This window comes from Streptomyces flaveus (assembly GCF_014647675.1).
GTDB lineage: Bacteria > Actinomycetota > Actinomycetes > Streptomycetales > Streptomycetaceae > Streptomyces > Streptomyces flaveus.
The window spans coordinates 1-43,034 of the sequence record NZ_BMPQ01000006.1 but is presented as its reverse complement, the minus strand read 5'-3'; the positions used below and the strand labels follow the sequence as shown (position 1 = coordinate 43,034).

General features: G+C 69.5%; 39 protein-coding genes. 16 read left to right on the top strand and 23 right to left on the bottom strand.

What is annotated here, in order from left to right; translation table 11 throughout:
* The first annotated feature begins 25 nt into the window (after nucleotides 1-25).
* Nucleotides 26-796, top strand: a complete 771-nt coding sequence (locus tag IEZ21_RS14560) for a group II truncated hemoglobin (protein WP_033323716.1) — start codon at nucleotides 26-28, stop codon at nucleotides 794-796.
* Between the two features lie 36 nt (nucleotides 797-832).
* Here IEZ21_RS14560 and IEZ21_RS14555 read toward each other — a convergent pair whose 3' ends face one another.
* Nucleotides 833-1,744, bottom strand: coding sequence for a helix-turn-helix transcriptional regulator (locus tag IEZ21_RS14555; protein ID WP_189322325.1), 912 nt, complete (start codon nucleotides 1,742-1,744; stop codon nucleotides 833-835).
* Between the two features lie 186 nt (nucleotides 1,745-1,930).
* Between IEZ21_RS14555 and IEZ21_RS14550 the strand changes: the two genes are divergently transcribed.
* Together IEZ21_RS14550 and IEZ21_RS14545 are read left to right on the top strand one after the other, a co-directional pair.
* Nucleotides 1,931-2,971, top strand: a complete 1,041-nt coding sequence (locus IEZ21_RS14550; RefSeq protein ID WP_189322324.1) for an NAD(P)-dependent alcohol dehydrogenase — start codon at nucleotides 1,931-1,933, stop codon at nucleotides 2,969-2,971.
* Nucleotides 2,972-3,168: 197 nt separating this feature from the next.
* Nucleotides 3,169-5,181 (top strand): serine/threonine-protein kinase, encoded by a 2,013-nt coding sequence (locus IEZ21_RS14545; RefSeq protein WP_189322323.1) that lies wholly within the window; start codon nucleotides 3,169-3,171, stop codon nucleotides 5,179-5,181.
* 118 nt (nucleotides 5,182-5,299) lie between these two features.
* On the opposite strand, the gene IEZ21_RS14540 is transcribed toward IEZ21_RS14545, so the two are convergent.
* Both IEZ21_RS14540 and IEZ21_RS14535 read right to left on the bottom strand, forming a co-directional pair.
* The gene (locus tag IEZ21_RS14540) at nucleotides 5,300-6,058 is read right to left on the bottom strand and encodes a DUF899 family protein (protein ID WP_189322322.1); all 759 of its coding nucleotides are present in this window, start codon (nucleotides 6,056-6,058) and stop codon (nucleotides 5,300-5,302) included.
* A gap of 207 nt (nucleotides 6,059-6,265) precedes the next feature.
* Nucleotides 6,266-6,931, bottom strand: coding sequence for a DUF4389 domain-containing protein (locus IEZ21_RS14535; RefSeq protein WP_189322321.1), 666 nt, complete (start codon nucleotides 6,929-6,931; stop codon nucleotides 6,266-6,268).
* A gap of 252 nt (nucleotides 6,932-7,183) precedes the next feature.
* On the opposite strand from IEZ21_RS14535, the gene msrA reads away from it, so the two are divergent.
* Nucleotides 7,184-7,696 carry a peptide-methionine (S)-S-oxide reductase MsrA gene (gene msrA, locus IEZ21_RS14530; protein ID WP_189322320.1) on the top strand — a complete coding sequence of 171 codons (513 nt, stop codon included), beginning with the start codon at nucleotides 7,184-7,186 and terminating at the stop codon, nucleotides 7,694-7,696.
* 315 nt (nucleotides 7,697-8,011) lie between these two features.
* Here the strand turns inward: msrA and IEZ21_RS14525 are convergent, their stop codons facing one another.
* The 4 genes from IEZ21_RS14525 to IEZ21_RS14510 all read right to left on the bottom strand — a co-directional run bounded on the left by IEZ21_RS14525 (nucleotide 8,012) and on the right by IEZ21_RS14510 (nucleotide 12,326).
* Nucleotides 8,012-9,016 (bottom strand): MerR family transcriptional regulator, encoded by a 1,005-nt coding sequence (locus IEZ21_RS14525; RefSeq protein ID WP_189322319.1) that lies wholly within the window; start codon nucleotides 9,014-9,016, stop codon nucleotides 8,012-8,014.
* A 4-nt stretch (nucleotides 9,017-9,020) separates the two neighbouring features.
* Entirely contained in the window at nucleotides 9,021-9,692 is a 672-nt protein-coding gene (locus IEZ21_RS14520; protein WP_189322318.1) for a HEAT repeat domain-containing protein, read from the bottom strand.
* Nucleotides 9,693-9,955: 263 nt separating this feature from the next.
* A complete protein-coding gene (locus IEZ21_RS14515; RefSeq protein ID WP_189322317.1) occupies nucleotides 9,956-11,071 on the bottom strand; it encodes an AI-2E family transporter in 1,116 nt (371 codons plus the stop codon).
* Between the two features lie 133 nt (nucleotides 11,072-11,204).
* Nucleotides 11,205-12,326, bottom strand: a complete 1,122-nt coding sequence (locus tag IEZ21_RS14510) for a hypothetical protein (protein WP_189322316.1) — start codon at nucleotides 12,324-12,326, stop codon at nucleotides 11,205-11,207.
* Nucleotides 12,327-12,468: 142 nt separating this feature from the next.
* Between IEZ21_RS14510 and IEZ21_RS14505 the strand changes: the two genes are divergently transcribed.
* On the top strand, nucleotides 12,469-13,623 hold the full coding sequence (locus IEZ21_RS14505) for a cystathionine gamma-synthase (protein WP_189322315.1): 1,155 nt from the start codon (nucleotides 12,469-12,471) through the stop codon (nucleotides 13,621-13,623).
* Between the two features lie 21 nt (nucleotides 13,624-13,644).
* Here IEZ21_RS14505 and IEZ21_RS14500 read toward each other — a convergent pair whose 3' ends face one another.
* The 3 genes from IEZ21_RS14500 to IEZ21_RS14490 form a co-directional block, all read right to left on the bottom strand.
* A complete protein-coding gene (locus tag IEZ21_RS14500; RefSeq protein WP_189322314.1) occupies nucleotides 13,645-13,896 on the bottom strand; it encodes a hypothetical protein in 252 nt (83 codons plus the stop codon).
* Entirely contained in the window at nucleotides 13,893-14,402 is a 510-nt protein-coding gene (locus IEZ21_RS14495; RefSeq protein ID WP_189322313.1) for a sigma factor-like helix-turn-helix DNA-binding protein, read from the bottom strand. Before IEZ21_RS14495 ends, IEZ21_RS14500 begins: the two co-directional genes overlap by 4 nt.
* 131 nt (nucleotides 14,403-14,533) lie before the next feature.
* On the bottom strand, nucleotides 14,534-15,046 hold the full coding sequence (locus IEZ21_RS14490; protein WP_189322565.1) for a MarR family winged helix-turn-helix transcriptional regulator: 513 nt from the start codon (nucleotides 15,044-15,046) through the stop codon (nucleotides 14,534-14,536).
* A gap of 163 nt (nucleotides 15,047-15,209) precedes the next feature.
* Here IEZ21_RS14490 and ilvA point away from each other — a divergent pair, with 163 nt between their 5' ends.
* The 3 genes from ilvA to IEZ21_RS14475 all read left to right on the top strand — a co-directional run bounded on the left by ilvA (nucleotide 15,210) and on the right by IEZ21_RS14475 (nucleotide 18,519).
* Nucleotides 15,210-16,439, top strand: coding sequence for a threonine ammonia-lyase (gene ilvA, locus IEZ21_RS14485; RefSeq protein WP_189322312.1), 1,230 nt, complete (start codon nucleotides 15,210-15,212; stop codon nucleotides 16,437-16,439).
* A gap of 176 nt (nucleotides 16,440-16,615) precedes the next feature.
* Complete coding sequence (locus tag IEZ21_RS14480; RefSeq protein ID WP_189322311.1) at nucleotides 16,616-17,677, top strand: ATP-binding cassette domain-containing protein; 1,062 nt, start codon at nucleotides 16,616-16,618, stop codon at nucleotides 17,675-17,677.
* Entirely contained in the window at nucleotides 17,674-18,519 is an 846-nt protein-coding gene (locus IEZ21_RS14475; RefSeq protein WP_189322310.1) for an ABC transporter permease, read from the top strand. Before IEZ21_RS14480 ends, IEZ21_RS14475 begins: the two co-directional genes overlap by 4 nt.
* Before the next feature lie 80 nt (nucleotides 18,520-18,599).
* Here the strand turns inward: IEZ21_RS14475 and greA are convergent, their stop codons facing one another.
* Together greA and IEZ21_RS14465 are read right to left on the bottom strand one after the other, a co-directional pair.
* Nucleotides 18,600-19,097, bottom strand: coding sequence for a transcription elongation factor GreA (gene greA / locus IEZ21_RS14470; RefSeq protein WP_189322309.1), 498 nt, complete (start codon nucleotides 19,095-19,097; stop codon nucleotides 18,600-18,602).
* 214 nt (nucleotides 19,098-19,311) lie between these two features.
* Nucleotides 19,312-19,710, bottom strand: a complete 399-nt coding sequence (locus IEZ21_RS14465) for a DUF4307 domain-containing protein (RefSeq protein WP_189322308.1) — start codon at nucleotides 19,708-19,710, stop codon at nucleotides 19,312-19,314.
* A gap of 122 nt (nucleotides 19,711-19,832) precedes the next feature.
* On the opposite strand from IEZ21_RS14465, the gene mca reads away from it, so the two are divergent.
* Both mca and IEZ21_RS14455 read left to right on the top strand, forming a co-directional pair.
* Nucleotides 19,833-20,711: a mycothiol conjugate amidase Mca gene (gene mca / locus IEZ21_RS14460; RefSeq protein ID WP_189322307.1), complete on the top strand. Its 879-nt coding sequence runs from the start codon at nucleotides 19,833-19,835 to the stop codon at nucleotides 20,709-20,711.
* 6 nt (nucleotides 20,712-20,717) lie between these two features.
* Nucleotides 20,718-20,978 carry a hypothetical protein gene (locus IEZ21_RS14455; RefSeq protein ID WP_189322306.1) on the top strand — a complete coding sequence of 87 codons (261 nt, stop codon included), beginning with the start codon at nucleotides 20,718-20,720 and terminating at the stop codon, nucleotides 20,976-20,978.
* 156 nt (nucleotides 20,979-21,134) lie between these two features.
* Here IEZ21_RS14455 and IEZ21_RS14450 read toward each other — a convergent pair whose 3' ends face one another.
* The gene (locus IEZ21_RS14450) at nucleotides 21,135-24,338 is read right to left on the bottom strand and encodes a tetratricopeptide repeat protein (RefSeq protein WP_189322305.1); all 3,204 of its coding nucleotides are present in this window, start codon (nucleotides 24,336-24,338) and stop codon (nucleotides 21,135-21,137) included.
* 368 nt (nucleotides 24,339-24,706) lie between these two features.
* Here IEZ21_RS14450 and IEZ21_RS14445 point away from each other — a divergent pair, with 368 nt between their 5' ends.
* Entirely contained in the window at nucleotides 24,707-26,734 is a 2,028-nt protein-coding gene (locus tag IEZ21_RS14445; protein ID WP_189322304.1) for a thioredoxin domain-containing protein, read from the top strand.
* Here IEZ21_RS14445 and IEZ21_RS48420 read toward each other — a convergent pair.
* Nucleotides 26,731-26,856, bottom strand: a complete 126-nt coding sequence (locus tag IEZ21_RS48420; RefSeq protein WP_281399436.1) for a hypothetical protein — start codon at nucleotides 26,854-26,856, stop codon at nucleotides 26,731-26,733. The genes IEZ21_RS14445 and IEZ21_RS48420 overlap by 4 nt on opposite strands.
* 27 nt (nucleotides 26,857-26,883) lie before the next feature.
* Here IEZ21_RS48420 and IEZ21_RS14435 point away from each other — a divergent pair, with 27 nt between their 5' ends.
* Both IEZ21_RS14435 and IEZ21_RS14430 read left to right on the top strand, forming a co-directional pair.
* Complete coding sequence (locus IEZ21_RS14435) at nucleotides 26,884-27,738, top strand: alpha/beta fold hydrolase (RefSeq protein ID WP_189322303.1); 855 nt, start codon at nucleotides 26,884-26,886, stop codon at nucleotides 27,736-27,738.
* Between the two features lie 117 nt (nucleotides 27,739-27,855).
* Nucleotides 27,856-28,626 (top strand): class I SAM-dependent methyltransferase, encoded by a 771-nt coding sequence (locus tag IEZ21_RS14430; RefSeq protein WP_189322302.1) that lies wholly within the window; start codon nucleotides 27,856-27,858, stop codon nucleotides 28,624-28,626.
* A 16-nt stretch (nucleotides 28,627-28,642) separates the two neighbouring features.
* Here IEZ21_RS14430 and IEZ21_RS14425 read toward each other — a convergent pair whose 3' ends face one another.
* From IEZ21_RS14425 to trhA, 4 genes are all read right to left on the bottom strand, one after another.
* Nucleotides 28,643-29,368: a Mut7-C RNAse domain-containing protein gene (locus tag IEZ21_RS14425; RefSeq protein ID WP_189322301.1), complete on the bottom strand. Its 726-nt coding sequence runs from the start codon at nucleotides 29,366-29,368 to the stop codon at nucleotides 28,643-28,645.
* Nucleotides 29,369-29,446: 78 nt separating this feature from the next.
* Entirely contained in the window at nucleotides 29,447-30,079 is a 633-nt protein-coding gene (locus IEZ21_RS14420; protein ID WP_189322300.1) for a TetR/AcrR family transcriptional regulator, read from the bottom strand.
* A 5-nt stretch (nucleotides 30,080-30,084) separates the two neighbouring features.
* Complete coding sequence (locus IEZ21_RS14415) at nucleotides 30,085-31,659, bottom strand: MFS transporter (protein ID WP_189322299.1); 1,575 nt, start codon at nucleotides 31,657-31,659, stop codon at nucleotides 30,085-30,087.
* A gap of 103 nt (nucleotides 31,660-31,762) precedes the next feature.
* On the bottom strand, nucleotides 31,763-32,479 hold the full coding sequence (trhA, locus tag IEZ21_RS14410) for a PAQR family membrane homeostasis protein TrhA (protein ID WP_189322298.1): 717 nt from the start codon (nucleotides 32,477-32,479) through the stop codon (nucleotides 31,763-31,765).
* A 341-nt stretch (nucleotides 32,480-32,820) separates the two neighbouring features.
* Here trhA and IEZ21_RS14405 point away from each other — a divergent pair, with 341 nt between their 5' ends.
* The 3 genes from IEZ21_RS14405 (at nucleotide 32,821) to IEZ21_RS14395 (ending at nucleotide 37,369) form a co-directional block, all read left to right on the top strand.
* Nucleotides 32,821-34,665: a phosphoenolpyruvate carboxykinase (GTP) gene (locus tag IEZ21_RS14405; protein ID WP_189322297.1), complete on the top strand. Its 1,845-nt coding sequence runs from the start codon at nucleotides 32,821-32,823 to the stop codon at nucleotides 34,663-34,665.
* Between the two features lie 245 nt (nucleotides 34,666-34,910).
* A complete protein-coding gene (locus tag IEZ21_RS14400) occupies nucleotides 34,911-35,636 on the top strand; it encodes an HNH endonuclease family protein (RefSeq protein ID WP_213089296.1) in 726 nt (241 codons plus the stop codon).
* Between the two features lie 329 nt (nucleotides 35,637-35,965).
* On the top strand, nucleotides 35,966-37,369 hold the full coding sequence (locus tag IEZ21_RS14395; RefSeq protein ID WP_189322296.1) for a cation:proton antiporter: 1,404 nt from the start codon (nucleotides 35,966-35,968) through the stop codon (nucleotides 37,367-37,369).
* A gap of 215 nt (nucleotides 37,370-37,584) precedes the next feature.
* Here the strand turns inward: IEZ21_RS14395 and IEZ21_RS14390 are convergent, their stop codons facing one another.
* The 5 genes from IEZ21_RS14390 to IEZ21_RS14370 form a co-directional block, all read right to left on the bottom strand.
* Nucleotides 37,585-37,932: a DUF190 domain-containing protein gene (locus tag IEZ21_RS14390; RefSeq protein WP_189322563.1), complete on the bottom strand. Its 348-nt coding sequence runs from the start codon at nucleotides 37,930-37,932 to the stop codon at nucleotides 37,585-37,587.
* Between the two features lie 228 nt (nucleotides 37,933-38,160).
* Nucleotides 38,161-38,745 (bottom strand): hypothetical protein, encoded by a 585-nt coding sequence (locus IEZ21_RS14385; RefSeq protein WP_189322562.1) that lies wholly within the window; start codon nucleotides 38,743-38,745, stop codon nucleotides 38,161-38,163.
* A gap of 4 nt (nucleotides 38,746-38,749) precedes the next feature.
* A complete protein-coding gene (locus tag IEZ21_RS14380; RefSeq protein WP_246567726.1) occupies nucleotides 38,750-40,306 on the bottom strand; it encodes a substrate-binding and vWA domain-containing protein in 1,557 nt (518 codons plus the stop codon).
* A complete protein-coding gene (locus IEZ21_RS14375) occupies nucleotides 40,303-41,478 on the bottom strand; it encodes a toxic anion resistance protein (protein WP_189322295.1) in 1,176 nt (391 codons plus the stop codon). Before IEZ21_RS14375 ends, IEZ21_RS14380 begins: the two co-directional genes overlap by 4 nt.
* A 13-nt stretch (nucleotides 41,479-41,491) precedes the next feature.
* Nucleotides 41,492-42,565 carry a substrate-binding domain-containing protein gene (locus IEZ21_RS14370; protein ID WP_189322294.1) on the bottom strand — a complete coding sequence of 358 codons (1,074 nt, stop codon included), beginning with the start codon at nucleotides 42,563-42,565 and terminating at the stop codon, nucleotides 41,492-41,494.
* Nucleotides 42,566-43,034 lie beyond the last annotated feature (469 nt).

Here is a 43,034-nt window from a genome sequence, read left to right as displayed (position 1 = left end):
GGCCGTTCGTGTTTGTGTGGGGGGTATGACTGTTCAGACTGTCGAGTACATCAGGTACCGGATTCCCGAGCAGCAGTCGGCGCAGTTCCTGGCCGCCTACACCCGTGCCGCCGTCCACCTCGCCGCGGCCCCGCAGTGCGTCGACTACGAACTGGCGCGCTGCGAGGAGGACTTCGAGCACTTCATCCTGCGGATCACCTGGACCTCGAGCGAGGACCACATCGAGGGCTTCCGCAAGTCGGAGCTGTTCTCCGACTTCCTCGCCGAGATCCGGCCGTACGTGGGCTGCATCGAGGAGATGCGCCACTATAAGCCGACGACCGTACGCGGCACGGGCGCGTCCGTGCCGACGCTGTACGCCTGGGCGGGCGGCGACGAGGCCTTCACCCGGCTCACCGAGGCCTTCTACGACAAGGTCGTCAAGGACGACGTCCTCGCCCCCGTCTTCGCCGGTCTCGCCCCCGAACACGCCTCGCACGTCGCGCTCTGGCTCGGCGAGGTCTTCGGCGGCCCGCCGGCCTACTCCGAGACGCAGGGCGGCCACGGTCACATGGTCGCCAAACACCTCGGCAAGGGCATCACCGAGGCGCAGCGCCGCCGCTGGGTCAACCTCCTCCAGGACGCGGCGGACGAGGCGGGCCTGCCGACCGACGCCGAGTTCCGCTCGGCCTTCGTCGCGTACGCGGAGTGGGGGACCCGGCTCGCGGTGTACTTCTCCGGTCCGGACGCCGTGCCTCCGGCTGAGCAGCCGGTGCCGAAGTGGAACTGGGGGGCGGCTCCGCCGTACCGGCCATAGGACTTCTGCGGCTTCAGCGGCTTTCGCGGCGGGGTGCTACGCCCGGGGAGCGGACCTGCCGGCGTGGGTGGCATCCGTGCCCCAACTGGCCAGCAGACGCAGGGCCTCGGCCGACGGGGAGCCTGGTTCGGCGTGGTAGGTGACCAGCGACTGCTCGGCGTCGTCGACCATGCTGAACGTCTCGAAGGACAATGTCAGCTCGCCGACCAGCGGATGCCTCAGGCGCTTGACGCCGTGGCTCTTCTCCTTGACGTCGTGTGTGGCCCACAGCCGCCGGAACTCCTTGCTCTTGACGGAGAGTTCACCGACCAGGGCGGACAGCCGCGGGTCCTCCGGATGACAACCGGCGTCCATGCGCAGATAGCTGACCATGTCGGACTGCTTCTGGTCCCACTCCACGAACAGCTCGCGGTACGCGGGGTTCAGGAACACCAGCCGCGCCCAGTTCCGCTCCTGCGGCGGCAGCTCCGCCCAGTCACCGAAGACCGCCGCGGCCATCCGGTTCCAGGCCAGGATGTCCGAGCGGCGCCCCACGATGTACGCCGGGACACCGTCGATCGAGTCCAGCAGCTGCCGCAGCGCGACCCGCACCTGCTGGGCCCGCGCGGTCGGCTTCTTCTTGTGCTGCTTCGGCTTCGCCAGGTGCATGAGGTGCGCGTGCTCGGCACCGGTCAGGCGCAGGGCGCGCGCGATGGAGTCCAGCACCTCCGCCGAGACGTTCTGCCCGTTGCCCTGCTCCAGGCGCGTGTAGTACGCCACGGACACCCCGGCGAGCTGCGCCAGCTCCTCGCGGCGCAGTCCCGGCACCCGGCGGTGCCGCCCGAAGTCGGGCAGCCCCACGTCCTCCGGCTTCAGCCGGGCACGCCGGGTGCGCAGGAACTCGCTGAGCTCGGCGCGGCGGTCCAGGCCCGTGCCGGGCTCGTGTGCGGGGTCGGGCTGTTCGTCCATGCAATCCAGTATTCACCGCCGATTCCCGGTCGTACGCACAGGAGCCTGACCCCGCCAGTGGTACGCACGGCGTGCGTACGCAGAACTGTGGTCTGGGTGAATGTTGAAAGGTCCGGCAGGCTGGACGCCGTGCCCGGACGGAAAGAAGGCAGCCGGGCACGAACCCTCGCTAGGAGAACCCCCGGCATGACCACTGTTGCCGCATACGCCGCACCCGCCGCCAAGGCTCCGCTGGAGCGCACCACCATCGAGCGTCGGCCGGTCGGCGAGTTCGATGTCCTGATCGACATCAAGTTCGCCGGCATCTGTCACTCCGACATCCACCAGGCCCAGGAGGGCTGGGGCGAGGCGATCTTCCCGATGGTCCCGGGCCACGAGATCGCGGGCATCGTCTCCGAGGTCGGCCCCGGCGTGACCAAGTACAAGGTCGGCGACCGTGTGGGCGTCGGCTGCTTCGTCGACTCCTGCCGCGAGTGCGGCAACTGCAAGGCCGGTCAGGAGCAGTACTGCGTCACCGGCGGCGTCCCCACGTACAACGGCATCGGCAAGGACGGCGAGCCCACCTACGGCGGCTACTCGCAGAACATCGTCGTCGACGAGAACTACGTCCTCCGCATCCCCGACGGCCTCTCCCTCGACGTCGCCGCGCCCCTGCTCTGTGCCGGCATCACCCTCTACTCCCCGCTGAAGCGCTGGAACGCCGGCCCCGGCAAGAAGGTCGCGATCCTCGGCATGGGCGGCCTCGGCCACATGGGCGTGAAGATCGCGCACGCACTGGGCGCCGAGGTGACGGTGCTGTCGCAGTCCCTGCGCAAGCAGGAGGACGGCCTGAAGCTGGGCGCCGACCACTACTACGCCACCAGCGACCCGAAGACCTTCCAGGAACTGCAGGGCACCTTCGACCTGATCGTCTCGACGGTCTCGGCCCCGCTGGACTTCAACGCCTACCTGACGCTGCTGAAGACACAGGGTGCGCTGGTGAACGTGGGCGCCCCCGAGGAGCCGATCTCCCTCAACCTCTTCTCGGTGATCGGCGGTGGCAAGACTCTCGCCGGTTCCATGATCGGCAGCATCGCGGAGACCCAGGAGATGCTGGACTTCTGCGCCGCGCACGGCATCGGTTCCGAGATCGAGCTGATCGAGGCGTCCGAGGTCAACACCGCGTACGAGCGGGTGCAGAGCAGCGATGTGCGGTACCGGTTCGTGATCGACACCGCGACGATCTGAGTCGTCGTACGGCTGGAGGCGGCCGACCAGGGTTCATCCGCGTCGGCCGCCTCCAGCCAACCCATGCAGTAACCCGCGATCAGCAACCCGAAGCCAGGTAGCGTCTGTTCTCGTCAAACGGAAGCTCATAGGCAGCCGACTCGTGACCTTCGTGGCGCAGAGTGGGGTGGAGCGCCGACCGAGGGGAGAACAGCCAGATGACGAAGCCGGCGACGGGCGACTTCGGTGCCGGCCCCGTTGGGGTCGGCGACAGAGTCGGGCCGTACCGGCTGCTCAGAAACCTCGGCGCCGGTGGCATGGGCCGGGTCTGTCTGGCGCGCTCGGAGGGCGGGCGTACGGTCGCGGTCAAGCTCATCAAACCGGAGCTGGCCGCCGAACCACAGTTCCGCGAGCGCTTCCGGCTGGAAGTGGCGGCGGCGCGCAGGGTGAGCGACCGCTGGACCGCGCCGGTCCTCGACGCGGACACCGAGGCCGAAACGCCGTGGGTGGCCACCGGCTACATAGCGGGGCCCTCGCTCGAACACATCGTCTCGCCCCGCGGGCACGGCCCGCTGCCCGCCCTGTCCGTACGCACCCTCGCCTACGGACTCGCCTCCGCCCTGCTGGACATTCACGGGGCCGGACTGGTCCACCGCGACCTCAAGCCCTCCAACATCCTGATCACCATCGACGGCCCCCGGGTCATCGACTTCGGCATCGCGCGGGCGGTGGACGCGGTGCCCGGCTCGACCCTGACCAGCTCGGGCATGCTGGTCGGCTCGCCCAGCTTCATGTCGCCCGAGCAGATCAGGGACGAGCCGGTGGGCCCGGCCGCCGACGTCTTCTGCATGGCCGCGGTGCTGGCGTACGCGGCGACCGGGCAGACCCCGTTCGGCGGTGGCGGCTCCGGCGGCGTACACGCCGTGATGTTCCGTATCGCGCAGGAGGAGCCGGACCTGACGGGGATCGAGGAGCCGCTGCGGGGACTGATCGCGGACTGCCTCGCCAAGGAGCCGACGGCCAGGCCGACTCCCCAGGAGGTGGCCGCACGGGTGCAGCCGGCTGCGACCGGCAGCTCGTCACCGCCGTGGCTGCCCGCCCAGATCATCGCCGAACTGGGGCGCAGTGCCGTGCAGTTGCTCGATACGGATACACCGGCGCGGGCCGGCACGCCGACAACGTCGGCAGGATCGGCACCGGGCGTCTCCACGCCGTCGTCCGCACCGGCCGCCTCCGCACAGTCGCCCGCCGCTTTCCCCGTGACCTGGGAGGAACCTCCCGCGCCGGACCAGCCGGGGCAGCCGGAACGGTCGGAGTGGGGGACGCAGGTCCTGCCGAAGCCGAACCTCGGGCCTGGTCACGCGGAGCCGACTCCGTCGCCGCGCCCTCGTCGCGCGGGCGTGGGCTGGGGCCGGCGGGCCGCGATCGCGCTGGGGGCCGTCGCCGTAGTGGCAGGAGCCGCGTTCGCCGCCTCGGCCGCCGGTCTGCCGCTGCCCTACGGGGGCTCGGACTCGGACTCCGGCTCCGGTGACACGGGCGGCCCGGCATCCGATGTGCCCAAGGAGTTCGTGGGCATCTGGGCGGGCGAGGTCGAGCGGGACGGGAAGCCCACCGGTCAGTACCGCCGGTTCGCCGTCTCGCCGGGGCAGTTGGGCGAGATCGTCGCCACCAGCATCAGCCTCGGCAAGGACTACGAGTGCAAGAGCGACGGCAAACTCACCGCCAAGCCGTCCGGTGGCAGTGCCGGCAGCGGTACGTCACTGCGGCTGGACACCAAGGTCGTCAGCAGCGTCCCCGCGGGCACCTGCTCGGCCCTCGGCGAGCATGTCCTCTCCCGGACCGGTGACTCGCTCCGCTGGGAAGCGGCGGGGCGTACCGCCGAACTGCACCGGATCGAGGGACCGGAGAAGCTCCCCGCAGGGCTGCTCGGCACCTGGCAGCGGACCCTGGACGGCGGTGGCACGCAGCGGATGACCATCGAACAGAAGCCGGTGGGCAGCCCGGCCGCCGCGCTGGTCTCGGACGGCGCCGGCAACCACTGCGAGGCCGACATGAACCTGGTCGCCACAGGGGAGGCGGACAGTCCGATACGGTTCGCCCCGCCCGAGGCCGACCGGGCGGACTCCTCCGGCACCTGTCGCTTCGGCGGTTCCTCCACAGTGCGCCGCGAGGGCGACACACTCGTACGCGTGCTGTCCGATGGCGAGCGGCTCACTTATACGCGGGGGTGAGTCCCGGTCGGGCAGGGACCCCTCCGGTCCTCCCGCTCTCCAGGAGCGCGGTGGGCACACGTGCTGTGCCCACCGCGGTCTTCGGACGGTGGTTCCGCCGTGGCTGCCGGGCCCGGGCTCAGCCGCAGCAGCCCGAGCTGCCTGTGCCGGATTGTCCGCCGTGCAGGTCGTCGTCGTACCCGGCGGCGATCCGAGACCATTGCGCGGTCGGCCGTCCGTCCTTGCGGAACTGCTGGCCGCGGGTCTCGTATGGCTGCGGCCAGCCCGGAGGGGAGTCCTCCCAGGTCTCCTGCCGTCCGTGGACGGTCATGTCGAGGATGCCGTAGGAGGGCGCCATGGGCTCGACGCCGCGGCTGGTGGTCCAGTACGTCTCGTAGACGTGGTCCCCGTCGCGGAGGTAGCACGCCTTCATGCCGAAGTGGCGGCCGGCGACGAGCCGTTCGTGGGACTCGGCGGGTACGGAGTACCAGGGCATCTCCCAGCCCATGAAGCGGCGGTAGCGGTCCGACTCCTCGTAGGGGCCCTGGCAGAAGGCGGCGAAGGTGACGTCACGCTGGTGCAGATAGGACAGTTCACGGACCTGGCCGGTGAAGAAGGTGCAGCCCACGCACTGGTCGGCGGCGGGGCGGCCGTCGTGCCACATGTGATACGACGCGAACAGTTGCGTACGGCCCTCGAAGACGTCGATCAGGGGAACTTTTCCGTTGCCTCCGACGAGCGGAGTCGACGGGTCGACCTCGGTCATGGGCAGGCGTCGCCGTGCGGCGGCGATCGCATCGCCCTCCCGGGTGTGCGCCTTCTCCCGGGCACGCAGGGTCTCGTTTGCGGCCAGCCACTCCGAGCGGGAGACGACCGGCGGCTTGCTCATAGCAGTCATGCCCATACTGACCCGGCAGCCGACAGAAACTCATCGGCGGAGACCCAAGGCGGGCCCAGCGTCCACAGCCAGTCCATGACCCGCCCAGAAGCGCGCCGACCGGCACCGCGGCGAAAACGTCCGGCGGAACCACTAGAGTCACCGACCCGCCGCCCGGAGCGGAACTCGTGCACCCGCCGCCGCACGATCAGCATGGGGATCGCCTGGTCAGTCAGGCTGCGTCGTCGCCGGTACCGCCTCCCGCCCTCCCATGTCGAGCCGGAACGGCGGGTACCGGTCGGTCATCAATGCGGCATAGACGGTGACCCGGGCGACCCAGCGGGCCAGACCGAGCAGGAAGTCGAAGAGATGCCCCGGATAACGGGCCCTGACCGCCAGAATGATCACGGCGACCAGCGACAGAAAGGGAATCAGGCCGCTGTAACGCCAACCGTCGTCACTGCCCCAGCCGCCGACGAAAATCCCGACAACGATGTACTGCGGAATCGCCAGCAGCCACCACTTCACCAGGACGAGACCGCGGGAGAGGCGCTCGGGATAGACGACGTCGAAGTGCGCCGGATAATCCGTGACGTCGGCGAGGGTGAACGGCGGGTACCGGTCGGTGCCGAGCACCGTATGGGCGTAGTAACTGACACGCCAGTTCCAGCGCATTACGCCGACATTGAAGTCGAAGAGGGCTCGCGGATACCGGCCGGTGATGAGGATGGCGAAGAACGCGACGATGGTCACCAGCGCGAAGGCGATCCACAGGAAGAACAGCACGATGTAGTGCGGAATGGCGAGAAGCCATTTCACCAGCCACATCCATCGGGACAGTCGAGGATCGAGAGACGCCTCGATACGCACGGCTGAAGCGGTGGCGGGAATCATGGGGGCACAGCTCCTTTCGAGCGTCCTGTTCGGCAGGAGCCCCGGCCGAGGTGATCGCCGATCATCAACTCAGGCTCGCATGTGGGGAAGAAGGTCGCGACTTGTCGCCATTTTTCGCGTGGGACAAGTCTGTTCGGACGGGCACGGAATCACCTGGAACCCTCGCGCGTTGAGGAGGGTGGGCATGGGATGCCGGTGGTGTGCGAGCCGAGTAGCCCGAGTGACCGAACTGGCAGATATGGGAGGGTCGCAATGGCTGCGCAGACGCAGAGGGCCGTGCTGGCGGGCGGATGCTTCTGGGGGATGGAGGAGCTGATCCGCCGACTTCCGGGGGTGACGGCGACCCGAGTGGGATACACCGGGGGTGACGTGCCGAACGCGACGTACCGTAACCACGGCACGCACGCGGAGGCCATTGAGATCCTTTTCGACCCCGCGAAGACCGACTTCCGCGCGATCCTGGAGTTCTTCTTCCAGATCCACGACCCGAGCACAAAGAACCGCCAGGGCAACGACATCGGCCTCAGCTACCGCTCGGCGATCTACTACGTGGATGACGAGCAGAAGCGGATCGCCGAGGACACGATCGCGGATGTGGACGCCTCTGGGTTGTGGCCGGGCAAGGTCGTCACTGAGGTGGAGCCGGTGGGTCCCTTCTGGGAGGCCGAGCCCGAGCATCAGGATTACCTGCAGCGTTACCCGGACGGCTACACCTGCCACTTCCCGCGCCCGGGGTGGCGGCTGCCCGCCCACGCTGAGGGCTGACCGCGAGGTGGTCCGGCGGACGGCGGAGGCTGACTGGCGGGGGCTCCGCAAGCCGGGCCACGCTTGCCTCTGCGGGGCCGGGTGCCCCGCTGTGGGCGAAGGGACGGGCGGCGGTACACAGTCGGGGCAGGTCACCCAGTTCGGCGCCCGCCCCGCCGGGCCTGTGATGCCGTGTGACCCGTTCCGCCGGGCAGCGACGCCACGAAGCTGTGGCTGAGTGGCGCAGTGGGCATTTTGGCGCCCGGATCGGCTCGGCTGAGCGTCCGGTCGGCGCGCCGGACGGGGTGGGCGCTGCGGCACCCCAGGAGAGATCCGTCACCGTGCGTCGCGTAGCTGAAGAAGGTACGCCGCGGTCAGCGCAACGGCACGGTTCCCGTCATGCGACAGCTCCACGAGGGCACATGAAGCCGTGCTCCCCGGGATGTCCGCCAGCGCCTGGGTCAGCCGTACGCGTGCAGGTGCTTCAGTGGTGTCGTGGGCGAGGCGGTCGACGAGCCTGGTGGCGATCTGATCCGCCGTCGTGGCGTCGCTCGCCAGCATGCTCAGTGCATCGGCTGCATCGGTGTCGTTCCTGCCCGCCACGATCATGTCGATGAGTGTTGGGACCGCATCGGCGATTCCACGCGTCCCGAGCGTCACAGCCGCATGGCCGCGGACCACGACATCGGGGTTCGCGAGGGCGTCCCGCAGCCGGGCGGTGGCCTCGTCACCGGGCATCTCGGCGAGGGACTGAACGGCACGTTCCCGCACCGCGGCCACCGGTGAGCCGAGGCCCTCCGCCAGCAGCGCCGTGCCGCCGTCGCCCGATCGCGCCAGCGCCCATCGAAGGGCTCCGGCGACGTTCGGCTCCGTCTCCCGAAGTACCGCCTCGACCAGGGCCTCCACCGGCACCGGAACCTCGTCGACCGAGGAAAGGGCCGCGCGCTGGCGGGTGGCGGCGCTCTGCGACCCCAGCGCCTGGAGGAATGCGACGGCCTGGAGGACGTCCTCCCAGCCGGCGGGGTCCGCGGCGTCGATCCGGCGGAGCCGCGTGAGCAGCTCGGTCTCGGCCGCGATGCGGTCGCGTGTCTGACGGATGAGGTCGTCGACGAGCGCCGAGGGCGTGAAGCCGGGATCGTCGAGCGCGCGTCCGATCTCACGCAGCGACAGACCCAGCGACCGCAGGCTCTCGATGTGGAAGATCCGCCGGATGTCCTCGCCGGAGTACTCCCGATAGCCGGAGCCCGTACGACCCGAAGGCCGCATGAGGCCGAGCGACTCGTAATGCCTGAGCATGCGGGCACTGACCCCGGACCGTCGCGCCACCTCACCGATCAGCACGGTTCTATGGTCCGTCCTGAGGGGCCCCGGTGAGGGCCACCACGCGCTTGGCCTCCTCGATCGCCAGCTCGAATCCGGCGTCCGGGTCGCGCAGCAGCCGTTGTGTGGCGAGCGCGTGCGCACGCACGCGCGGGTCATCAGCCGTCGTCGCGGCATGCAGAACCGGCACGATCACTTCACCCAGCGCGACCAGCGCCTGGCTGAGACTCAGCTGCGTCTCCTGCTCACCGCGCCCGAGCTGCGTCGCCAGGACCGCGGCCAGGGCGGACTCCTCGCCTTCCGGCACGAGTACGACCGCGGCCCGCCAGGCGCTCCGCGCCACCTCGTCGTCGGCGTCGGACAACAGCGCCCGTGTGATCGCCGGCCACGCCTGCCGGTCCCCGATCTTGGACAGCGTGTGCAGCGCCTGGCTGCGTGCCTGCGCACGCTCCGAGCGGACTTCGCGGAGCAGCTCGGGGAGCGTCAGGGACACCGGGTGGCGGGTGAGCGCCCAGGTCAGCATGTCGCGGACGAAGAACTCGGGCTCGATCGCGCATCGCTCGATGAGCTTGTCGACGAAGCACGGGTCAGGCGCCGTACCGACCGCCAGAGCCGCCCGCAGCCGCACGTGCGAGCGGCTGTCCTCCAGGCCCTGGAGCGCTCGTATCGCATCCGTGTCCCCTCTCGTCATGGTCATCGGGACCACCTCCTTGGGAAGCAGTGAAGGCTTTGTCACCGTGTCAAGGTCAAAGGTTCACCGGGCGACTTCGCACCTTCGCCGGTCTTGAGGGCTCATCCGTGGGAGCCGCAGCGATGCCCGTCGGACAGGAAGCTCCCCAGTTCGTCTCGAACGGGTCGCCTGGCTTGACGCTCGTTCCGCCGTGTCTGTGCTGTCAGGTGACCCGCCCTTGGGGCAACGGTTCGTCAGGCGTCGGGTCGGGGGCCAAACCTGGGCACCTGCTATGACGGGACGGCGGCGCCGGTGTCCGACTCCCCGGTCCCCGGTTCCCGTGACGGGGCGCTGAGCTGCTCGCGCACGTAGTTCCAGACCACCGCGATCAGCGCGGCGATCGGTACGGCGAGCAGACTGCCCACGATGCCGGCCAGACTGCCGCCCAACGTCACCGCCAGCAGGATCACGGCCGCATGGAGGCCGAGCCCCCGACTCTGGATCATGGGCTGGAACACGTTGCCCTCCAGCTGCTGCACCACGACGATGATGGCCAGCACGATCAGAGCGTCCGTCAGGCCGTTGGAGACCAGTGCGATAAGCACCGCGACGAAACCGGCGAACAGGGCGCCGATGATCGGCACGAACGCGGAGACGAAGGTCAGCACCGCCAGCGGGAGCACCAGCGGTACCCCCAGAATCCACAGACCCAGGCCGATCAGGACGGCGTCGAGCAGGCCGACGGCCGCCTGCGAGCGTACGAACGAGCTCAGGGTGTCCCAGCCGCGCGCGGCCACGGTCGGGACGTCGCTGGCGAGCCGACCGGGCAGCTGACGGGAGAGCCACGGCAGGAATCGCGGGCCGTCCTTGAGGAAGAAGAACATCAGGAAGAGTGCCAGGACGGCGGTGACCACGCCGTTGACCACGGTGCTCACTCCCGTGACGACCGTGCTGACCATGCTGCCGAGGGCGTCCTGGGCACGGGCGACCGCGGTGTCGGTGGCCTTGGTGATCTGGGCGTCCTCGATGTTCAACGGTGGCCCGGCGGCCCACTCGCGCAGTTCCTGGATGCCTTCGATCACGCCGTCGGTCAGCTCGCCGGACTGGGACGCCACCGGTACTGCGATCAACGCCACGACGCCCGCCGCGACCAGGAGGAACAGCACGGTCACAACTGACGCGGCGAGGGCGGGTTTCCACCCGTGGCGACGGAGGAAACGAGCCAGAGGCCAAGTCAGTGTGGTCAGAAGCAGGCCGACTACGAGCGGCCACACGACCGACCACATCCGGCCCCAAAGCCACAAAGTCACCGCCAGCATCACAAATATCAGCAGCAACTCTCCGGAGACACGCGCCGATGTGCGGAGCGCGGCGCGGGTCTTCGTGGAACTCAAAGTGGCAGTCACGTGGGCACCCTATTGCTTACTCAAGTCACACTGGTATCGCTGTTCGCGCTACTGTGCGGCAACTTGAGAGCACGGGTGCTACTTGTCGCGTGGCAGAACGTACGGGCCCCGTCCGGAACTCCAACCGGGTCGTTCAGTGCGGCAGCGTCGCCGGGCTCCCTCCGTTCGCCTCGTATCCCGCGACCGCCAGCGCCCGGTACACCGCGTAGTCCGCCGCCGGGTCCGGCGTCAGCGTCCATGGCAGCGCCCCTACGTGGCCGTCGACGTGCACGAGCTGGCTCATCGCCTCGGCCCAGCGCTCGCCGCGTACCAGGAAGAACACCAGGAGATGGCGTACGTGGGCGAGCATCGGGTCGTCCGGGCGGGCCGCGTGCACCGCGAAGAGCGCTCCGTGGACCGCCTTCGTCACGACCTCGCTCTGGTAGAAGCCCTGGACGAGGTTGACCTCCGGCAGGTGCTCGAAGACCGCGAAGAGGGGCATCGCCGCGAGCAGCGACCCCTGCGGGGCGCGCGCCGCAGCGGCTTCCGCGAAGGTGTACGCCACCTCGCGCGAGCCGTGCCACTTCTCGCACCAGTAGTGCAGCGCCGCCAGATGCGCTCCCATGTGCGCGGGGGCGCGGTCGAGTATCTTCAGCCAGAGCTTCTCGAACTCCGCCTGTGGATACGCCAGTCCGCGTGCCACGGAGAGCTCGATGATGTACGGGATCGGGTCACCCGGGGAGAGCAGCGCCGCCTCTTCGCAGGCCGACTTCGCCTCCTCCATGATGATCCGGAACTCGTCCGTGCCCGGTGTCGACGTACGCCACGCCTGCTGCACCAGGAACTCCGCATGCACGGCCGCGCCGCCCGCGTCCTTGGGCTTCTCGGTCCGCCAGACCCGCAGCCACTGCCCGCCGGGGCTCTCGCTGACCCCGCCGGGGCGCTGGTGCAGCTCCAGCGACGCGGCGCCCGCGAAGGCCTGCACGCGCTGCCAGCGCAGCTCGCCGTCTGTCTCCGTGCCGGCGAGGAGCTGCGACGCTCCCCGGTAGTCCTGGCTGCGCTGCACCAGGTCCAGGACCTCCAGCAGGTCCGGGTCGGGGCCGGGCATGCGGATGTCCAGCTCCTCCTGGCGCAGGAAGCCGTAGTTCGCCGGATCGGCCGCGTCCGGGTCGCCGGGAGCGACCTGCTGGATACCACCGGCACGTCTGCGCATCAAGATCGGCCCGAGGACGAAGCCCATCATGACCAGCGCCATCAGGACCCAGAGAATCTCCATGTCTCAAGCGAACCAGACGGGTCCGACAATTGGCCAACCTGGTCGGCAGTTCCTGTGGAAAACCGTCGGTCGCACCGCCGTCCCGGCCCCGCCACAGCTTCCCGCCGTCACCATCCGCGCGGGCGCACTACCCTCGGTGCCCATGAGCGACAGGCACATCAGCCAGCACTTCGAAACCGTGGCGATCCACGCGGGCAACACCGCCGATCCCCTCACCGGCGCGGTCGTCCCGCCGATCTACCAGGTCTCGACCTACAAGCAGGACGGCGTCGGCGGACTGCGCGGCGGCTACGAGTACAGCCGCAGCGCCAATCCGACCAGGACGGCCCTGGAGGAGAACCTCGCCGCCCTGGAGGGCGGTCGCCGCGGCCTCGCGTTCGCGTCCGGACTGGCGGCCGAGGACTGCCTGTTGCGTACGCTGCTCAGCCCCGGCGACCACGTGGTCATCCCCAACGACGCGTACGGCGGTACGTTCCGCCTCTTCGCGAAGGTCGTCTCCCGGTGGGGGGTGGAATGGTCGGTCGCCGACACCAGTGATCCCGCCGCCGTACGAGCCGCCGTCACCCCCAAGACCAAGATCGTCTGGGTGGAGACGCCGTCCAATCCGCTCCTCGGCATCACCGACATCGCCGCGGTCGCCCAGATCGCGCGCGAGGCGGGCGCCAGGCTGGTCGTCGACAACACCTTCGCCAGCCCTTACCTCCAGCAGCCGCTCGCGCTCGGCGCGGACCTCGTGGTGCACTCGCTGACCAAGTACATGGGCGGCCACTCGGACGTCGTGGGCGGCGCGCTCGTCGTGAACGACGAGGGGCTGGGCGAGGAACTGGCGTACCACCAGAACGCGATGGGCGCGGTCGCGGGCCCCTTCGACTCCTGGCTGGTGCTGCGTGGCATCAAGACCCTCGCCGTACGGATGGACCGGCACAGCGAGAACGCCGCCAAGGTCGCCGAGATGCTCGGCAGGCACGCGCGCGTGACGCGTGTTCTGTACCCGGGCCTTGCGGAGCACCCCGGTCACGAGGTCGCCGCCAAGCAGATGAAGGCGTTCGGCGGCATGGTGTCCTTCCAGGTCGCGGGCGGTGAGGAGGCGGCCGTGGAGGTCTGCAACCGCGCCAAGGTGTTCACCCTGGGCGAGTCCCTGGGCGGCGTCGAGTCCCTGATCGAGCATCCGGGGCGCATGACCCACGCGTCCGTGGTCGGCTCGGCACTCGAGGTGCCCGCCGATCTCGTACGCCTCTCCGTAGGCATCGAAAACGTCGACGACCTCCTCCAGGACCTCACCCAGGCCCTCGGCTGATCGTCTGCCGACCGGTGAGGCCTACCAGCCGGTGAGCGGTGGAGTCGTCTCCGACGGCGGCTCCACCCACGGCTGGGCCACCGACGCCCACACCACGAAGGCCACGGCGGCCGCGAACAGCAGCAGCCACATCAGCCGCCGGGCCGCCCTCTGGCGGTGCAGCATGCGGCTGCCGCGCCGCACGGCGTCCGCGTGCAGGTTGGGTGGCACGGGGGGCGGCGTACCCTCCAGGATGCGGCGGACGGCATCCTCCCTGCGGTCCGTCGAACTCATGACGGCACCACCTTCGCCACCGCCGGAGGCGCCTCACGCGGCGGATGCAGCAGGTTCGCCATCGCGCGGGCACAGATCGCCCGTACGCGCTCCAGGGGCAGCCCCAGCAGCGCCGCCGTCTGCTCCTCGGCCACGCCCTCGAAAAGGCGCAGGACCAGGATCAGCCGCTCCTGGGGAGTGAGACGGTGCAGTACGCCGCCGGTGTTCGGGCGGCCACGAGGGTGCGCCCAGCTCAGGGCGCCGTACTGATGCCAGGCCCCGCGCGCGAAGCGCACCGCCAGCTGCTGCCGGGTGCGGTCGTACGGGTCCTCGCCGCGCAGCCGGTCCCAGGAGGCGTACGTATGGGCCAGGGACGCCGTGAGCAGGCGCCGCGCGCGCGGGTTGTCGTCCGGCGACTCCGCCGTGAGGAGTGTGGCCGCATGCAGCAGCCGCCCTGCCGCGCCCGCGACGAACGCCTCGAACTCCCGGGCCCGGCGGGCGTCTTGGGACGCCTGCCGTTCTCGCACCGCGCCTCCCGACTCTGGGAAACCGGGCCCCTGGGGCGTACCACGAGGAAAATCGAGTACTACAGGGACCCGATCTCATCTGAGGCCAGGCACAGCCCCCTGGTCAAGAGGCCGACACGATGCGGGGGCGGTCAGGACGGCGAGGACGCCTCTACGGAGGACCCTTCCACCGACGCCGCAGCCATCCGCGTGGACAGCGCGCCGTTGAAACGCGTGAGGAGCGTGCAGAACGCCTCCCGCTCCTCCGGAGTCCAATCCTCGGTGAGTTCGGCCATCAACTGCCGCCGGGAGGAGCGGACTTCCTCCAGACGGGAGAGCCCGCGCGGCGACAACTGGAGCACCACGGCGCGCCCGTCCTCCGGGTGCGAGGTGCGCTTGACGAGCCCGGTGTCCACGAGCGGCGCGACCTGACGGGTGACCGTCGACGAGTCGATGCCCATACTCGCGGCGAGCGCCTTGACGCCCATCGGACCCTCCTTGTCGAGGCGGTTGAGCAGCAGATACGCGGCGCGGTCCATGGAGTTGCGGACCTGCCCGACCCCGCCGAGCCGGGTCTGTTCTGCACGGCGGGCGAACACCGCCACCTCGTGCTGGAGCGATTCGAGAAGACCGGTGTCACCGACGGTCGTCATGTCCATCGACATTTCTGGTGTTGTGGGCATGGCCGGGGGCTCTATTCATGCGTGGGGCTGGGTTGGGGGACAGAGTACGCGGACGGCGGCCGGGCCGTACCGGCGCTGCGTAAACCTGTACGGGACCTTGATTCACCGCCCGTGGGGCGCAGCGTGAGCTGCGAGACTGGTGGTCATGAGCTACAGCACGGCTGACTCCTTTCCGACGGTGACCCTCGACGATGTGCGCGGCGCCCAGAAGATGCTCGCGGGCGTGGCGCGGGTGACCGCCATGGAGGGCAGCAGGCATCTGTCCGGACTGGTGGGCGCGCCCGTGCACTTCAAGTGCGAGAACCTCCAGCGGACGGGTTCGTTCAAGCTGCGCGGCGCGTACGTGCGGATCGCCGGGCTGCTTCCCGAGGAGCGCGCCGCGGGTGTCGTCGCGGCGAGCGCCGGCAACCACGCCCAGGGCGTCGCCCTGGCCTCTTCCCTGCTCGGAGTGCGCTCCACGGTGTTCATGCCGACCGGCGCCCCGCTGCCGAAGATCGCCGCGACGCGCCACTACGGCGCCGAGGTGCGACTGCACGGCACGGTGGTGGACGAGACGCTGGCCGCCGCCCAGGAGCACGCGGCCGAAACGGGCGCCGTGTTCATCCACCCCTTCGACCACCCCGACATCATCGCGGGCCAGGGCACGGTCGGCCTGGAGATCCTGGAGCAGTGCCCCGAGGTGCGCACGATCGTCGTCGGGATCGGCGGCGGCGGTCTCGCCGCGGGCATCGCGATCGCCGTGAAGTCGCTGCGGCCCGACGTACGGATCGTGGGGGTGCAGGCGGCGGGCGCGGCGGCGTACCCGCCCTCGCTGGCGGCGGGGCGCCCGGTGTCCATCGAGAACCCGGCGACGATGGCCGACGGCATCAAGGTGGGGCGTCCCGGCGACGTGCCGTTCCGGATCGTCGGCGACCTGGTGGACGAGGTCCGTACGGTCTCCGAGGACGCCCTGTCCAGCGCGCTGCTGCTGTGTCTGGAGCGGGCCAAGCTGGTCGTCGAGCCGGCCGGCGCGAGCCCCGTCGCGGCGCTGCTGAGCACGCCCGAGGAGTTCGAAGGGCCGGTCGTGGCGGTGCTTTCCGGCGGAAACGTGGACCCGCTGCTGATGCAGCGCATCCTGCGGCACGGCATGGCCGCGGGCGGCCGCTACCTCCAGGTACGGCTGCGGCTGACGGACCGCCCCGGCGCCCTGGCCACGCTCCTCGGGGTGTTGTCAGTGGTGGACGCTAACGTCCTCGATGTGAGCCACGTACGGACTGATCCGCGGCTCGGGCTCACAGAGGCGGAGGTGGAGCTGCACCTGGAGACGAAGGGCCCGGAGCACTGCGCCGAGGTGCGGCAGGCGCTGCGCGAGGCCGGTTACACGGTCATCGACTGACGCCTGGCAGTCCGTCAGGCCGGCGGCCGAGGTCAGGGACCGGTTGTCCACAACCTGGAAAAATCTGTTGAGAGACGCGATACATCGCGTTATGGTGTGTCTCTCGCCACTCATGGCGGGACCAAGCACGCAAACCCAGTATTTCCGAAGAAACCCCAACGACGTGGAGAACTCACATGCCAGGCGCCATCTACGCCGAAGGCCTCGTGAAGACCTTCGGTGACGTAAGGGCTCTGGACGGCGTCGATTTCGATGTCCCGGAGGGCACCGTGCTGGGCCTGCTCGGGCCGAACGGCGCGGGCAAGACCACCGCGGTCCGCTGCCTGACCACACTGCTGCGCCCCGACCGGGGCAAGGCGATCGTCGCAGGCATCGACGTGCTCAAGAACCCCAACGAAGTGCGGCGCTCGATCGGCCTGTCCGGCCAGTTCGCCGCGGTCGACGAGTATCTGACCGGCCGCGAGAACCTCCAGATGGTCGGCCGGCTCTACCAGATGAAGGCGAAGGACGCGAAGGTGCGGGCGGGCGAGCTGCTCGAGCAGTTCAACCTCGCCGACGCCGCCGACCGCCCCGCCAAGACGTACTCCGGCGGCATGCGCCGCCGGCTCGACCTCGCGGCGGCGCTCGTCGTCTCGCCGCCGGTCATGTTCATGGACGAGCCGACGACCGGCCTCGACCCGCGCAACCGCCAGCAGCTGTGGGAGGTCATCAAGCGACTGGTCTCCGGCGGTACGACCCTGCTGCTGACCACGCAGTACCTCGAAGAGGCCGACCACCTCGCCCACGACATCTGCGTCGTCGACCACGGCCGCGTCATCGCCCGCGGCACCTCCGACCAGCTCAAGGCCCGGACCGGCGGCGAGCGCGTAGAGGTCGTCGTCCACGAGCGCGAGCACATAGCCACCGCGTCCGAGGTGCTACGGGGCTTCGGCAAGGGTGAGACGACCGTCGAGGAGCACACGCGCAAGCTGACCATGCCCGTCACCGGCGGCGCGAAGCTCCTCGCGGAGGTCATCCGCGAGCTGGACACCCGCGGTATCGAGATCGACGACATCGGTCTGCGCCGCCCCACCCTCGACGACGTCTTCATCTCCCTGACGGGACACCTCGCCGAGACCGAGGCCGAGGAGAACGGCGGGGTGCAGGACGCGAAGGGCCGCAAGACCAAAGCGAAGCAGGAGCCGGTGCAGGACAAGGACAAGGACAAGGACAAGGCCAAGAAGGAGGCCGCCTCATGAGCGTCGTCAGCGACACCGTGCGCGTCGCGCAGCCGGGGAGCGCCATCGGCCAGTCCGTGCGGGACTCCCTGGTCGTCGCCCAGCGCAACCTCATTCGCATGAGCCGCATCCCCGAGATGGTGATCTTCGGGCTCATCCAGCCCATCATGTTCGTGGTGCTGTTCAGTTACGTGTTCGGCGGTTCCATGACCATCGCGGGATCCAACAACCCGGACAGGTACCGCGAGTTCCTGATGGCCGGCATCTTCGCGCAGACCGTCACCTTCGCCACCGCAGGCGCCGGAGCGGGCATCGCCGACGACATGCACAAGGGGCTCATAGACCGCTTCCGCTCCCTGCCCATGGCGCGCGGAGCCGTCTTGACCGGCCGCACGCTCGCCGACCTGGTACAGACGGCGCTCACGCTCCTCGTGCTGGCCGTCGTCGCCCTGTTGGTCGGTTGGCGCACCCACACCAGCGTCGGCGAGGTGCTCGGAGCCTTCGGGCTGCTGCTCCTGGCCGGGTACGCGTTCACCTGGATCGGCGCGCTGATAGGCCTCTCCGTGCGGACGCCGGAGGCGGCCACCTCCGGCGGGCTGATCTGGCTCTTCCCGGTCACGTTCGTCTCGAACGCGTTCGTGGACACCGGCCAGATGACGCCCTGGCTGCGTCATGTCGCCGACTGGAACCCGTTCAGCGCCACGGTGCAGGCCTGCCGCGAGCTGTTCGGCAACCCAGGAGTCTCGCAGTCGGACGCCTGGCCCATGCAGCACCCGGTCTGGGCCTCGCTGATCTACTCGATCGCGATCATCGTCATATTCCGGACGCTGGCGGTGCGCAAGTACCGCTCGGCGACGGCGTGACGCACGAGGAAGCCCCCGGCCATGAGGAGACCCCCGGCGCGAGGGAAGCCTCGGCCGGGGGCGCGCTCGGACTCAGGGACTCAGGCTGTGTACGGCTTGGCCTTGAGGATCTTCACCGAGGCGAGCTTGCCGTTCGGCAGTTCGTACTGGGCGTCCTCGCCGACCTTCTTGCCGTTCACGCCGGAGCCCAGCGGGGACTGCGGCGAGTACGTCTCGATGTCCGAGCTCGCGTACTCGCGCGAGGCGAGCAGGAATGTCACCGTGTCGTCCTCGTCACCGTCGAAGGCAATGGTGACGACCATGCCGGGCGCGACCGCACCATCGGCCGCCGGCGCCTCGCCGACCTTCGCGTTCTCAAGGAGCTGGGTCAGCTGGCGCACCCGGAGCTCCTGCTTGCCCTGCTCCTCCTTGGCCGCGTGGTACCCGCCGTTCTCGCGCAGGTCGCCCTCCTCGCGCGCGGCCGCGATCTTGGCGGCGATCTCCGTGCGCGCAGGACCAGACAGGTACTCCAGCTCGGCCTTCAGCTGGTTGTACGCCTCCTGGGTCAGCCAGGTGACGTTCTCGCTGGTCTGGGTCACAGGTGCTCCTCGTCGGTACTGGGAATACAAAGCATCGCCCTACCCAGAAGAATGTTCCTCCAGGGGAGGGCGAAACCACGAGCCTAACAATTCAGCGGGCGAAGGGGGAGGACATAAGCCATCAGAATCACATCAACGCAGGTCAGCGCCTACGTATTGCAGTCGGCGCGTACGGACTGGGGCCCGGCGCCACCGTCATGCGCCGAGCCCGGCGTCAGTCGGCGTGGCAGCCGAGCAGTTCCGCCGTGGTGCCCCGGGCCGTCACACGCAGCGTGACGACCTTGTCGATACGCGTGGCGTTCTGGTCGAAGCGGAAGTCCTTGCGGCCCACCTCAGCGCCGTCCTCGGCCTGCGAGCGGATGGTGCAGTAGCCGTCGGCGTCCACGTCCTTGCGCACCTCCAGGTGCACCTTGACCGAGTCGGCGGAGGTGTCGAAGCTGATCACTTCGGCGCTGATCTTGTTGCCGCCCACGTAGTAGTAGGCGAACCAGCCGATGAGGACGAGGAGAGCGACGCCCAGAACACTGCCGATGATCTTGAGCTTGCGGTCGGCGCGCTCGTCCGCGGAGCGGCCGTAGCGGCCCTCGGGCAGCTGCGTACTGGCCGTACTCATGATCGTCCTCTCTGCGGGGCGGACAGGGCCGGGCCCCGGAATTTTTCGCCCCCGATTTCGGTCACTATAGAAGCCGCCGATCGCGCCGATACAACGGGGCGCCGACTGACGAGGATTGAGTCTTGACTGACCAGCTACGACTGATGGCCGTACACGCCCACCCCGACGACGAGTCGTCGAAGGGCGCGGCCACCATGGCGAAGTACGTGTCCGAGGGGGTGGACGTGCTGGTCGTGACCTGCACGGGCGGGGAGCGCGGCTCCATCCTCAATCCGAAGCTTCAGGGTGACAAGTACGTCGAGGAGCACATCCACGAGGTACGCAAGAAGGAGATGGACGAGGCCCGCGAGATCCTCGGCGTCAAGCAGGAGTGGCTCGGCTTCGTCGACTCGGGACTGCCCGAGGGCGACCCGCTGCCGCCGCTGCCCGAGGGCTGTTTCGCGCTGGAGGACATCGAGAAGGCGGCGGGCGAACTGGTCCGCAAGATCCGCTCCTTCCGCCCGCAGGTGATCACCACCTACGACGAGAACGGCGGTTATCCGCACCCCGACCACATCATGACCCACAAGATCTCGATGGTGGCGTTCGAAGGGGCGGCGGACGCCGAGACGTACCCGGAGTCGGAGTTCGGCCCGGCCTACCAGCCGCAGAAGCTCTACTACAACCAGGGCTTCAACCGCCCCCGCACCGAGGCGCTGCACAACGCGCTGCTGGAGCGCGGCATGGAGTCCCCCTACGGGGACTGGCTGAAGCGCTGGGACGAGTTCCAGCGCGACGAGCGGACCCTGACCACGCACGTTCCGTGCGCCGACTTCTACGAGATCCGCGACAAGGCCCTGATCGCGCACGCCACGCAGATCGACCCCGACGGGGGCTGGTTCCGCGTCCCGATGGAGATCCAGAAGGAGGTCTGGCCGACGGAGGAGTACGAGCTCGCGAAGTCCCTCGTCGCTACGTCCCTCCCCGAGGACGACCTCTTCGCGGGCATCCGGCAGTCCTGAGGGACAATGCCTGACATGAGCGCAAGCGCAAGCCTGGCAATGACGCACCTCGTCCCCCTCGCGGCGGAGGTCGACGAGGACAAGGTGACCCCTGGCGTCCTCGGCTTCATCGTGTTCGCGGTGATGGCCGTGGCGGTGTGGGGGCTTATGAAGTCGATGAACCGGCACATGGGGAAGGTCGACTTCGAGGAGGACACGGACCCGAAGGGGGACGCCTCCGACAAGAAGGCCGGTTCCGGGGGGAAGGCCTCGCCTGCGAAGGGCTGAGAGCTCAGCGGCTTGAACTGCTGAGGCAGGGTGTCTGAATGAGACCCACTGGGTCTCATTCAGACACCCTGCCTCATACGCCCGCTCCGACGGCTCAGGATCGACGAGTCCGCTGGCCATTGCGCCTCGGCGGCCTCTACGAGGACTGAACCGCCTCTACGAGGACTGAGCTGCCACCGCCACCCCCATGACCTCCCGGGCATGCCGGCTCGGCACCATCCCCAAGCGCCAGGCCTGCCAGCCCGCGTCCAGGTCGACGCCCCGTTCCAGCAGCAGCTGATACGCCTCGATGTAGTCGTCGAGCTTTCCGTCGCGGGACGGGTGGTTGGTGCGGGAGAGCTGGGTCAGCTCCTCCTGGGCCACGGCGGTGCCGATCTCGGTGCCGCCGGGGGAGGCGTACGGGAGCAGGGTGCAGCGCAGGAAACGGGCCCAGTCCTCGCCCCGCCGGTCGCCGTACGACGCGAAGAGTGTCGCCGCCTCGTCGCACAGCGAAAGGGCGGACTGCGTACGGGCGTTGCCCGCGTCCACCACCGCCAGTTCCAGGCACGTCCACGCCTCGCCATGCGCCACGCCGATGCGCTGGAAGTCCGCTCGGGCGTCCACGAGCAGTTGGCGGGCGAAGCCCGAGTTGCGCAACGAACCCGTCTGGACCGCCCGTTGGTCGCGCGTGGCCCGGGCCGAGTGGTGGCGGGCGCACGCCAGGCCGTACACGTCCCGGATACGGGAGAACATCGTCCGCGAACGCTCCAGTTCCCGCACCGCCTGGTCCAGACTGCCCGACTCCTCCAGCGCCTGGCCCAGGTAGTACACCGTCCACGCCTCGCCCCGCGCGTCCTCGTTGTCACGGTGGCGGGAGATCGCCTGGCGGAGGCCGTCCACGGCGGAGGACGGGTCGCCGTCGACCAGGCGGGCGCGAGCCAGCTGGGTCAGGGCCCAGGCCTCACCGCGAGGGTCACGGGTACGGCCGTACAGATCGAGGGCCTCGCGGAGTTCCGCCTCCGCACGCGGTACGTCGCCCATGCGCAGGCCGAGCTGGCCGAGCTGGAAGTGCGCCCAGGCCTCGCCGTGCACGGACTCGCCCTGGCGGTGCAGGACCAGCGCCTGGGTGAGGAGATCCAGGGCCGTGGCGAGGCGGGCCCGGTCCCGCTCCACCGCCGCCAGCGCGTGCATCGTCCAGGCGCGGTCCGCCGCGAGGTCGGGAGAGGCCTGGAGGTCCATCGCCTCCTGGAGCTTCGCCGCCGCCTCCGTGAGATTGCCCTGGTGGTGCAGCGTGATGCCGAGCGAGCACAACGCCCTTGCCGCGCCCGCGTCGTGGTGCGCCTCGAAGTAGAGGTCCACCACCGAAGCGAGCTGCGTACGCGCCTTGTCGAGCTCGCCGAGCTGACGGGCCGCGATACCCGTACGCCACTGGACCGAGCGCACCAGCAGCCCCTGGTCCACCGCCTGCGTCAACTCGCTGATCTCGCCCAGCCGGTAGAGGTCACCGCGCAGCAGGCAGTAGTCGCACAGGGCGCCGAGCAGATTCAGTACGGCCGCCTGGTTCACACCCTCCGCGTGCCGCAGCGCCGCCGTGATGAAGCTCGACTCGTCGTCCAGCCAGCGCAGCGCCGCGTCCAGCGAGGTGAAGCCGTGCGGGCCGACCGTGTCGGCGCGCGTGGACGTCTTGCCGTCGACGAGACGGATCACCGAGTCCGCCAACTCGCCGTAGTTCACGATGAGTCGTTCCTGCGCGGCCGTACGCTCGGCAGGATCCTCCTCGTCCAGCAGGCGGGCCTGAGCGAAGGCGCGCACGAGATCGTGCAGGCGGTAACGGCTGCCCCGTACATGATCGATGAGGCCGGCCCGCGACAGCGCCTCCAGATGCCGGGTCGCCTCCGCCTCGTCCGTCGCCAGCAGGGCGGCCGCCGCCGCGGCGCCCAAGGAAGCGCGGCCCGCCAGCGCCAGGCGACGCAGCAGCCGCCGGGCCGTGTCCGACTGGTCGCTGTAGCGCAGCCACAGCACGCGTTCGGCCGGCTCGACCGGACCGTACGCCTCGAGATCCGTGGCCAGCCGGCGATGCGTACGCGGGCCGAGTGAGGAGCCCGCGATCCGCAGCGCCAGGGGCAGGCCGCCGCACAACTCCCGCACCCGGTCGCAGGATTCGGCGTCGTACGGACCCGAGGCGTCCTGCGCCGCCGCCTTCAGCAGCTCCTCGGCGCCCGACGCGTCCAGCGCCTCCACAGGGAGCTGGTGCACCCAGGCGGGGAGGTCGGCGGGCAGATCGAGCGGTTTGCGTGCGGTGACCAGGACGAGGCTGTCGGAACGCTCGGGCACCAGGGTCCGTACCTGCTCCGCGTCGCTCGCGTCGTCCAGCACGATCGTCACCGGCAGGCCGGTCAGATGCTGGTGGTAGAGCTCGCTCAACCGCCGCACCTGCTGCTCCGGCGAGGAACGTTCCCGGAACAGCAACTGCTCGCGGGACGCACCGAGCCGGTTGAGCAGGTGCAGCAGCGCGTCACGGGTGGACAGCGGCGGCTCCTCCGGGCTGTCGCCGCGCAGGTCCACCACGCACGCGCCCCGGAACTGATCCCTCAGCGCATGCGCCGAACGGATCGCGAGCGTGCTGCGGCCCGAGCCCGGCGCGCCGTGCAGCACGACCACCGTCGGCTTGGTCTCCGTACTCGCACGGGCCGCGTGCACCCACTGCGCCACCCGCCCCAGCTCCTGCCTGCGACCCGCGAACGGGCCGTCCGGCTCCGGGAGTTGATCGAAGGACCGCTCCAGGACACTGCGGCTGCGCGCCGCCGCGCTCTTGTCCGTACGCCGCAGCTGCGGCGCCTTCCGCTTCGGACCGGTCGACGCGCTGAGCACCCGCTGCTGGTCCAGGAACGGGCGGATACCACGCACCTCCAGCGCCGTCAGCCACTGAAGCCGCAACTGCTCAGGACCGCCCGGCTGGCCCAGCGCTCCGGCCCGACGACTCGCGGCAGGCAGATGCGAAGCGGTCACCTTCGCCACCGTCGCCGCGGCGCCCGCCACACCGACCACGGCTCCGGCACCGAGCGCCGTCCCCGCGCTCGTACCGAGTGCCAGGTCCGCCACACAGGCCGCGGCGGCGGCAACGACCGCGACCAGCAGGGGAGTTCCGGCGCCCTCACGCGCATACCGCTGCCCGAACGTCAGCCGCCCGGCCTCCGCCTCGTCCAGCGCCCTCGTGTACGCCTCGTACTCCTCCGTGGCCGTCCCCGCGATGGCGTCCAGCGCCCCACGCGCCCGCGACAGCAGCACACTCCCGTCGGTCCGCCCGCCCGACCGCCGAACCTCCTCCTCCACGGCCCGGGCCAACAGCCGCTCGGCATCAGCCCGATGGCTGTCCCGCATGTCAGGTCCCCCTCCGCCAGCAACGAATTTCCCGGTCAAGTGTCCTGCGGACGGAGCGGGAAGGCGAGAGAGCGATTGGCATGTTCACGCTCCCAGAACCCCGACCGCACCGACCCGCACGGATCCGTGATCCGCACCCGTACGGACTTGATCCGCACCTGCCCGAACCCATCACCTACCCCCGGTGCGGGCCCGTGATCCGCGTCGCGCCCCCTTGATCCGCACCGCGTTCCGCGTGCTGCGGCAGGATTGCCCCTCGATGACGGGGGACGTCTGCATCAGGCCATCTACTTCGACGACGGGGACATCGCGGCCATCGCCTGAGGCGAGTACGTGGCGGAACCAGGATCGCGTGGGAGGGTGGGGGCATGAACCGCCTGGCCCATGAGACGTCCCCGTACCTCCTCCAGCACGCCGACAACCCCGTCGACTGGTGGCCCTGGAGTGAAGAGGCTTTCGAGGAGGCGCGCAAACGCGGCGTTCCCGTGCTGCTGAGCGTCGGCTATTCAAGTTGCCACTGGTGTCACGTCATGGCTCACGAGTCGTTCGAGGACCAGGGGACCGCCGACTACCTCAACGCGCACTTCGTCAGCATCAAGGTCGACCGCGAGGAACGCCCCGACGTAGACGCCGTCTACATGGAGGCCGTGCAGGCCGCGACCGGGCAGGGTGGCTGGCCCATGACCGTCTTCCTCACCCCGGACGCCGAGCCGTTCTACTTCGGGACCTACTTCCCGCCCGCGCCGCGGCAGGGCATGCCCTCCTTCCGGCAGGTTCTGGAAGGTGTGCACAGCGCCTGGAGCGACCGGCGTGAGGAGGTCGCAGACGTCGCCGGGAAGATCGCGCGGGATCTCGCCGGGCGGGAGATCTCGTACGGGGACACGACTGTGCCCGGTGAGGAGGAGCTGGCGCAGGCGTTGCTCGCGCTCACGCGGGACTACGACGCCCAGCGCGGCGGGTTCGGCGGAGCGCCGAAGTTCCCGCCGTCCATGGTCGTCGAGTTCCTGCTGCGGCATCACGCTCGGACCGGCTCCGAGGGTGCGTTGCAGATGGCCGCCGACACGTGTGAGCGGATGGCGCGCGGCGGGATCTATGACCAGCTCGGGGGCGGATTCGCGCGGTACTCCGTGGACCGTGAGTGGGTGGTGCCGCACTTCGAGAAGATGCTCTATGACAATGCACTGCTGTGCCGCGTCTACGCCCACCTGTGGCGAGCCACCGGCTCCGACCTCGCCCGGCGCGTCGCCCTCGAAACCGCCGACTTCATGGTCCGCGAACTCCGTACGAACGAGGGCGGGTTCGCCTCCGCGCTGGACGCCGACAGCGATGACGGAACAGGGAAGCATGTCGAGGGCGCGTACTACGTGTGGACGCCTCGGCAGCTCGCCGACGTCCTCGGCGACGAGGATGCCGAGCTCGCTGCCTCCTACTTCGGCGTGACGGACGAGGGCACGTTCGAGGAGGGGGCCTCCGTTCTTCAACTCCCGCAGCAGGAGGGCGTGTTCGACGCCGAGCGGATCGAGTCCATCAAGGAGCGGCTCAGCGAGGCCCGCGCCGAGCAGCCCGCTCCTGGCCGTGACGACAAGGTGGTCGCCGCCTGGAACGGGCTCGCGATCGCAGCCCTCGCGGAGACCGGTGCGTACTTCGACCGCCCCGACCTCGTCGAGGCCGCGCTCGGTGCCGCCGATCTCCTCGTACGTCTGCATCTGGACGAGCGGGCCCGGCTCGCCCGTACGTCGAAGGACGGCCAAGTCGGTGCGAATGCGGGCGTGTTGGAGGACTACGGGGATGTTGCCGAGGGGTTCCTGGCGCTCGCCTCGGTGACCGGTGAGGGGGTCTGGCTGGAGTTCGCCGGGTTCCTGCTCGACCATGTGCTGGTGCGGTTCGTCGACGAGGAATCCGGCGCCTTGTACGACACGGCCGCCGACGCCGAGAAGCTGATCCGCCGCCCGCAGGACCCGACCGACAGCGCCACGCCCTCCGGGTGGAGCGCGGCGGCCGGTGCCCTGCTGAGCTACGCGGCGCAGACCGGTGCCGAGCCCCATCGCACCGCCGCGGAACGGGCGTTGGGCGTCGTGAAGGCGCTCGGCCCGCGGGCGCCGCGTTTCATCGGCTGGGGGCTCGCGACCGCGGAGGCCCTCCTCGACGGGCCGCGTGAGGTGGCCGTGGTCGGACCGGCGGATGCCCCGGCGACGCGGGAACTGCACCGCACCGCCCTCCTCACCACCGCCCCGGGAGCGGTCGTCGCGGTGGGCACCCCCGGCAGCGACGAACTCCCGCTCCTCGCCGATCGCCCGCTGGTGGAGGGTGAACCGGCGGCTTACGTCTGCCGCCACTTCACTTGCGACGCCCCGGTGACGGACGCGGTGGGCCTCCGGCAGAAGCTGGTCTCCTAGAGCCGGTCTGCCGGCGGCGCCGCGAGATCGGCCGCGACCTCGCCGGCGATCTCGATGGCCCGGCCGGCAAGTGGTGAGTGGGTGCGTCCGGCCCGCCGGTGCAGGTAGATCTCCCGCGACATGAAGTCGCGGGCTCTAGCGTGCCAGACATGACCTCACATCAATCTCACGGCGAGCGACTGCTCGGGATCAACGGCGTCGAGCTGTGTGCCGAGACCTTCGGAGACCCTGCGGGCCCCGCGATCGTGCTGGTCGCCGGTTCGGCCGCCTCGATGCTGTGGTGGGACGCCGACCTGTGCGAACAGCTCGCCACCCGTGGCCGGTTCGTGGTCCGGTACGACCATCGGGACACCGGCCGGTCGACCTGCTACCCGCCGGGACAGCCGGCGTACTCGTTCACGGACCTGACCCTCGACGTACTCGGCATCCAGGACGCCTTGGGCATCGAGCGCGCCCATGTGGTCTGTCAGTCGATGTTCGGCGGTATCGGACTCATCCTCGGTGTGGACCATCCCGACCGGGTCGCGTCGCTGACGTTCGTCTCGAGCTCGACCGGTGCCGACGACCTGCCGTCACCGTCGAGCGACCTGGCCATGCCGGCCGAGCCGGACCTCTCCGACGCGGCCGCGGTCGTCGAGTACGTGGTCGTCGGCGCGAGGGCGTACGCCGGTGGCTCGCCGTACTTCGACGAGGCCGCGATCCGGGCGTTGGCCGAACGTGACGTGGCGCGCGCCAGGAGCTACGCGTCGACTCTGGTCAACCACTACGCCATCGAGTTCGACGGGCCGGCGCGAGGCGGCTTCGGCGACATCGCGGCGCCGACGCTCGTGGTCCACGGCGACCACGACCCACTGCTGCCGCTGCCGCACGGCGAGGCGCTGCGCGACACGATCCCCGGCGCGGAGCTGCTGGTCCTCAAGGGGGCCGGACACGACCTGCCGAGGGCGGTGTGGGACGACTTCGTGTCGGCCCTGGTGCGGCACACCGAAGGAGGCCGCCCATGAACCGGCTGCGGTCGGCACTCCGGCTGCCGCTCTTCCCAGAGGTGGATCCGGGTGTACGACTCGACACCGTGCGGGGCGTACTCCGCGACGGCCCCGCGGCATGAGGAGGAGATCGCATTGTTCGACTACGACTCGGAGCTCGCCCGCTATCACGAGCGGCTGCGGAACGCCCTCGACATCCGACCCGGTGACCATGTCCTCGACATCGGCTGCGGCACCGGCCAGACCACCCGGGACGCGGCTCGAGCCGCGTCGCCGGGTACCGCGCTCGGCGTCGACGTCTCGGATCCGATGCTGGCGCGGGCCCGCCGACAGGCCGAGACGGAAGGGCTCCGCAATGTCGGTTTCGTGCAGGCCGACGCCCAGGCCCATGCTTTCCCGCCGGAACATTTCAGTCTGGGCGTCAGCCGGTTCGGCACGATGTTCTTCTCCGACCCCATCGCCGCGTTCGCCAACATCGGGCGAGCCCTGCGTCCGGGTGGGCGCTTCGTGCAGCTGGTCTGGCAGGCCGCCGACCGTCAGGAGTGGCATACCGCGATCCGGGCGGCGCTCTCTGGCGGGCATGCGTCATCGACGTCGGCCCCAGCGGCCGTCGATCCCTTCACGCTGGCCGATCCGGACGTCGTGGCCGGCCACCTGACCGCGGCCGGCTTCACCGCGGTGGACGTCGTCGACGTACGCGAGCCCGTCTACTACGGCCCGGACGCCGCCCGCGCGCGTGCTGCCGTGCTCCAGCTGTGGATGGCGAAGGAGTTGGTCACCGATCTGGATGTCGCGTCCGCCGAGCGTGCGCTGGATCGGCTTGGCGCGACTCTCGAGGCGCACGACACCGGCGACGGCGTGTGGTTCGACTCCCGCGCCTGGCTGGTCACCGCGCGCCGGCTTTGACCAAGGGCAGTAGGGCTCAGGAGCCGAACTCCGAAACGGCGCGCGTCACGATCGCCTCCAGGCGGTCATGGTGCGCGCCCCGCCAGTACACGCGCCCACACTCCTCGCACTGCGCGAACACGTCGTACGACCGCTGCGTCCCGCCTTCGAGCCGGTCCGCGACGTCTTCCTTGACGGCCTCCTTGAGCAGGCCGTTGCAGGCCGTGCAGCGAGTCCACGGCTTCAGCTCCGGCTCGAACCGGCCCAGTACGTCCCGGAGTTGGTCCTCGGTCCGCGTGCTGTAGACGAACGCGCCGGCCCACAGCTCGCGTCGGCGCAGCAGACCGCGGTCGCGGCTGAGCATCACGCGCCGCTCGGCAGCCGAGCGCGTGGCCAGGGCCGGGTCGCCGATGTCGGTGGACTCGTACGCGGCGTCCACGCCCAGCAGCCGCAGCCGCCGGGCGAGCGTCCCGAGATGCACGTCGAGCAGGAAACGCAGCGGCGCCCCTGGCACCCGCTGCGGGCGTGCGACGGCCTGCACCTCGACGGACTCGCCCGCCTTTGGCACGTACGACACGGCCACCGCACGCCCGTCCACGACGAGCCCGCCGACCTCCGTCAGCGGCACACCGAGCGACTCCACGACATGCCCGAGCGTGGAGACTCCGTCGGTGACGACCTCGGTGGCCCCCGCCCGCCGCGCCTGCGGGACGAACATGCCCAGCTCGGGGGCGAACTCGACGTGGATCTCCGGTCCGTTCACGGAGTCAGGATGCCACGACCGCCGTACGGTGGCCGGGTCCTTTTCCGGCGCCCTGAGGTCATCGCAGGGTCATCCGGGTCATCGCTTGGGGAGGTCCTTGAAGGTGGCGAGGGCGCGGTCGAGCAGGTCCAGCAGATCGCCCTGGTAGTCGTGTTCGGTCCAGTAGATGGCCGCTTCGAGGAGCGCGCCCATCAGCCCCATCGTGTAGACCCGCACCTCCAGGTCGTTCTCGTGCCGCCCGGTGCGCTCCGCGATCGCCCGGCACATCAGGCGGCTCGTGACGGACATGCTCTCCATGACCCGGGAGCGCACGGCCGGGATCTCCGTCATCAGCCGGAGGCGCAGCTTCATCTCGCGCTCCGCGAAGGTCGGGGCGTCGGCGATCGCCATGCTCATCGACTGCCGGATGATGAACCGCATCGAGTCCAGCAGACTCTCGTCCTCCGGACGCGCCCGCAGCAGCTCCTCCGCCAGGGGGTCGTACTCGTCCGTCAGGACGATGTCCTCCTTGGTCGGGAAGTACCGGAAGACAGTGCTCGGCGAGACCTCCGCGCGATCGGCGATCTGCTCCACGGTCGTGGCGTCGTACCCCTGCTCCTCGATCAGCTCGTAGGTGGCGTTCCTGATCGCGATACGCGTCTTGAGCTTCTTCCGCTCCCGCAGGCTCAGGTGCCTGGCGGCTTCGGGGAGGGAGGTGCGTGCCGTGGTCATGCCTGTCATTGTCCGCCATCGGACTCGGTACGAGCCATGATCGGAGCCTCGCCCTCCGCGGCCCTCTCGGCCTTGGCGGGCCGTACGTTCGGCAGCAGCGCCGCCGTCAGCAGGGCGGTCACGAGTGCCGCGATGCCGCACACCACCAGGACCGCGCCCATGCCGTCCACGTACGCGGCGTCGGCGGAGCGGGCGAGGCCGGGCAGGCCGAGCCGCTCGGCGACGGCGTGCGCGCCGGTCAGCGACTCGCGCGCCGCGTCCGCGGCCTCGGCAGGGAGGCGCGAGGTGTCGATCCGGTCGGCGTAGGCACTGGCGACCAGGCTGCCGAGCAGCGCGATGCCGATCGCGCCGCCCACCTGGCGCAGCGTCATCAGCAGCCCCGAGCCGCTGCCCGCTTCGTCGTGGGGGATCCCGCCGAGCGCCGCGTCCATCGCGGGCACCATCGCGAGTCCGAAGCCCAGTCCCGCGATGGTCAGCCAGAGCGCGGTGAACCCGTAGCCGCTGTCCGCCTCGGTGCGTGAGCCGAGCAGCGCGGCGAAGCACAGCACCGCCAGACCCGCGGTGACCACCGGGCGGGGCCCCACGCGCTGCACCAGGGGGGTGCTCGCCCGCGCGGCGACCATCAGGCCGCCCATCATCGGCAGCAGCCGCAGCCCGGTGCCGAACGCGTCGCTGCCGCCGACCTCCTGGAGGTACGTCGGCAGCATGAACAGCAGACCGGAGAAGACGAAGGTGCCGAGCGTCGCGGCCAGACTGTTGAACAGGAAACCGCGGTGCCCGAGCAGTTTCAGGTCGAGCATGGGCCGCACCGCCCGGCGCTCCCGTACGACGAGGGCGGCGAGCATAGCCGCGGACAGCGCGAACGAGCCGACGACCAGCGGGCTGCCCCAGCCGTGCTCGGGCGCCTCGATGATGCCGAAGACCAGCGCACCGAGACCGATCGCGCTGTACGCGGTGGACAGCACATCGACGCGTGGTGATGCCGGGTCGCGGGACTCCGGCAGCAGGAACAGACAGGCGGCGACGCCGATCGCGACCATCGGGATGTTGATCAGGAAGATCGAGCCCCACCAGTAGTGGTCGAGCAGCAGCCCGCCGACGAGCGGCCCGAGCGGCATGCCTGCGGCCATCGAGGCGGTGACGGCGGCGACTGCCTTACTGCGCTCCTCGGGCCCGAACATCGACGGCAGCACGGACAGCCCGAGCGGGATCACCAGCGCGGCGCCCACGCCCATGACCGTACGGGCGGCGATGACCAGCTCGGGCGTGGAGACGAGGGTGCCGAACAGGGCGCCGGTGAGGAACACCAGGAGCCCCGCGATCAGCATCCTGCGCCGTCCGAAGCGGTCACCGAGCAGTCCGGCGGGCAGCATCAGCGCCGCGAACACGACGACGTACGAGTCCACGATCCACTGGAGTTCACCCGTGCTCGCCTCCAGCTGCTCGGCCATCGTCGGCAGCGCGACGTTGAGGATCGTCAGGTCGAAGCCGAGGACGAGCATGCTCGCGACGAGAGCGCCGAGGGCCCACCAGCGGCGGGGGTCGGGCTGGGTCTCGGCGTGTGGAGTGACAGTAGCCATGAAATGAGAGTAACTCTCAAAAGATGCTGTCCGTCAATGAGTGGGCACGCAAAAGTGGCCGCGGCTCGAAAGCCGCGGCCACTCAAAAGTGAGATCGGAGGAGCTACCCGTGCTGGTAGGCCACGATCGAGATCCCGACGTAGTGTGCGACGAACGCCGCGAGCGTGAAGGAGTGGAAGACCTCGTGGAAGCCGAACCAGCGCGGTGACGGGTTGGGGCGCTTGAGGCCGTAGATCACGCCGCCCGCGCTGTAGAGCAGGCCGCCGACGATCACCAGGACGAGGACGGCGATGCCGCCGGCGCGCATGAAGTCGGGGAGGAAGAAGACGGCCGCCCAGCCCATCGCGATGTAGCAGGGGGTGTAGAGCCAGCGCGGGGCGCCGACCCAGAACACCCGGAAGAGGATGCCCGCCGCCGCCGCGCCCCAGATGCTCCAGAGCAGCCACCGCCCCGTGGTGTCCGGCAGGAGCAGCATCGTCAGCGGTGTGTACGTCCCCGCGATGATCAGGAAGATGTTCGCGTGGTCGAGTCGGCGCAGTACGCCGTCGGCCCGCGGGCTCCAGTCCCCCCGGTGGTAGAGCGCGCTCACGCCGAACAGCAGGCAGGCGGTCAGGACGTAGATCCCGCAGGCGATGCGGGCGCGCGTCGATTCCGTGAGGGCGGTCAGGGTCAGGCCGGAGACGACCACGGCCGGGAACATCCCGGCGTGCAGCCAGCCCCGGAGCTTGGGCTTGTCCGGGTGCGGCAGGTGGGACAGCGCTGCGGAGACGCGGTCGGCGACCGGCGAGTCCGAGGGCGCGTCGGGGACGGACGCAGTCATAGGGCGAATCGTACCTACGGAACCGTAAGTACTGAATCAGTTCGGTCAGGTGGGAAGCCTCAAGTGGCCATCGTCTCACCGAGGTTTGAGGGTCAGGTGAAGCAGCCCGCTGTGACGATTTAGGGGCGAAGCGGACAATAAACGGTGAACCCCGAGGGGAATCGCGTGGTGATGGTCACGCTTGCTCAGGTGTGAGGCGCTCTGGACATATGCGCGAACCCGTCGGATGATCAAATGAGTGCGGTCGGCACCGGATGAGCGCCAATGATCCAGACGTGAAGCATCCGGGCCGCGGCCCCCAAGGGGCATTCAACAACAAAACCCCTCATCTAGGAGCAATCGTGGCGCGCGACATCGCGGCTCCCCCTGCCGTTCCCACCAATCACCAGGAACTGATCTCGTGGGTCAACGAGATCGCAGAACTGACGCAGCCGGACAACGTGGTCTGGTGTGACGGCTCAGAGGCGGAATACGAGCGACTGAGCGAGGAGCTCGTCCGTAAGGGCACCTTCAAGAAACTCGACCCGATCAAGCGCCCCAACTCCTACTACGCGGCCTCCGACCCGACCGATGTCGCCCGGGTCGAGGACCGCACCTTCATCTGCTCCGAGAAGGAGGAGGACGCGGGCCCGACGAACCACTGGAAGGACCCCGCCGAGATGCGGGCCATCTTTACCGGAGAAGGAAACAGCTTCGCCGGTGAACAGGGTGTGTTCCGCGGCTCGATGAAGGGCCGGACGATGTACGTCGTCCCGTTCTGCATGGGCCCGCTCGGCTCGGATCTCTCCGCGATAGGCGTGGAGATCACCGACTCCGCGTACGTCGCCGTGTCCATGCGCACCATGACACGCATGGGGCAGCCGGTCCTGGACGAGCTCGGCTCCGACGGTTTCTTCGTGCGTGCTGTGCACACGCTCGGGGCGCCGCTGGAGGAGGGCCAGGAGGACGTGCCGTGGCCGTGCAACTCCACGAAGTACATCTCCCACTTCCCGGAGACCCGCGAGATCTGGTCGTACGGCTCCGGCTACGGCGGCAACGCGCTGCTCGGCAAGAAGTGCTACGCCCTGCGCATCGCCTCCGTGATGGCGCGCGACGAGGGCTGGCTGGCCGAGCACATGCTCATCCTGAAGCTGACGCCGCCGCAGGGCGAGTCGAAGTACGTCGCCGCAGCCTTCCCGAGCGCCTGCGGCAAGACGAACCTCGCCATGCTGGAGCCCACAGTGCGCGGCTGGACGGTCGAGACGATCGGTGACGACATCGCCTGGATGCGCTTCGGTGAGGACGGCCGGCTGTACGCGATCAATCCCGAGGCCGGCTTCTTCGGCGTCGCGCCCGGCACCGGCGAGGACACCAACGCCAACGCGATGAAGACGCTGTGGGGCAACTCCGTCTTCACCAACGTCGCGCTGACGGACGACGGTGACATCTGGTGGGAGGGGATGACCGAGGAGACGCCCGCCCACCTCACGGACTGGAAGGGCAACGACTGGACGCCCGAGTCCGGGACCCCGGCCGCCCACCCCAACGCCCGCTTCACCGTCCCCGCGTCCCAGTGCCCGATCATCGCGCCCGAGTGGGAGGACCCGAAGGGCGTGCCGATCTCGGCGATCCTCTTCGGTGGCCGTCGCGCCACCGCGGTCCCGCTGGTCACGGAGTCCTTCGACTGGAACCACGGTGTGTTCCTCGGCGCGAACGTCGCCTCCGAGAAGACGGCGGCGGCCGAGGGCAAGGTCGGCGAACTGCGCCGCGACCCCTTCGCGATGCTCCCCTTCTGTGGCTACAACATGGGCGACTACATGGGCCACTGGATCGACGTCGCCAAGGACAAGGACGCGTCCAAGCTCCCGAAGATCTACTACGTCAACTGGTTCCGCAAGAACGACGCGGGCAAGTTCGTGTGGCCCGGCTTCGGCGAGAACAGCCGTGTCCTGAAGTGGATCGTGGACCGCCTCGACGGCAAGGCGGAGGGCGTCGAGACCCCGATCGGCATCCTCCCGACGAAGACGGCCCTGGACACGGAGGGTCTCGAACTCTCCGAGTCCGAGCTGGACTTCCTCCTCACCGTCGACAAGGACGTCTGGCGCGAGGAGGCGGCGCTGGTCCCCGACCACCTCAACACGTTCGGCGACCACACGCCCAAGGAGCTGTGGGACGAGTACCGGACGCTGGTGAAGCGCCTGGGCTGACGCCCAGTCCGTCCCTGAGCTCCGCGGCCGGTCCGATCCGTCTCGACCTGCGACGTCGTCACGGCCGACCGCAGTGAGCGCCACCCCGGGAGGCCGGGGCCCACACGTCGGCGTGTGGGCCCCGGCCTCCCGGCTGCGGGGGCCGGTTGAGCGAACCTGACGGACGACGCCAACCTTCGGCCCAATTAATCACTTTGGGCCAATTCAAATCTGCAAACTACGCATACAGGAGTATCTATTCCTGTATGGGAAAAACACACATAGACCTGTCAGGCCGCTACCGCGTGGCCATCGCCCTGGTCGCGGCATTCCTCCCCATCCCGGTCGTCCTGGCCGTAGCCCTGCTCTGGCCGGCCGCACCGGTGTCCGTGTCGGCGTCCCCCCAGCCGGCGTCGGCACGACTTCTCGGCCAGCGGCAGATGGTGCCCGAGGCGCCGTCCGCCGACGTGGTCCGTAAGGAACTCGCCGCCCTCACCGTTGAGGCTCCGCACTCGCTGAAGGGATACAGCAGGGACAAGTTCGAGCACTGGGCCATCGAGGACCGCTGGTCCGAGACCCAACAGGTCGTGATCCATCGCGATGCCAAGGCTGCCGGCCCGGGCACACAGGCCCAGGCGGCCTCACGGCAATGGCACAGTCCCTACGACGACCGGATCCTCACCGCGGCATCGCAGGTCCACGTCGATCACGTCGTACCTCTGGCCAACGCATGGCGCTCGGGAGCGGACAAGTGGAGCCCGGCGCGGCGCCACAAATTCGCCAACGACCTGTCCACCACGCAGCTCGTCGCCGTCTCGGTAGTGGCCAACAGGACGAAGGGCGACCAGTCGCCCGACCAGTGGGTCCCGCCGAACACCGCCTACCACTGCGTGTACAGCAGGGCCTGGACCCATGTGAAGTTCACCTACGGGCTCTCCGTCACCGCGAAAGAGAAGGCCGCACTGAGCTCCATGCTGGACACCTGCCCCTGACGGGTGGTGGGTAGTGCGAGCCGCCGGGAGAGCGGCTCCCGATCCGCGCGGAAGTCGATCAGCAGGTGTGGAAGGGGCTCGCCCCCCTTCTTCGCCATGGCAGCGGGCGAGCCGCTGCCATGGCGAAGAAGGGGGGCGGCTTCTCGAAGTCCGGCACGGATCAACCTTCCAGTCAACCCGGCCAGATCCGCAGTCGGCCCGAATGCCACGCCTCGGTTGCGGAGAGTCTCCACCCCTTCGCACAGTGTTATTGATCGTTGGAGGGAGTGGGTGCACCCGCGTCTCCGGCGCTCGAATGCCTGATCCCCCGATGAGCCGGAGGCAAGCTCATGTCCCTCACCGTTGCCGAAGTGGCAAAAATCCTGATCGTACTGACCGTGTTCCTGCTGGCGGCGCACCTTGGCGGTCACATATTTGCGCGGTTGCGTCAGCCTCCGGTCATCGGTGAGATCGTGGGAGGACTGTTGCTGGGGCCGAGCGCCCTCGGCCTGGTCGCCCCGTCGGTGGCCGACTGGCTGATACCGCCCTCCGGCCCCACCGCTCATGTGCTGGGCGCGGTGTACCAGCTCGGCACGATTCTGATGGTCTTTCTGGCCGGTCTGGAGATGCGCCAGAGCGGTCTGGGGGCGGAGCGCAGGACCGTCCTCTACACCACCGTCACCGGCCTGGTGATCCCGTTCGTCGGAGGCTTGGCCATTGCCCAGGCGGTCGACCCCGAAGCCCTGGCAGGCCCGCACGGATCCGCCATGAGCATCTCACTCGTCCTGGGCCTGGCGATAGCCGTGACCAGCATCCCGGTCATCTCCCGGATCATGATGGACCTCGGCATCATGGACAGCCTCTTCGCCCGGACCGTGCTCACGGTCGCCGTCGTCGAGGACGTTCTCCTCTATGTCGTCCTGGCGGTGATCCTCGGGCTCGCCCACATCCAGGCGGACACCTCCTACGGCCTGCCCGCGCTGCTCCCCGGCGACTCGATCGGCTGGGACGTGGCCTACTACGTGGGCGCCTCGGTGCTGTTCTTCGCGCTCCTCCTCGTCGGAGGCCGGGCGGCGTTCCAACGGCTCGCCACAGGTCCGCTCGGTGCGCTGGAGCGGCGCAGTCCCGCGGCGTTCCGCCTGGTGTTCCTGTTCGCGCTCTGCCTGAGCTGCATGGGCCTGGGGATCGACCCGATCTTCGGCGCGCTCACGGCAGGCATCGCCATGGCCGAGAAGAAGGACGCGAAGACGGGTTCACCCGGCCTGAGCGCGGTGCGGGGTTTCTCGCTGGCCTTCTTCGTGCCGATCTACTTCGCGCTCGTCGGCTTCCGTCTGGACCTGGTCCAGAACCTGGATCTGGTCTTCTTCGGCCAACTGTTCGTCCTTGCCTGTGTGATCAAGTTCGGCAGCGTGTGGGTGGGCGCGCGCCTGGCCGGCAAAACTCCGTCCTGGTCGACCCACTTCGCGGTGGCGATGAACGCCCGCGGCGGCCCCGGCATCATCGTGGCATCGGTGACCTTCGGCGCAGGGGTCATCAACGGCCAGTTCTTCGTCGCCCTCGTGCTGCTGTCCATCCTCACCTCCCAACTCGCCGGCGCATGGCTGACCCGAGTGCTCTCGAAGGACCCGACGTTCGTCTCCTCGGACCGGCCGCCCGTACCGGCGGAGGCCCTGGTCGGACAACAGTCGCTGCCCAGCGAACCACTCTCCGCAACGGCGGTGGCCCCACCGGAGACACGCTCGACGCCCCACTGATCCCCACACCGCCTCGGCCAACGCCGTGTCGGCGCAGCCCGCCGATCACGCCGACGACGGCGTTGGCCATTGCAAGGAACCGAGCGCGCGAGTCCGGGCCGGCAAGGTTTCGCAGGCGAACCTCGAGTACGCGATCAGCGCCCCGCAGAACTCCGTGCCGAGCAGCAGCTGTCGGCGTACACGCAAGTTGCGTCCGTACTCCGACAGCAGCCGGTTCAACTTGCGGACTCCCTGCCGACCGAGCGCATGATCTCGACCTTGTCCACGACCACCAGGCCCCCGCCCACCAGCTCGTTCAGCTCCGGCAGGAACGCCCGGATGCGACTCTCCTCATCGACGATCACCACCGCGACCGGCAGATTCTCGGTCAGCGACAGCAGCCGGGTGGTGTGGATCAGTGAGGAGGCCCCGAAACCTTCAAACCCTCGGAACACGCTCGCCCCGGCCAGCCCCGCCTTGCGAGCCCGATGAACGATCTCGCTGGCCAGCGGCTTGCGGCGCCACAGGTCCCTGTCCCCGGTGAAGACCGTCACTCGCAGCCCGCTGCTCATCGAGCAAGTCATGCCCGTCTCCGTTCGATCAGACGGCGCGTGGTCGACGCCGCCCTCCACGCCGCCATTGACGTCAGCGCCAGACGCCAGACCCACCCCGACCTGCGTCTACCAGGCACCCAGGAGTCGACAGCATAGGTAGGAAATATGATGGAACCACCCAAAACGCCGATGTCGAGGAACGGTCGACCCAGTCGGTGCATCGTGGCCACCGCCGATTCGGCCACCCTGCCGCTGAGCTCAGTTGGAACGGTCCTCCAGATACCGCGTATGTGACTCCTGGCGGCGAGCCTCCACCTCTCTCAGGCTCGCCGTCAGCTCCTCCATCTCACCCTGCAACAGCGCGAGTTGGCGTTCCAGGTGCCGCTCCGGCGGATCCGTGCCCGGCGTCAGCCGCGTCCACCACCTCGTCCGTACGTAGGCGTCCACCGCCTCCGGGACGTCCTGCCGTACGGCCCGGGACAGGGCGTGCACCCCCTCCGGCTCCTGCGCCAGGACCTCGGTGACCCAACCCGGGTCGAGGAGGGCCGTGAGGAGTTCCGTCAGTTCGGTGAGGCGGCCGGAGGCTGCGGGTGGCAGCTCGATGTCGGCGAGGTAGTCGCGTAGCTTGCCGAAGTCGTCGCGCAGTTCGTCCAGTTGGGCGGACGGGTCGGGGAAGTCCGGCAGCGGCGGGCGTTCCGGCGGGGCCAGGAGCGCGCCCGCGCCGTACAGACCCGCGACCACGACCGGCCAGTACGCGCCCGCCAGACCCGTGAACGTCAGGCCCAGGCCCGCGATGCCCAGCGCACTGCCCGTGAGGTTCTTGCGGGACTCCAGGTACGCCATGAATTTACTGGTAGCCACGGATCTCCTCGAAGGCACCGTCGAGCGAGCCCTTCTGGGCGTCGAAGAGACGGCCGCCGGTCAGTTCGGCGATGTGCTCCAGCTCGGCCCGGTCGGAGTCGCCGAAGAGGATCGGGAAGACGGGGATCTCCCGCTGCTCGCCGGGCAGCCCGGCGTAGAAGCCGTCGAAGTCCTCCGGCCCCGCCCCCACCGTGTTCTCGCCGTCCGTCATCAGCACGATCGACGTGAACGTGTCGCCATCGGCGCCCAGATGCTCGTACGCCTTCTCCAGTGACGTATAGATCGCCGTGTCCCCGGAGGCCGTGAGCGCCTCGGTGTCGCGGCGGATCCCGTCGAGACCCGTCCGCGGGTCCTCGGGCCGCACCACGTGCGTCCGTACGCTCTTGACGGCGGAGCCGAACGGCATCAGCGTCACCTCCTCACGGTCGCGGAAGTCGCCCGTCAGCGCGGTGAGCGCCTTCTTCAGCTTGCCCAGGCGGCCGTCCTCGCGCATCGAGCCCGAGGTGTCGAGGACGTACACCGTGCGCGAGGGCCGGCGCAGCTTGTTCTCGTACGCGTCCAGCAGCCCGTCGGCGACGGACTTGCTGCCGGGGAACGGGAGTTCACGGCGGCGGCTCGGGTCGAGCCACGACGCGGGCTTTACGGAGGCGACGACCGGACGGCGCCCCGTACGTTCCGTGATGTGCTGCTGGATGTCCGGGGCGCGCAGGGCGTCGGTGAGACGTCGTACGGTCTCGCGGGTGCTCTGGTCGGTGGCGGCGAGCGAGGCGAGCGGGTAGTCGGCCGTGACCACGCCGTCCTTGGGGCGGATCACGGTGAGGCCCTTTATGCCCACCAGCACCGACTCGTAGTTGAGCAGCGCGTCGACGGAGCCACGACGGGCGTACGCGGACGCCAGCCAGCCGGAGGAACCCGAGGTCAGCTCCTGCCCCTTGAAGAACTCCGCCAGCTTGGGAGTCGCCCGGTCCACATCCGCGTCCGTCAGCGCGGACTGGGCGCCGGAAAGGCCCGAGGCCACCGAGATCAGCGCGGAGAAACCGGAGTTGGAGCGGGCCGGATCCGTCATGCCGTACGTCAGATCACCGGCCGCCACCGCCTGGTGCACCTGCGACCAGGTGAGGTCCGCCGGCTTCCAGCCCAGTCGGCGTATGGTCTCCGGCTTGACGCCGATCGCCACCGGGCTGGACATGATCGGGGTCTGGGACACGACCTTCTTGGCGGCGGCCGAATCCAGGCGCAGGTAGTCGCTGGAGGCCAGCCACGCGGCGTCGTACGCGCCGTCCGCCTTCCCCGACGCCAGCCGGTCGACCGCGTCGCGCGTGCCCATATAGGTGGGGACGACCTTGATGCCGGTGGACATGGAGATCTCGTGCAGTACGAGGTCCATGTCGGACAGCTCGCTGGAGGCGAGGACGCGGAGGGTGCCCGGTTCGGCCTTTTCTGGCTGCCCGGGCTTCTCGGAACTCTCGCCGGACGTGCACGCGGTGAGCGCCAGCAGCAGGACGGCGGCCAGAGTGGTGCTGCGTATGTGGCGGACTCTCACGCGAGCCCTCCTTCCAGCGCGCCCTGCGAGCGGGAACGCTCCAAGTACGCGGTGGCCTGCTGGAGTTCGGAGGTCAGGGACTCCACCGTGGCGGCCATCGTCTCCGTGGCCTGGGCCTTGTAGTTGTCGATCGTGTCGAGCGTCCGGTAGATCTGCTGGAAGGCGCTGCGGAGCGTCTCCGCGCCGACCGCCGGGTCCGCCGCGATGCGCTGGATCTCGCCGGACTGCGTGGCGAGCATCTCCGCGTTGCCGCGGATGAGGTCCTCCGTCGTGCCGCGCAGGGCGTTGACCTGCTCGACGACCTTCTTCTGGTTGTCGAGGGCGGAGGCCAGCATCACCGAGATGCGCAATGCGGACACGGTGGTGGTGGCCGCGCGGTCGACGCCCTTGATGAGCTCCTCGTTGTTGCGGCGTACGACATCCATGGCCAGGTAGCCCTGCGCGCACACCGCGAGCTGGGTGAGCAGGTCCTGGTGCTTCTGGCGCACCGGGAAGAGGACGTCGGCGCGCAGCGTGTCGGCCTGCGCGGGATCCGTGGCCTCGACGCCGGCGATGTGCCGCTCGACCGACGAGTCCAGGGCCTGCGTCAGGACGACGTACTCCTGGAGCTTGCCCATCGTGTCCCAGAGGCGGACGCGTTCGGTCTGCAACGCGGCGTTGTCGCGCCGCAGTTCGTCCTGGCCGCCGCGCAGGGAGCCCACGATCTTGTTCAACGTGCCTTGTGCGGAGGCGTATTTGGCGACGTGATCGCGCAGCCTGTTGCCGCCGGGGAGCCTGGACAGCAGCTTGCGGCCCTTGCCCGCGGGCAGGTCACGCGGGTCCAGATCCTCGACCGTACGCCGGAGTTCGACGAGCGAGGACGATACGCGGGACTGGGCGTCCTCGCCGTTCGAGGGCAGGCTGCGGATCGTGCGGTCCAGCATGCGGTTGGACTGTGCGGACGCGGCGCGCATCTCGCCCGAGCCGAGGGCGACGATCTCCCCCAGCTTGCTCGCGAATTCGGGGGAGCGGGCGTCGAGGGCGGCGAGTGAGTCGACGTACTCGGCGGCCTTGCGGTCCATGTCCGTACGGACCGACTCGTCGACGGGTACGAGCCCGCCGGCCTTCTCCTTCGGCACGGCCGCGACGGGCTCGGGCGGAGTGAGGGTGAAGTCTTCGTTGTCGCTGGTCACTTGTTGTTTCCCCTTAGCCCCGGGCCTGACGTGCCATCTCGTGCAGCACCTTGGAGGCGGGCACGGGCGCCTGCCGGACGCCGGTCAGCTTCTGGTTGAGATACGTGGTGTGGGCGGCGGTCGCCGCCGTGAACTCCGCGCTCGCGTCCTGCGGCCGGAACCCGTGCCGCACCGCCAGCTTGCGCAACTCCTTGTCGGTGCTGAGGAGTTCACCGAGCGCCCGGCCCTCTTCGGTGAGGGGGACGACGGTGTGGTCGCTGTTGGCGGTGGTGTCCGGGTAGAGGACGATCAGGTCGTCGACGGACTGGCCCCGCATGAGCAGCGAGGCGACCTGGGACTCGTAGACGAGAACGAGCGGGTTGCCGACCCCGCTGATGAAGTCCCTGAACGTCGCGTCCGAGCTGGTCTGCTGGGCGCCCTGGACGCTGATCAGCTTGCGCATCAGGGGCGCGGTCTCGTCGACGGCCGAGGTGTCGGCGGCGACCCGGCCGCCGGCGGCGACGTACGAGGCGGCGGCGAGGTAGAGCGCACCGGAGTTCGAACTGGTCGGGTCGGTGGTGGACACGAACAGCGTCCCGGTCAACTCCCCGTACTTGTCCGCGCCCTTGAGCTGCTGCCAGGTCCTGTTGGCATGGGCGGCATCGAGATAGGCGCCCATTTTCAGAGTGCCGTTGCCCTTGTTGACGGTCGCGAGTCCGTTCGCGGCCAGCACCTCGGCGGCGTTGCGGTGCGCCACGACCACGAGGGGCGAATAGAAGGGGCGCGGCAGCGGCTGCCGTACGCCGTACTTCTTCGCCAGCTCGGCGGCGGGCGCCTGGCTGCCCGGAAACGCGAAGTCGTATCCCTTCAGATCCAGGCCCTCCATGGCCCAGGAACCCGACGTCTCCGTCTCCACGGTGTAGCCCTTTGCAGCGAGGGCCTTCACCACGTCGGGATCGGCGAAGAACTCAGCCTTCTCCGACCCGATCACTGCTCGCACGGTCTTCGTTGCCGTGCCCTTGTCCTGCCCTTCGCGGCCCGCGACGACGGCTGCTGCCACTCCGCCGATCAGGAACACCGCGAGGACGACTGCGACGATTCTTCTCACACCTGGAGCTTGCGCGCGGAATTCAAAGTTCCTCGGCGGCCAGGATGAACGGGGGGTGGCTGGCCGGTCCCGGTATCGCCCCCAGGCCGGGGGTGGGGTGGGAGGGGTTCTCTTCCCCAGGCCCGCCCCTTCCCGAAACTGGGGGCTGCGCCCCCAGGCCCCCCGCCAGGGGGTGGTGGGTGACAGTCGTGTCGCGGCTGCGGGTGCGTCGTGGCTGGTCGCGCAGTTCCCCGCGCCCCTGAAAAGCCTGCGCCTGCCCGCGCCCCGAAGACCCCGGCGCCCCGATCAAGCCCGGCGCTCCGGGAAAGCCCGCACCCCCAACGACCCGCACTTGCCCTCCGGCGGGAGGGGTCGTGGGCCGGTGCGTCGTATGCCCGTCGCTTAGCTTCGGTCTCGGAGAACCCGCACCCTGTACCAGTCCAGGGCCGTATGCCCGCCCTGCGACGGGCTGACGCACCGGCCCACGACC

What these genes read in the sequence shown, in the direction of transcription:
- IEZ21_RS14465 (WP_189322308.1), bottom strand. Translation starts at nt 19,710, where the DNA reads ATGAGTACGGCCAGTACGCAGCTGCCCGAGGGCCGCTACGGCCGCTCC.
- IEZ21_RS14500 (WP_189322314.1), bottom strand. Translation starts at nt 13,896, where the DNA reads ATGAGTTCGACGGACCGCAGGGAGGATGCCGTCCGCCGCATCCTGGAG.
- IEZ21_RS14535 (WP_189322321.1), bottom strand. Translation starts at nt 6,931, where the DNA reads ATGATTCCCGCCACCGCTTCAGCCGTGCGTATCGAGGCGTCTCTCGAT.
- IEZ21_RS14390 (WP_189322563.1), bottom strand. Translation starts at nt 37,932, where the DNA reads ATGACTTGCTCGATGAGCAGCGGGCTGCGAGTGACGGTCTTCACCGGG.
- IEZ21_RS14510 (WP_189322316.1), bottom strand. Translation starts at nt 12,326, where the DNA reads ATGGAGATTCTCTGGGTCCTGATGGCGCTGGTCATGATGGGCTTCGTC.
- IEZ21_RS14475 (WP_189322310.1), top strand. Translation starts at nt 17,674, where the DNA reads ATGAGCGTCGTCAGCGACACCGTGCGCGTCGCGCAGCCGGGGAGCGCC.
- IEZ21_RS14540 (WP_189322322.1), bottom strand. Translation starts at nt 6,058, where the DNA reads ATGACTGCTATGAGCAAGCCGCCGGTCGTCTCCCGCTCGGAGTGGCTG.
- IEZ21_RS14400 (WP_213089296.1), top strand. Translation starts at nt 34,911, where the DNA reads ATGGGAAAAACACACATAGACCTGTCAGGCCGCTACCGCGTGGCCATC.
- IEZ21_RS14395 (WP_189322296.1), top strand. Translation starts at nt 35,966, where the DNA reads ATGTCCCTCACCGTTGCCGAAGTGGCAAAAATCCTGATCGTACTGACC.
- IEZ21_RS14415 (WP_189322299.1), bottom strand. Translation starts at nt 31,659, where the DNA reads ATGGCTACTGTCACTCCACACGCCGAGACCCAGCCCGACCCCCGCCGC.
- IEZ21_RS14560 (WP_033323716.1), top strand. Translation starts at nt 26, where the DNA reads ATGACTGTTCAGACTGTCGAGTACATCAGGTACCGGATTCCCGAGCAG.
- IEZ21_RS14555 (WP_189322325.1), bottom strand. Translation starts at nt 1,744, where the DNA reads ATGGACGAACAGCCCGACCCCGCACACGAGCCCGGCACGGGCCTGGAC.
- ilvA (WP_189322312.1), top strand. Translation starts at nt 15,210, where the DNA reads ATGAGCTACAGCACGGCTGACTCCTTTCCGACGGTGACCCTCGACGAT.
- IEZ21_RS14455 (WP_189322306.1), top strand. Translation starts at nt 20,718, where the DNA reads ATGCCTGACATGAGCGCAAGCGCAAGCCTGGCAATGACGCACCTCGTC.
- IEZ21_RS14480 (WP_189322311.1), top strand. Translation starts at nt 16,616, where the DNA reads ATGCCAGGCGCCATCTACGCCGAAGGCCTCGTGAAGACCTTCGGTGAC.
- IEZ21_RS48420 (WP_281399436.1), bottom strand. Translation starts at nt 26,856, where the DNA reads ATGTCGCGGGAGATCTACCTGCACCGGCGGGCCGGACGCACCCACTCA.
- IEZ21_RS14385 (WP_189322562.1), bottom strand. Translation starts at nt 38,745, where the DNA reads ATGGCGTACCTGGAGTCCCGCAAGAACCTCACGGGCAGTGCGCTGGGC.
- IEZ21_RS14520 (WP_189322318.1), bottom strand. Translation starts at nt 9,692, where the DNA reads ATGACCATGACGAGAGGGGACACGGATGCGATACGAGCGCTCCAGGGC.
- IEZ21_RS14420 (WP_189322300.1), bottom strand. Translation starts at nt 30,079, where the DNA reads ATGACCACGGCACGCACCTCCCTCCCCGAAGCCGCCAGGCACCTGAGC.
- IEZ21_RS14435 (WP_189322303.1), top strand. Translation starts at nt 26,884, where the DNA reads ATGACCTCACATCAATCTCACGGCGAGCGACTGCTCGGGATCAACGGC.
- IEZ21_RS14445 (WP_189322304.1), top strand. Translation starts at nt 24,707, where the DNA reads ATGAACCGCCTGGCCCATGAGACGTCCCCGTACCTCCTCCAGCACGCC.
- IEZ21_RS14450 (WP_189322305.1), bottom strand. Translation starts at nt 24,338, where the DNA reads ATGCGGGACAGCCATCGGGCTGATGCCGAGCGGCTGTTGGCCCGGGCC.
- IEZ21_RS14490 (WP_189322565.1), bottom strand. Translation starts at nt 15,046, where the DNA reads ATGTCGATGGACATGACGACCGTCGGTGACACCGGTCTTCTCGAATCG.
- IEZ21_RS14550 (WP_189322324.1), top strand. Translation starts at nt 1,931, where the DNA reads ATGACCACTGTTGCCGCATACGCCGCACCCGCCGCCAAGGCTCCGCTG.
- IEZ21_RS14505 (WP_189322315.1), top strand. Translation starts at nt 12,469, where the DNA reads ATGAGCGACAGGCACATCAGCCAGCACTTCGAAACCGTGGCGATCCAC.
- trhA (WP_189322298.1), bottom strand. Translation starts at nt 32,479, where the DNA reads ATGACTGCGTCCGTCCCCGACGCGCCCTCGGACTCGCCGGTCGCCGAC.
- msrA (WP_189322320.1), top strand. Translation starts at nt 7,184, where the DNA reads ATGGCTGCGCAGACGCAGAGGGCCGTGCTGGCGGGCGGATGCTTCTGG.
- IEZ21_RS14545 (WP_189322323.1), top strand. Translation starts at nt 3,169, where the DNA reads ATGACGAAGCCGGCGACGGGCGACTTCGGTGCCGGCCCCGTTGGGGTC.